The following is a 57671-nucleotide window of genomic DNA, read 5'->3' as shown; positions in this document are numbered from 1 at the left end:
TCCTTCCAACGGCAAATTCGCGATGAAATTCGATGAAGAAAGCGATGATCGTTTAATTGGTGTGGAACTGCTGAGCGACAATGATGATGTCCTGCTGGCCACCAAAAATGGGAAAGCCATTCGCTTCGCTGGCGATGCGGTGCGCTCCTTCCAGAGCCGGACATCCACCGGTGTCCGCGGCATTGCTTTGAAAGGCGATGACGAGGTCATTTCTCTGTCGGTATTGCGTGGCTTTGAAGCGACAACCGAAGAGCGCGATTTTTACTTAAAAGCGGCCCCATGGAAAGATAATGAAAATCAATCGGAACTGCCTGCAGAGCGGCTTGCCGAATTTGCAGAATCCGAAGATTTCATCCTGACCGTTTGCGCCAATGGCTATGGCAAACGTTCCAGTGCGTTTGAATACCGCCAGTCTGGCCGCGGCGGTCAAGGCATATTGAATATCGACAATATCGACCGCAATGGCACCGTAATTGCAAGCTTTGAGGCCAAAAATGAAGAGCAGATAATGCTCGTCACTGACCAAGCCAAGCTCATCCGAATGAAAGTGGCGGATATGCGGGTCATTGGTCGCAACAGCTCGGGCGTGAAGCTTTTTGATGTTTCAGAAGGTGAAACTGTCGTGGGCGCTGCAAAAATAGACGAAGAAGATGAAGCGGATGATCAAGCCGAAGAATTGGCCATGGCAGAAGGCGAAACGCCAAGCACTCCTGCTGCAGATGAGACGCCGCCTCCGCAAGACGATACCGATACCGATCCTGAGACATGACATCCAGCGCAGCGCATTTCATCTTTAAAGACGGTGCGCTAAGCTGGCCAGAAACTCTCGAGTTGCGAAAACGTGTTTATCCGGCAAACCAACTGGAAAGCCCAATTGAATGGGCGCAAGCAGAGCGGCGCCTATTTTTGTATAGCGGCGAGGATATCCGCGCGGTTGCCGGACTATATCAACGCGAGATATTGTGGGATAACCAATATATTGCGATTGCCGGCATTGGCGGTGTCATGACCGATCCTGCCTATCAACGACAAGGGTTCGGCAAGCAGATTATTCGCCATTTAGTGGCTATGCTCAAAGCGCAAGACGATTGGGCTTTTGTTCTGCTTTTCTGTGAAGATCATAATATCCCCTTCTATGACAGTTTGGGATTTGATCTGTTCGAGGGGCGCCTCGAGGTTGAACAAAACGGAAAAACGGGTCCATTTGCATTTAGAAACGTAATGGTTCAAGCCTTGTCAAAACCAGCGCCTGCGGCTGGCTATATAGATTTGTGCGGTTTGCCTTGGTAAAATATTGGCAATTGCCGGTGTCTAAGGGGATTGAGAGATGGCGATTATGGTAACACCTTCCGGACAAGCATGCGGTGCGAGCGTGACCGGTGTGAATTTGTCAGCGCCACTGAGCGATACAGAAATACAGGAAATTCGTTCCACCTGGCTGACCCATCATGTCCTGTCTTTTCCAGAACAAAAAATGTCCGATGATGATTTGGAACGGTTTACCACCTATTTTGGTGGATTTGGTCATGATCCTTTTTTTGACCCTATTGAAGGTCGAAAAAACATCGCCGCAATCCGCCGGCAAGCAGATGAAAAATCGCCATTATTCGCTGAAAACTGGCATAGCGACTGGAGTTTTCAAGCCAGTCCACCTGCCGGAACCTGCTTACGCTCCATCATCATTCCACCGAGCGGTGGGGATACATTATTTTCCAATCAGCATCTGGCGCTTGAAAAAATGCCCCCGGCTCTGCGCGAAAAACTGGAGAACAAAATTGCCGTACACAGCGCGCAATTGGCCTATGCCCCCGATGGCGCCTATGGCGCGAAAGATGAAGGGCGCAGCATGGACATTCGTCCGGATGAATCTGCCCGCAAAACCCAATTGCATCCGATCATTCGGCCGCATCCCGAAACAGGTCAATTGGGACTGTTCAGCTGTATGGGCTATATTATCGGAATAGAGGATTTGCCGCAATCTGACGCGCTTCCTCTTTTAACCGAACTTTATGCCTGGCAAGGCCGGGAAGAATTTATTTATCGGCACCAATGGCAAGCAGACATGCTGGTTATGTGGGACAATCGATCCGTGCTGCATTGTGCGACGGGCGGCTATGAAGGATATGATCGATTGTTGCATCGCACGACCATTGCCGCGCATTGACAGAGCTAAGGATTGGGGATTGCCATATCTTCGCGCAATGTTCGAATAACACCGGTTACAATGAGAAATTGTCCAACATAATATAAGGGCCAAATCGTCAAGCCGGGAATATTGGAATTTTGCAAAAACCCCATTTGGGAAAAAATGAGCAAATCGGAAATCACGAACAGCAAAGCCCCGACGCCAACGCGATATCGCGGAAAACGGCTAGTCCAAGCCGTTGCCGCCATGGTTGCCAGAAATAAACTGTAAACCGCCAAACCCAGCGCTTCGCTCCGTTCATGAGGAAGCGACCAGGCAATGAAAATTGTTACAGGGACGAGCAAAATCGCGAAAAGCTTTTGGCTGAATGTCATTTCAGAGCGACGATAACGGCTATAAAGCGCAATCGCGATAGAATGACCGACGGTGAAAGCAATTGCGCCAGCGATAAGATCAATTTCAATCAACATATCACCCACGGCACCGAAAGCCATGACCAAGGCGATCAGTCGGCCGTCTAATCCCGGCCCTCGCCGAAACGCGTAAATGGCAAGAAAACTAACCGCTGCGCCCTTCCACAACATGAGATACATGCCTGGGATATTGCCGTCTTTGACGAAGAAATAGCTGATGCCGAACAACAGGCTCATCAACAAATAGGGACGGGACTCGATAATCGCGCGTTTCATGACAGCGATCTATCATGCTCTACACCACTCTGCCAGATTGACTTTTCCACCAACTCGCAACACAGAGTGGCCATGACACAAGTACATATTATTGGCGGCGGTCTCGCTGGTTCAGAAGCAGCATGGCAATTGGCACAAGCAGGCGTTAAAGTGCGGCTATCCGAAATGCGCGGCAGTGGCGACATGACACCGGCGCATCAAACCGACGGACTGGCCGAATTGGTATGCTCGAACAGTTTTCGATCGGATGATGCCGTCAAAAATGCTGTGGGTTTACTCCATGCCGAAATGCGCGATCTGGATTCGATCATCATTGGTGAAGGGGACAAAAACCGCCTGCCCGCTGGATCAGCATTAGCGGTAGATCGCGATCATTTCTCTACAGCGGTTACGGAGAAATTAAGCGCCCATCCGAATATTGAAATTAATCGGGAGCGAATTGACCGCTTGCCGGAAGAAGGTCTCACTATTGTCGCGACCGGGCCGCTAACTGCCATGGCTTTGGCAGAAAGTATCGGCGCTGCCACGGGGGAGGATTCGCTCGCCTTTTTTGATGCCATTGCTCCGATTGTCTACAAGGAAAGCGTCAATATGGAAGTCGCTTGGATGCAAAGCCGCTGGGATAAAGTGGGGCCGGAAGGCGACGGCAAAGATTATATAAATTGTCCGATGAATCGCGATCAATATGAGGCCTTTATTCAAGGCTTGCTTGATGGCGAGAAAACCGATTTCAAGCAATGGGAGAAAAATACTCCATATTTTGAGGGCTGCATGCCGATTGAAGTCATGGCGTCACGCGGGATAGAAACCTTGCGATTTGGTCCAATGAAGCCCGTTGGCCTCACGAATGCGCATACTGGTGAAAGCGCTTATGCGGTTGTTCAACTGCGCCAAGACAATGCATTGGGTACATTGTGGAATATGGTCGGCTTTCAAACCAAACTGAAATATGGTGCCCAAACCGAATTGCTGCGTTCTATCCCGGGCTTGGAAAATGCGGAATTTGCTAGAATGGGTGGATTGCATCGCAACACATTTATCAATGCGCCCAAATTATTGGACCGCGAGCTACGCTTGAAAAAGGCTCCGCATATTCGATTTGCTGGCCAGATTACCGGTTGTGAAGGCTATGTCGAAAGCGCCGCGGTAGGCTTGATGGTCGGACGAATGATGGCAGCAGAAATTAAACAAGAAAAATTTGCTTATCCGCCACAAACCACGGCCTTCGGAGCCCTGTTAGCGCATATCACCGGCGGCGCGGATGCCCGGGACTATCAACCAATGAATGTCAATTTCGGTCTCTTTCCGCCTTTTGAACAACGGGTCAAAAAGAAAGAACGCAAAGAAGCCTATACCAAACGCGCACGTGCTGATTTCTCACAATGGTTCGATGACAATTTCAAAAGAGAAGCGGTCGCCTTAACTAGCTAAAGCCATTGAATAAAGTTCACGCGATACGTGCGACAAGCGGCACCACAATGAATGGCATCAGCATTTGCAGCGATTAGAACTGCGTTTGGGCCGCGTTGTGCGAAACTCGGCGCGAGTCAGCTCTCCATTTGTGTCTTGATCGGCATCTGCAAAACGATTGCTGGTTGCGATTGCCCATTCTTCAAATGTCAGCAGATTATTATTGTCCTGATCCAGCGCTTTAAACGCCTTTGTCCGGCTGCTCATTAACTCCAACCGGGTTATTTTTTCATCGCGGTTGCGATCATATCGGTTGAACCGTCTTTCTTCTCGCGAAGCTTTATAGGCTTTGGGTGGATTGGGTGGCGGCTCACCAAAAGCCGGAGCCGATTCCACGGCCAAGGGCAATTGTTCAATCGCAACATTTTCTGGCGGGGGCGGCGCTTCGGGAATTTCCACATCCTGACTTTGCGCGCCAATCCAGAAAAACAGCCCAGCAATCATGAACAACAACATCGTTGCCGCTCCGGTAACATATTTTTTCATATGCCCCTTCTTTGCTTGACCATTCTGGTGTTAACAGCCGGTTACACCGTGCCAGATGATCTTACTCGCAACCCCTGGACGATAAAGATCGGCTGTTAACGCTGCTTTGTTGACATCGTCAGCCGCTAATTTACAGAGAATAGAAAGCGGTCGACCGCTTCTGTCAAAGTCAGGTCGTTCCTGTTTTTCCAGGCTTGCTCGACATTTTTGAAAAGCCTGATCGCGCATGGATTCGTCAGAACAATGTCGCGCAAAATCCCACAAGGCCCAAGCCCTGGCACCGCTTAACTGGGCTTCATTGAGGTTTTTATCATCCCCATAAGCAAAGGCAAACAGACCTTCACCCCGTTTCTGAGCATAATTGTCAAACTCATCCGCCGTCCATGGAAAGTCTTCCAACAGATATTCCCAGCCCTCTAACAAAGTTTGGAGGCGGTCTGGATCCCCTCCCCGCTCTTCGGCTTGGTTAATCAGCGCAACCAAAGGTTCACCGGTTGGCCTTTGCGCGATCGGCGTGGTTAAAATATCCCGCCACCAGGTTAACCGCATTTGTCCAATTAATGTTTCAGAGGTTGATCGAATAATGTCGGCCAATCGAGAATCCAGGGCAAAAACCAGCGCGTATCGATAGCGATCCGGGCCTTTTGCGTAGGCTGAAATCAAGCGTTGCAGCGGATCCAATTGTAAAAGAGGGTCACTCATGCCGATGCCGTTGACCGTTTTCTACCGGAAATCAAGGTAAAGATCCTTTTAACCATAGGCTTTGGTCAGCCGCTAACCCTTTTCTCCTTATCAGACACGCTGAATTGAACTCCACATGCGTGATTTTTTGCGCACAGATCAAGGGCCTGGGGCACATGGTTGATAACAACGAGACGAAATCACAGAAATCTTTTCTGCAAAGATTACGCAAAGATGTAGCCGGTAACACGCTTGCTATGGCGGCAGCTGCATTGTTTCCCATTGTAGGTCTAGTGGGCGGCGGCGTTGATATTGGCCGGGCCTATATGGCACAGGCACGCTTGCAGCAGGCATGCGATGCTGCCGTGCTGGCCGGACGCCGGAACATGACGCAAGATACGCTAACCACAGCGGACCGGGTGGAAGCTGCTAAGTTTTTCGCCTTCAACTTTCCCGAAGGGTCTTTTGGATCGACACCGTTTGATGCGACCGTTACCGATGATGATGGAACCGTGGTTTCAGAAAATAAAATCCTATTTAGAGATGGTAGCGACGCGCGCGTGGTTGAAGGCGAAGCGCAAACAACCATCAAAACCACTTTGATGCGGGTTTTCGGCTATCGCAACATGGTCATCGAAACAGAATGTACCAGTCGGTTGGACGTTGGTAATGTTGATGTGATGATGGTGCTCGATGTCACCGGCTCTATGGGCTCCACCGTGTCCGATGGCGGTACCCGATTGGATGCACTGAAAGTCGCCGTGGAAGACTTTTACGGTATTTTGGGCCCCGGTGGCGGCGTATCCAACGAACAGATTCGCTATGGCTTTGTCCCCTATTCCAGTACGGTTAACGTAGGCGAGCTTCTCTATGACGAAGATCCAACCTGGCTGATTGGGGGCTCGATGGGCGATCGCCATACTTATCAGACTCGCCAAGCCACGTTTGAGGTCGAAGACAAAACAGCAGCAGGCTATAGTCTTGTTGAGAATGATTTTGTTGAATCATATGGGTTTTTGGACGGACCAGAATGTACCGACCGTTATTCAGAAAATCTTAACGTAGCATCATGGTTTGTCCCCAACCCTTCTGGCAATCCAATACTGATATCAGAAACGCGTACGGGTAATTTGAAAACCCGGATTACCGATTCATTTGCTTATCTTTCATGGGATGGCAGCACAAATGCGCCGCCAGCCAACGCGGTTGGGTCAGCATTTTGGCGGACATGTGAGCGCACACGCACTCGCACCACAGAGACTATTCCTATTGTTCAAACGGATATTTGGGAGTCAGGTGCCGTGCGCATCAGTGACTGGGGCTACGATGCGCTCACCCATAATGTTTACGACTATGTACGGTCTATCAAACCAAGCAATGATGCGGCTCAAAATCCGACATCGGATGCTCAGGATCTTGAAAGATGGGATGGTTGTATTGAAGAACGTCAGTCTACACTCAGCATAACAACGGGCACGACAGTCATTCCGAGTGCAGCAAATGATCTCGATATCGATCTTCTGCCTACGGATGTCGCATCCCGATGGGCGCCTTTCTGGCGGGACGTCATGTATGACCGGAGCAATACAAATCCGGCGACGACGGGCTCGGAAATTCCGAAATCCGGCGCCTCAGCTGCTTGTCCTTCACCAGCGCGGCGTTTGCAGACATATACCACTTACGATGATGGTACAGCTAACGATCTGCAAAGCTATATTGATGGTCTGCAAAATACTGGTTTCACCAACCATGCGATTGGCATGATCTGGGGCAACCGTTTGCTTTCTCCTGACGGTCTTTTTGCAACGGAAAACCAAATGAGCAGCAACGGCTTTTCCATTGGGCGGCACATCGTGTTCATGACCGATGGCGGCATGGATATTCGTCCGACCAACTATGGTGCTTATGGATATCAAAAACTGGATGAACGCATCACTGCGGCGCCCGCGACCGAAGCGGATTTGGAAGCGCTACAAGCGCAACGTTTCCAGCTTATGTGTGCGGCGGCGCGTTCCAAAGGTTGGACCGTATGGGTTGTGCAGTTTGGTGTCACCAATGTCACATCCAATATGCTGTCCTGTGCGAGCAGTCCTGGCAATGCGGCGGCAGCAACCGATCGTGCGTCTTTACAGGCCGCATTCTCTACCATCGCACAGAAAATCGGCGGATTGAGGTTGTCTAACTAATGAATATTCATATCAAACTCGCACGGCTTGACCGTGATCAAGACGGCGCCACACTGATGGAATTCGGCCTTATTGCCGGCCCACTCATTGTCCTGCTGTTCGGCATTATGGAAATTGGGTATCAAGGGTATATTGATACTCTATCCAAATCCGTCATGCACCAAGTAGCACGTAAAGCTTCCGTTGGCGGTCGAACAGTAGCGCAAATTGAGGCCGACATCCAAGACGGCATCGGGCCCTTGCTGCTCAAAAATGCGAGAGTGGATGTGCAGGTTCGCAGCTATTTCGAATTTACCAGCATTGGTAAACCAGAAAAGCTGACCAAAGACAGCAATGGCGATGGCAATCTTGATAGTGGAGATTGTTATCTGGACGGCAATGGCAACGGCGTGTTTGACGTCAACACCGGTCGCAGCGGCACGGGTGGTCCAGATGATATTGTGAATTACGAAATCACCATTGTATCGCCGCGGATATTTCCCTTGGCCGGTCTTTTTGGCGGTACCAAGGAAATGACCAGTTACAATGCGACCGCCGTCAGAAATCAGCCCTATGGGTCACAAGTTCCCGATCCAGAATTATGCGAGCCTTGATATGAGCAACATTTTTGAAAACATCTCTTCTCAGAAAATTGTGTCTGGCAGCAAAGCCGGGCGATTCCTGAAAAAGTTGCATGAAGACAAAAGCGGTCTGGCACTGATCGAATTTGCCTTTGTTGCGCCGTTCATGCTCACCGTTGGACTAACGGGTATGGAAACGGCCAATCTTGCTGTCGGACATTTGCAAGTGAGTCAGGTTGCCATGCTCGTTGCAGATAACGCATCACGCGTCCGTAACTCGATTGATGAAGCCGATATTCGCGAGATTTTTACGGGAGCCCATTTAACCGGCAGCAGTATCGACTTTTCACCCAACGCTCGGATTATTTTATCCAATCTGGAGCATAATGGCTTGGCCGGGGCGAATGAAGGCCAGTGGATCCGCTGGCAACGCTGCTATGGGGGTAACACCAATTATACGTCATCCTTTGGCAATGAAGATGATGGGCGCACCAATGCAACATTGGCGGCAGGTATAGGACCAACAGGCAAGAAAATCTCGGCATCTTCCGCGACAGGCGTCAATTTCGTCGAAGTAGTATATGACTATAAACCATTGGTATCTGACCGCTTTTTTGGCAATATCGTCATTCGCTATCAAAGCGCCTTTGTCGCCCGTGAACGCAATGATCACGCGATGAAAAACGCCAGTAACATTCCTAACGCACAGAAATGGTTGTGTAGCCGTTACGACGTAATCACCTGATTTTCGACTAGCGGTAACAGACTTTCTTGGCGGCAGCGATGATCCGATCGCTGTCGATCAGCGCCGCTTTTTCAAGATTGGCGGCATAAGGCAGTGGGACATCTTCATTGGTGACCCGCACCACCGGGGCATCCAAGTCGTCAAAGCCCTCTTCCATACAAACGGAAATGATCTCACTTGCGATAGAGCAAGTTGGCCACCCTTCTTCCGCGACCACCAAACGATTGGTTTTGGCAAGGCTTTTGAGGACCGTGTCAGTGTCCAAAGGCCGCAAAGTCCGCAAATCGATCACTTCGGCATCAATCCCCTCACCTGCCAATATATCAGCGGCATCCAAGGCTAGGCCGACACCGATGGAATAGCTGACAATGGTTACATCAGCGCCTTCGCGCATGATCCGAGCCTTGCCAATCGGTAAAACATAGTCATCCGTATCGGGGATTTCGAATGAACGCCCGTAAATCAGCTCATTTTCCAAGAAAACCACGGGATCTGGGCATTGGATAGCGGCTTTAAGCAAACCTTTTGAATCGGCTGCATCATATGGCGCGATCACAATTAGTCCAGGAACACTGGCATACCAGGGGCCATAGTTCTGGCTATGCTGTGCACCGACCCGCGATGCCGCGCCATTTGGTCCACGAAAGACTATTGGACAACGCATTTGTCCGCCTGACATATAGTTGGTTTTCGCCGCGGAATTGATGATATGATCAATCGCCTGCATTGCAAAATTGAAGGTCATAAACTCAACAACCGGCTTAAGTCCGCCCATTGCAGCCCCAGCACCAATACCAGCAAAACCATGTTCGGTTATCGGTGTATCGATGACTCTTTTGGCACCAAATTCATCCAACAAGCCTTGCGTCACCTTATAGGCGCCTTGATATTCCGCCACTTCTTCGCCCATGACGAAAACTGTATCGTCGGCTCGCATTTCTTCAGCCATAGCATCGCGCAGCGCTTCACGCACGGTGATCGAGACCATATTCGTGCCCGCCGGAATAGCGGGGTCCGCAGCCCGGGATTGCACAACCGGTGCAACGGGTGCTTCTTGAACAGGTTCGGGTGCCGATTGCGGCTCCTCGACTTTTACCGTGTCCGCCGCCGGAACAGACGTCTCGTCTTCGTCTTCACCGGTCATTTCGGCTATGACCGCGCCGACCATTACATTGTCGGTCCCTTCTGCGATGATGATTTTCGATATCACACCTTCATCAACAGCCTCAAACTCCATTGTCGCCTTATCGGTTTCAATTTCGGCAAGAATATCGCCAGAACTGACTTCATCGCCTTCTTTCACGAGCCATTTGGCTAGCGTGCCTTCTTCCATTGTTGGAGACAGGGCGGGCATTTTCAACTCAATAGCCATTAATATTGCTCCACCAATACGTCAGTATAGAGTTCGGGCATTTCCGGCTCCGGAGATTCTTCAGCGAAATCGGCTGCTTCGGAGACTGTCTTACGCACTTTCTTATCTAGCGCCTTCAAATCTTCTTCTTTGATGCCCTGCTTCACCAACATGGCTTTCAGCCGTTCAATAGGGTCTGATTTTTCGCGAACATCCTGCACTTCATCCCGGCTCCGATATTTTGCCGGGTCAGACATAGAATGGCCGCGATAGCGATAGGTTTTCAATTCCATCAAAACGGGGCCCTTGCCCGCCCGAACATATTTTAGAGCTTCTTCTACAGCGCCGCGAACAGCCAGGACATCCATGCCATCAACTTGGACACCAGGTATCCGAAAACTCTCACCGCGGCGATAAAGCTGGTCTTCCGAGGAGGATCGATTGACGCTTGTACCCATCGCATATTGATTATTTTCGATGACGAATATGACCGGCAATTTCCACAGTTCCGCCATATTGAAACTTTCGTAGACTTGCCCTTGATTGGACGCACCGTCTCCAAAATAGGCAAGGCAAACGCCGCCATCTTCCTTATATTTATGTCCAAAAGCGAGACCGGTTCCGAGCGATACTTGGGCTCCAACAATGCCATGGCCGCCATAAAAGCCGTGCTCAACCGAGAACATGTGCATGGAACCGCCCTTGCCTTTCGATATTCCTGACGCGCGGCCAGTTAATTCCGCCATCACGATATTTGGATCAATGCCGCAGGCCAGCATATGGCCATGATCTCGATAGCCGGTAATCACACTATCTTTGCCAGGCTCAATCGCAGACTGCAATCCGGTTACCACCGCTTCCTGACCGATATACAGATGACAAAAACCACCGATTAATCCCAAACCATAAAGTTGACCGGCTTTTTCTTCGAAGCGTCTGATGAGCAGCATTTGCTCATAAAATTCCATGAGCTCAGTTTTGTTTGCTTTATAAATGGGTGTCTTCAAAGCAGGAAGGCGACTGGTTGACGGCGCCTTGGTCTTTCTCGCGGTAGATTTTACCGGTGCCTTAGCCGTGCGCTTTGCCGGCGCTTTTGCTTTCGATGAGGCTTTCTGGGGAGATTTTGCCACTCTTGCATCTTTCTATGGTTATGTTTTCGCCATCATAACCAGATACGGCCAGATTCCAAAGCCTTATAGGCCGCAAATCACAGAAATTTTTGAAGAATGTGGATAGCGCTATTTAAGCGGAACAATAATTTCATCTGGATGGACAAAATTACCCTCTTTGCGAAGCAATTCACCCACCAGATCTGGATCTGCACCACGAGGGTCCAATAGTTCGACCCGGTTTTTCAGCGCATCACGTTTGGCCTCCAAAGCGGCCAATTGCATGCCCCGCTCATCCAAAGCCGCGCGATATTCGCCCCAAGCCAAAACGCCTGTCGGACCCAATACGGCATAGCCCGCAATCGCCAGCAATGTGAGCAAAGCAAAACCCGGTCCAAGCGCCGCTTTGATCAGTCCACCGATTTTCTCTTTATGAGCCATATTTGCTCTTGAATCAGAATATTGATTCGCTGGCAAGCGCATTAACACTTTTGTTGCAAAAAAATTTTCCAGAGCGAGAAATTCTCGATTCTCGCTAGTTCAACTTAGCTAAAAATCGATCGACCAGCATAATGCGCGACTGTGTCCAATTCTTCTTCGATGCGGATCAACTGATTATATTTAGCGAGCCGATCTGACCGCGCGAGGCTTCCGGTTTTAATCTGGCCGCAATTGGTTGCGACGGCCAAATCGGCAATGGTCGCATCTTCTGTCTCTCCAGAGCGATGCGACATGACCGCGGTATAGGAAGCGTTATGCGCCATGCGCACAGCTTCCAACGTTTCTGACAATGTGCCGATTTGATTGACTTTAACCAGCAAACTATTCGCTAATCCGTCTTTAATGCCTTGCGACAGGCGAACGGGATTTGTTACGAACAAATCATCACCGACCAATTGCACCGTATCTCCCACAGCGTCGGTCAGATATTTCCAACCTTCAAAATCATCTTCCGCCATGCCATCTTCGACTGACTTGATCGGATAGTCTTTGCACAATTCTGCAAGATATTCTGACATTTCACCCGGAGAAAGAATCTTCCCTTCCCCCGATATATTATAGTTTCCATCTTCGTAAAATTCGGTTGCTGCGCAATCAAGAGCAAGCACCACTTCATCGCCAGCCTTGAAGCCAGCTTTTTCGATCGATGCCATCACAAAGTCCAAAGCATCGCGCGTGGAACCAAGATTGGGCGCAAAGCCCCCTTCATCACCAACCGCCGTTGCCAAGCCTTTTTCGGACAAGCCGGCTTTTAATGTGTGAAAAATTTCCGCGCCCCACCGCACCGCTTCTGCCAAGCTTCCGGCGCCCACAGGCATGACCATGAATTCCTGAAAATCGATGGGATTGTCGGCATGCTCTCCGCCGTTGATGATATTCATCATCGGCACGGGTAGAACCCGCGCTGATACGCCGCCAACATAGCGATAGAGCGGGAGCCCTCTCGCATCCGCAGCAGCTTTCGCGGCGGCCAAGCTAACGCCGAGCAAGGCATTCGCGCCGAGCCTTCCTTTATTATCCGTCCCATCCAGCTTGATCATCGTCGCATCAAGCTCTTCTTGGTCTTCGGCATCGAGACCCAATAGCGCTTCGGTCAACTCGCCATTCACGGCCTCCACCGCCTTCAAAACACCCTTGCCGAGATATTTGCTCTTATCGCCATCGCGCAATTCCACCGCTTCATAAGCGCCGGTTGAGGCTCCGGAAGGCACAGCGGCACGGCCGAAACTTCCGTCTTCCAGAAGAATGTCCACTTCAACCGTTGGATTACCACGGCTGTCCAAAATCTGGCGGGCGTGAAGATCTATAATGGCGGTCATTTCGCGAAGGCTCCTGTGGAAATTAGCATTGGGTCACAGCCCTTATCCTTATGATCGGCCCGTGGCAATCATCAGCTGTTATTCCGCTTCCGATTCAGTCGCTATTTACCCTTGAATTATAAGCATTAGCCACCATCTTGGTGTCAGGGAAAACCAATCGATAATTTTATCGATTAATTGTCATGGCAAGGGTTTTGAGGAAGGAATTTTAATTATGGCCGCCGATCAAACAAGAAAAACAACCACACGCAAGACTGCTGCAAAGAAGCCCGCAGCCAAAAAGGCCACTGCAAAAAAACCAGCAGCCCGCAAGAGTGCGGCCAAAAAAGCGGCACCTAAGAAACCGGCAGCAAAGAAGCCAGCAGCGGCCGCAAAGACCAATGTCAGCGCAGAAGATATCAAGGAACGCGCAATCGACAAAGCCCGCTCCACGGCCAATGACGGCAAGGCAAAAGCCGGCGAAGCGATTGGAACATTGAGTGAAATGATCGAGAATAGCGCCAAAACCATCGACGAGAATGTCGGTGAAAAATATGGTGACTATGCCCGCTCTGCCGCCGATGCAGTATCCTCCTTTGCGGAGAAGGTAAATTCCAAAGATGTGGACACTATGGTTGAAGATGCGCGAGAATTTGTCCGCAAAAAACCAGCAGTTGCCATTGGCGCTGCAGCGGTTGTGGGCCTGCTGATTTCACGTTTGATCAAATCCGGGATGGATGATCGCAGCTAGACATAGTAGCATCGAATCGGTGTTATCGCGACCTAATTGAAATTCTGGAATAACTCTATGGCCACAGAAAATTCGCAGGCACAGGACGCGGAATCTCTCGATTCCGCTACTCCTGAGGCCATAGAGGCAGCGTCAATAGGCTCACAGTTACAGCATTTGGTTGCCGATGTTCGCACCCTTGCTGAAGCGGAACTGGCTTATTACCAGACCAAATTGTCCGTTAATATGTCAGCCACCAAGACTGTATTAATGCTCTTTGGCGCTGGACTTGTCATTGGCATAACCGGCGCCATTGCTTTGATCTTGGGACTATTGTTGATCATGACCCATTATTGGGGTCCAGTAGCGGCGACAGCTCTTTTGAGCGGAGCGGCGTTGCTTGTGACGACAATATTGGTCAATATGGCATTGAAACGGGCGCGTAAATTACCTTTGGATGAAAATGACCAATGACACAGAAAAATGACGATATATTCAAATTGCGCAATCTCGCCATCGAAAAGAAAGCAGCGCGCGAAAATTTGCAGGATGATTTGACCGAGACCAAAGAACGTCTTCGCCCGGCTAATCTCGTCCAAGAAGCCAAAGCGAAAGCGCTTAGCCGAGTACAAAAAACTGGCGAAGGAGCCATCCAAGGCGTCAAAGACAATCCGGGTAAAGTCGCCTCGGTTGCTGCAGCGGCGGCGCTATTGGCCTTGCGTAAACCGATTACCAATTATCTGACCAATCGCCGGGCGGACAATGATGCCCCTGACGAAGACGGCACTGAGGAAAAATAATGAGCAAATTAACCGACAATATTGAAAAGGCGCGGGCCGCATCACGTGAGCGGCTAGAGGCTGCCAAAGAAAAAGCCGGAGAAGGCACGGGTCTGGCGCTGGAAAAAATGTCAGAAAGCAAAGAACGCGCAGCCGCCCTGCTCGGTGATGGAAAAGCCAAAGCCGCAGAAGGCGTTGCAGCCACGAAGAAAATGGCAAAAAGCGCCGCGGACAAGTCTGAGGAAACAATCACCAAAAGCCCCTTGGCTGTTGTTGCAGGTGGCCTGGCGTTAGGCGCTCTGGTTGGTGCGCTGTTGCCGAAAAGCAAAACAGAAACAAAATATGTTGGCGGCGCTGGCAAAAAAATAAATGAAACCGCGAAAAAAGCCTATGATGCGGCCAAAGATGCTGGTCAGGAACAGATTGATACACTGGGCCTCAGCAAGGAAAATGTGCAGGATCAGATTAAAGATCTGCTTGGCAAAGCAGCCGAAGCTGCTAAGAGCGCCGCCGAAGCCGCCGGCGATGCCGTAAAATCGGAACGTTCCGGCAAGTAACAGACAAAAGAATGGGGCAGTTATGAACGAAGAGCGCAGCAAAATGCACCTGGTAATGGGTGGGCGAGTCAAAGATCCGCGCGGGCTGGACTATGAGAATCTCGAACAGGTCGATCTCGTCGGCATCTATCCGAGCTATGAAGAAGCCGAAGATGTTTGGCGGTCCAATGCCCAGCGCACCGTAGATGACGCGGAAATGAAATATGTCATCGTCCATTTGCACAAAATTTTGGAACCCGAGCTTCCGGAAACCGAATAATATCGGTTCAGGCGTTTTTAAACCGCCATTGCAAAAGCGGACGGGTCAAGAATAGCCCCGCGACAAATCCCCCAATATGCGCATAAATTGCGATGCCGGTCAGGCTGCCGCGCGAGGCAATGCCGATCATCAACTGGATCCCAATCCAAGCCAATGTCAACCAGGCTATTCTCACCATATAGCCGGGAAACGGTCCAACGGGCTTCACATCGTTGCGCGCAAAAAGCAGCGCATAGGAACCTAAAATCGCTGAAATTGCGCCGCTTGCCCCAACCACTGGGATGACGGAGTCGCCGTTAAAAGCAAATTCGGCCAAAGAAGCCGCATAAGCTCCCACCAGGTAGAGCAACGCCATCAATTGAGGCCCAAGCGCTTGCTCGACAAAACGCCCGCAAAATAACAGCATCAGCATATTAAAAGCGATATGCATCATTCCGCCGTGCAAAAAGGCCGAAGATAAGGGCGTCAACCAAGCCGGAACTAATCCGCCAATGGCGTCCAGTTCGGGGAATCCATCACTCAGCCGGATAGGAAAAAACCCGCCCCGCAATACTGCTTCATCTTGCCATCCGAAAATCCAAAGGATCAGAAACACCGCGACATTGGCAATGATCAATCCATTGGTGAGCTTTCCGTTGGGAAGATTCATGTCAGATCAAATAAACTCGATTTTTTCGAGCAGATAATATTTGTCACCAGCAGGCACGGTGACTTCGATTTCATCGCCAACGCTGCGACCGATAAACGCCCGTCCAATGGGACTGTTATAACTGATCTTGCCAAGCTTTGCATCCGCTTCCGCTTGCCCCACCAGTTGATATTTAACCGGTTTGTCATCTTCATCGAGCAACGTCAAAGTTGCGCCGAAAACCGCTTTGTCGCCAGACAATGTTGTCGGGTCGATAACTTGCGCACGACTCAGCTTGTCTTCGACATCGCTAATCGTTGCTTCAACCTGACCTTGGCGTTCCTTAGCGGCATGATATTCCGCATTTTCGGATAAATCGCCATGCGCGCGCGCTTCTTCAATCGCATCTACAATGCGAGGCCGCTCTTCTTTCAGCGCTTTGAGTTCGGCTTCCAATTTGGCATGGCCTTCCGCCAGCATCGGTACTTTTTCTACAGCCATTTTTGGCCTTTCTTCCTTACTACTCACGGCGGCTTGCATGGCCGCAGTGTCAAAAATAGTTTCCCGGCGCCCCTCCCTATGAAGGCTCGCCCGCAGCGTGACAGATTGTCGGGGATGAATTCTGCTAAGACTTATAATAAGACTGAAGCGCGCGAACTTCAAGAGTCTCATCGCGCATGGCTGATATTGCTTCCATTGCCGCAACACTTGCAGTCGCCGTCGTATAATAAGGAATCTTTCCGTTTAATGCGCTGGCGCGGATGGATTTGGAGTCTTTCAGCGACTGCCAGCCCTCAGTGGTGTTGAAAATCAGGTCCACTTCACCATCAATAATCCGGTCAACAATATGCGGCCGCCCTTCGGCCACTTTATTAATCTTGGTGACAGCAATGCCCTTTTCGCTGAGATAATCGGCGGTACCGCTGGTCGCTATAATCTTAAAGCCTAGTTTTTCGGCCAGACGTGCAGCTGGCTCAATCACTTTCTTGTCGGTTTCTTTAACCGATACAAACAGCGTTCCACCGTCCGGTAAATGGTTATTGGCACCCAATTGAGCCTTACCAAATGCAATGGCAAAACTGTCATCAATGCCCATGACTTCGCCGGTTGATTTCATTTCTGGCGACAAGATTGGGTCGATTCCAGGGAAACGGTTAAAGGGAAAGACTGCCTCTTTCACAGCAATATAATCAATATGTCTATCAATCGGTGGTAAGTCTTTCAGACTTTCGCCAGCCATCACACGTGATGCGATTTTAGCAATGGGGACGCCAATGGCTTTGGCAACAAAAGGCACTGTCCGGCTTGCGCGCGGATTGACCTCAATCAGATAGACTTCCCCGTCTTTTACAGCAAATTGAATATTCATCAGGCCGCGAACTTTCAGCCCCAGCGCCAGCGCTTCAGCCTGGCGTTCCATTTCTGCTATAATATCATCACTCAGATTATAGGGTGGAATCGTACAAGCGCTGTCCCCGCTATGGACGCCCGCTTCTTCAATATGCTGCAACACGCCGCAGACAACGACTTGATCCCCATCACAAATAGCATCGACATCAACTTCCACCGCATCACGGAGATATTGGTCCACCAGAACCGGCTGGTCGCCCGATACCTGTACGGCTGTGTTGATATAATCTTCCAGCTGCGCCGGACCATCCACAATTTCCATTGCCCGACCACCCAGCACAAAACTGGGCCGAATTAGCACCGGATAACCGATCCGTTCGGCAATTTTGACGGCTTCTTCTTCCGTCCGCGCCATACCGTTATCTGGCTGCTTAAGATTGAGATCATTGACCAGTTTTGCAAACCGTTCGCGATCTTCGGCCAGATCAATGGCATCTGGCGTTGTCCCCAAAATGGGAATACCGGCATCTTCCAACGCTGATGCCAATTTCAATGGCGTCTGCCCTCCAAATTGCACAATCACACCGACGAGCTCGCCCTTGCTTTGTTCGACATGCAAGATTTCCAGCACATCCTCGGCGGTTAACGGCTCAAAATATAGGCGGTCCGATGTGTCATAATCCGTCGAAACCGTTTCGGGATTACAATTGATCATGATGGTCTCAAAACCAGCATCCGCCAAAGCAAAACAGGCATGACAACAGCAATAATCAAATTCAATGCCCTGCCCGATCCGATTGGGTCCACCGCCCAAAATGACGATTTTCCGGCGATCGGAAGGTTGCGCCTCATTTTCCGGTTCCCCGAAAATCGGCGCTTCATAGCTTGAATACATATAGGGCGTTTTCGCCTCAAACTCCGCTGCACAGGTATCGATCCGCTTAAAAACGGGGCGAACACCAAGCCTGTGACGCAGTTCCCGGACCTCTTTTTCCGACGTCGCACCGGCCATGGCGGCAACGGCGTCATGAATTAGCCCGCCGCTTCCAGCCACGGCGCGCCCGGCCCCTCCGGCCACATGCACGGCATCTACAGCCAATTTGGCCAGTCGTTCATCGGAAAAGCCCATGGATTTCAGCTTTCGCAGCGCTTCCGGGCCATTCGGCAGACCATTGTCCAAAATAGACTGCTCGGCATCGATTATTTCCCGAATACGAGCGAGAAACCAGGGATCATAATGCGCAATGTCGAAAATATCTTCATTGCTAAAACCCTCGCGCATGGCTTGGGCAGCAACCAGCAACCGGTCCGGGGTTGGCCGCGCCAATTCAGCAGCGATTTCCTCGCGCGAGGCACCTATGAGATCTTGAACCCGGTTAAAGCCATCCAAGCCGGTTTCCAGCCCGCGCAAGGCTTTTTGGAGCGATTCATGGATATTGCGGCCAATGGCCATGACTTCACCCACAGATTTCATCGCGGTAGCGAGCAATGGCTCTGCGCCCTTGAATTTCTCAAAGGCAAAGCGCGGAATCTTGGTGACAACATAGTCGATCGTGGGTTCGAATGACGCGGGGGTCGCACCGGTAATGTCATTGTCAATTTCATCGAGCGTATAGCCGACCGCCAGTTTCGCCGCGACTTTCGCAATGGGGAAACCAGTCGCCTTGGATGCGAGGGCCGAACTGCGCGAAACCCGCGGGTTCATCTCGATTACAACAAGCCGTCCATCCTTCGGATTGACTGCGAACTGTACGTTGGAACCCCCTGTTTCGACTCCGATTTCTCGCAAGACAGCCAAAGAGGCATTGCGCATGATCTGATATTCTTTGTCAGTCAGCGTTAGTGCCGGCGCAACGGTAATCGAGTCCCCTGTGTGCACGCCCATCGGGTCGACATTCTCGATCGAGCAAATGATGATACAGTTATCCGCCTTGTCGCGGACGACCTCCATCTCATATTCTTTCCAGCCTATCAGCGACTCATCAATCAGCACTTCATTGGTTGGAGAGGCTTCTAATGATGTGCGGACATAATGGATAAATTCTTCGCGGTTATAGGCCACTCCGCCGCCAGTGCCGCCCATGGTAAAGCTGGGTCGCATGATCGCGGGCAGTCCGATATCTTCGAGCACCTCCAGCGCCTGCTCTTCGCTATGTGCAATGGCAGAACGCGGGCTTTCCAGTCCGATCTTGTCCATTGCCGCCTTGAATTTCTCACGATCTTCCGCCTTGTCGATGGCTTCCGCATCCGCCCCGATCATCTGGACGTTATATTTGTCGAGCACGCCCCTTTTGTTGAGCGTCAGCGCGGTATTTAGCGCCGTCTGCCCGCCCATGGTTGGCAGCACCGCATCCGGACGCTCCTTGGCGATGATCTTCTCGACAATTTCCGGTGTAATCGGCTCGACATAGGTCGCGTCCGCCATTTCCGGATCGGTCATGATCGTCGCCGGATTGGAGTTGACCAGGATGATCCGGTAGCCCTCCTCTTTCAGCGCTTTGCATGCCTGTGTCCCCGAATAATCAAATTCACAGGCCTGTCCGATAACAATCGGGCCAGCGCCAATGATCAGGATGGAATTTATGTCAGTTCTTTTTGGCATTAGCGTTCGCCTGTAGCTCGTAAGAGCAGGTCAAGTAGTTGTGGTAGATTTGCCATCCGATTGCTGGTTAACTGCGCCTGTGTGCAAGCGATTAATGATTCACTTAACAGCTCGATAGTACGACTACTTAAAGCAGAAAACTCCAGCTCAACTGTCCGAACTATCTTTGATTCTTTGCAATTCTTGCGATCTGCCGGAACCGAAGTAAAAACCATGGTTTTAATCTCACCGCTGGAAACCTCTATCACCGGATCATAGATGGAAATCTCTGTGCTACCGGGCCGGGTAATACAGTAGTACCCGGTTTCCTCGTTGCTATAGCAACTTACTCTCCACCCATCGACGACATAACTGCCATGATGCTTGTGACTTTCATCTACGATTGAAACCACGGGCGGCGGTCCCGAACTCGCCGTCAAACCAAAACTTATACCAAACAAAACAATTAACTTTTTGATGAAACTTGCCTCCATCACCCCAATCCTCCGACAAATTTCTCGAACAAATAGAAGCTGTCCTGCGGCCCGGGGCTGGCCTCGGGATGATACTGCACGCCAAAGGCGCGTTTGCCGGTAATACTGATACCGCAATTGCTACCGTCGAACAGGCTTTTATGGGTTTCGACTATGGTGTCGGGAAGCGTTTCGCTGTCGACCGCAAAACCGTGATTCATGCTGGTAATCTCGACCAAGCCCTCACTGTCGTCCCAATCACCGCCAACCCGTTGCACCGGGTGATTGGCGCCGCGATGGCCCTGATGCATTTTGACGGTCTGCGCGCCCGCCGCGAGCGCCAGCATCTGGTGGCCCAGGCAGATACCAAAAATCGGCATATCCATATCAAGCAGCGCCTTGATCACCGGAACCGCATAGTCCCCCGTCGCCGCCGGATCGCCGGGACCGTTGGAGAGAAATACGCCCGCGGGTTCTAGCGCCAAAATATCATCCAGTGAAGTTTGCGCAGGAACAACAGTTACTTTTGCGCCAGCTTTCACAAGATTTCTGAAGATATTGCGCTTGGCACCAAAGTCCATTGCCACAACATGCGGCCGAGTCTCCATATCCTCCAATGGCGCATAGCCATGGCCAAGCCGCCAGATACCGCTATCCCAGATTTTGGTCTGATGTCCAGTCACCTCAACAGCGAGATCCATGCCTTCAAGCCCTGCCCAGTCGCGCGCTTTGGCCAGCAGTTCGTCAATATCAAATTGCCCGTCCGGATCATAAGCAATCACCGCATTAGGTGCTCCCGCTTCCCTGATCCGCCGGGTCAAAGCCCGGGTATCGACGCCGGCCAAGCCGATCCGCCCTTGCTCAACCATCCATTGATCAAACGGCTGACTGTTCCGGAAATTGCTGGGAGCGGTCACATCTTCACGCACGATACAACCTAGAGCATGGGGCAAATCGGCTTCAACATCCTCATCATTCGTGCCGACATTACCTATGTGAGGGAAAGTAAAAGTGACAATTTGTCCGGCATAGCTGGGATCGGTCATGACTTCTTGATAGCCGGTCATCGCCGTGTTGAAACACACTTCACCAACCGCTGCACCAGTCGCACCGAATCCCCTGCCCCAAATGACCGTTCCATCAGCCAATACCAATATCCCTGTTGCTCCTTCGGGGGCTGCGGGAATGTTGGTGTCAGCCATGGGCTCAATCCTTAATTGTTGCGCACGCGACCCACGCCTGCGCTTGAAGCAAATTTCGCCGTGCCTAGGGGACGAAAAAATCGCTAGCAATCTATGAAAAAAAATATGTTGCGGCTATATTGGTAGCTTATTCCAAAAATATGGGGAACGTTATGATTCGCGATGACGTGAAAGCGGCACAAATTGCGGCCATGAAGGCAGGCGACAAAGACAGGACCGCCGCGACACGCGCAATTTTGGCCAAGGTCAAAGACAAGGATATCGAGCTGCGCACAAAAGACAGTAGCCTCGATGATGACGTCATGGTCACTGATGTTCTGCAAAAAATGGCAAAACAACGACGCGAATCGATCGAAATGTTCGAATCAGGCGGGCGCGACGAATTGGCCAAAGGCGAAAAGATGGAATTGTCGGTCATTGAAGAATTTCTGCCTATGCAATTGGGCGAAGAGGAAACGGCCGCTTTGATTACAGGCATTAAAACCGAGCTTGGCGCTGAATCCATGAAGGATATGGGCCGTGTGATGGGCGAGTTAAAAGCCCGCCATGGCACCGAAATAGATATGAGTAAGGCGAGCGCCCTCGTAAAGGTCGCGCTCAGCTGATCCGAGGCCTATGACCCTTTCTCCGCAATGGCTTGATGAACTGCGCAGTCGGACGAGCTTGTCGACGCTGATCGGGCGGACTGTAAAAATTCAAAAGGCGGGGCGGGAATATAAAGCCTGCTGCCCTTTTCATAACGAAAAAACGCCAAGCTTCACCATTAATGATGAAAAAGGCTTTTATCATTGCTTTGGCTGCGGCGCACATGGCGATGCGATCCGATGGATGACCGATCAGCGTGGTCTCAGCTTCATGGACGCGGTAAAAGATCTTGCGGCAGAAGCTCAAATGGAAGTCCCTGCCCCCGATCCGCGGGCAGCACAGCGGCAAGAAGCACGGGCTAGCTTGCATGACGTCATGGCAGCAGCACAAGAATGGTTTGTCGCCCAGTTTAACGGAATTGAAGGCACAAAAGCGCGGGAATATCTTAAAAATCGGGGAATTTCAGACAAAACAATCCGCGAATTTGGATTTGGTTTTGCGCCGGATTCAAGAGGGCGCTTGAAAGATGCACTGACGTCGCACGGTATTGATCAGTTGGTTGAAGCCGGTCTGTTGATTAAAGTGGACGATCGCGATCCCTATGATCGTTTTCGCGGGCGATTAATGATTCCGATCCGCGATCCGCGCGGCCGGGTCATTGCCTTTGGCGGTAGAATCTTGGGGGATGGCGAACCAAAATATCTCAATTCCCCGGATACGCCTTTGTTTGACAAGGGCCGGACGCTGTATAATCTCGATAAGGCCTCCCCAGCTTCTCGACAAACCGGACGTATTCTTGTTGTTGAGGGGTATATGGATGCGATCGCATTGGCCCAGGCGGGATTTGAAGACGTGGTTGCTCCATTGGGAACGGCGCTGACCGAGCATCAGATTGAGCGTATATGGAAAATGGTCGAATCCCCCATATTATGCTTTGATGGAGATCGAGCGGGGCAAAAAGCAGCCATGCGCGGTGCTTTACGGGCGCTGCCAATCTTACGCCCGGCGCATAGTTTAAACTTTATTTCCTTGCCGCCCGGCAAAGACCCCGATGATTTAATCCGTTCAGAAGGCCCGCAAGCCTTTGCCGAACTGATCAATACGCCCCAAATGCTCGGTGATAAAATTTGGCAAGTCGAGTTTGAGGCAGAACCTTTAGGCACTCCTGAAGCCAAGGCAGGACTGAAGAAGCGTTTATCCGATCATGTCAGAGATATTGGCAATAGCGATATTGCTCAACATTATCGGCAGGATTTTCAGGAACGCTATGATGCAGCCTTTTTTACCAAACAAAATTATGGCTCCCAACCAAGACAATTTGGGCGGTCGCAAGATCGCTTTGCTTCGAAATATAAAAGTTTCAAACCGATGGACGATACAAAATCGGTATTAATTGACGGTCATGATCTGCGCATTGCCAAAGCCATTTTGGGAGGGCTTCTTCGACATCCGTCCCAGATTTCCAAGCATTTTGAAGAGTTAACGATATTGCGGCTCGCCGATTCGCAAATGCAATCCTTGCTTTCAGAGCTGATTGGCATCGCAATGCGTAAAGAAATGCTTGATATGCAGGGCCTTCTTACCATATTGGAACAGACAGATTGTTATAATGTCGCAAAAGGGCTGTTACGGGCCGATGCGCTGAATTTCATTTTCAACCGCAAACTGCCAGATGATGCCCCGTCAGATGTGATCGAACGGGCGCAAAATGATTTGGCAGAAGCGATTAAAGTGATAACCGCGCGCCCCGGACTGGAAGCGGCTCTGGCAGAAGCAACAAGGCGGGTACAAGATAATCTTGATGAAGAAAGCTATGCAGAGCAACAGAGGTTGCGCCAAGCAAAGCAGGATTTTCATGAACGGTTGGTTGAGCTGACACAAATTGACGATATCGCTTAATTTGTGAGAATTTTGAAGATTAGTTTTTAGAATAAGGGCCCTGAGAATTGGCAAGTAAAGCAAAAAAACCAGCGGCGACCGAAGATGCACCGCTTATCGATATGAACGAATCTGGCATTAAAAAGCTGCTCACGAAAGCGAAGAAGCGCGGTTATATAACTTATGACGAGTTGAATGAAGCCATGCCGCAGGACCAAATGTCCAGTGAGCAAATTGAAGATGTGATGTCCTCCATCTCCGATATGGGCGTCAAAATTGTCGAAAATGATGACGAAGCTGCCGAAGAGATGGGCAGCGACGAAGTCGAATCCATTGACGGCAAAGATAAGGACAAAAAATCCACCGCCGCAGCCGCACCCAAAAAAGCCGCTGGCGACCGGACGGACGATCCGGTTCGGATGTATTTGCGCGAAATGGGCGCGGTCGAGCTGCTCAGTCGCGAAGGCGAAATTGCAATTGCCAAACGGATTGAAGCAGGTCGTGACACGATGATTTGGGGCCTTTGCGAAAGCCCGACGACATTTAACGCGATTATCGAATGGTCAACCGCACTTAATGACGGTGAGATGCAATTGCGCGAGATTCTTGATCTCGATGCCATGCTTTCAAAAGACCCGGTTCCAGAAAATCTGGAAGATGACGATGATGATGACGGTGAAATTAGCGAAAAAACCGCTGGCCCCTCATTTAAAGATGATGATGAAGTCGAAGATGAGCCCGAAAAAGCCGAAGGCGAAGGCGATGATGAAGATGAATTGACCGAACGCCGGACCAAAAGGGTTGTTGAAGAGGAAGAAGAAGACAACACATTGTCGCTTGCACAAATGGAAGAAGCTTTAAAACCCGAAGCTTTGGAAAAATTTGCAACGATCACTTCTGTGTTCAAGAAATTCTCCAAATTGCAAAATACCCGTATGGAAGCCTTTTCTGTTGGTGATGATTTCCCAGCAGCGTCCGAGAAAAAATATCACAGCCTGCGCGAAGAACTGACGGCGTTGGTTGAAAGCGTGCAATTCCACGCCAATAAAATCGAGTTTCTGGTTGACCAGCTCTACTCGTTTAACCGCCGCTTGACTGCTTTGGGCGGACAAATGTTGCGCCTTGCAGAGCGCCATAAAGTCCCGCGCCGCGCGTTTCTAGAAGGCTATATCGGACACGAGCTTGACGATGGCTGGCTCGCCAGCATGGCGAAAACGGACAAGAAATGGGCGGCTTTTGCTGAAAAAGAAGCCGTATCGGTCGAGCGTATTCGCGCAGAAATTTCTGATATATCTGCGGCAACCGGAACATCTTTGGATGAATTCCGTCGGATTGTGAACATGGTCCAAAAAGGTGAGCGTGAAGCCCGTATCGCCAAAAAGGAAATGGTTGAAGCCAATCTTCGCCTGGTTATTTCAATCGCTAAAAAATACACCAATCGCGGTTTGCAATTTCTGGATCTGATCCAGGAAGGCAATATCGGTTTGATGAAAGCGGTTGATAAATTTGAATATCGCCGCGGTTATAAATTCTCAACTTATGCAACATGGTGGATCCGGCAGGCCATAACCCGCTCTATTGCAGATCAAGCGCGAACCATTCGTATTCCCGTGCACATGATCGAAACGATTAACAAACTGGTGCGGACATCACGGCAATTCCTGCATGAGCAAGGCCGAGAGCCGACACCGGAAGAAATGGCCGAACGGCTCTCCATGCCGCTTGAAAAAGTGCGTAAGGTGATGAAAATCGCGAAAGAGCCGATTAGTTTGGAAACACCAATTGGCGATGAAGAAGATTCGCATCTTGGTGATTTTATCGAAGACAAAAATGCAATAATTCCCGTGGACGCCGCCATCCAAGCCAATTTGAAAGAAACCGTGACGCGGGTTCTGGCCAGCCTGACACCGCGTGAAGAGCGGGTTTTGCGGATGCGTTTCGGCATAGGCATGAACACCGACCATACGCTGGAAGAAGTCGGTCAGCAATTTAGCGTGACGCGCGAACGGATTCGGCAAATTGAGGCGAAAGCTTTGCGGAAACTGAAACATCCAAGCCGCAGTCGCAAGATGCGGAGTTTCCTCGACCAATAAGCTGGATGTTAACCGGATCAAAAATTCTATGGTTTGCACTTACCTAACGCGGCGTAAACCGGGTCTTTAGGATTATGCGCTAGTGACGAGTTTCACTTTGTTTTGATGAGCGTTGAAACGCAAAGCAAAATGCCAGAAACTCTAACGTGATGTGAGCGCAATGCCTGAAACCAATTTGATTCCATCGACACGGCCCAGCTTGTTGGATCACGTCTCCTCTCACGGAACGCAATCCGCCAGCTATATGCAGCTCATTCGTGATGATTTTTCAACGCTGAGCGGTATTGATATTGCGGACATTGCTCATTTTCTGTGCGTTTTACACGGCCGCCATCCGGGCGTTGTCGACCATGCTGCCAATAAAACCGCTGACATGGAAGCGCGAGAATGGCTGGTCGAAGCAATGGATGGTTTCAGCGCCGAACGCGCCTTTTTGACCAAATTGACGGTTGCCGCAGGTCCAATTTCTGGTGTTCGCGCAGAAGACCAGAGCAATGCGACGGTTTTGGCGCAGCGCAAGGCGTTGGAAATGCTATCTCAATCGGATCGCAATGGATGTGCCCTCGGTGCTTCTTTTGCATTGGTTCTGGATTGGCAAGCGATTCGCCCTCTGCTGGAAAAAATCGCGATCAAACTCAGCGTCGAACCGCGCGAGCTTACATTGCCTTCTTCACAAGCCACGATAAGCCTGAATGCAGAACTGGCGCAATCCAGTGCGGTCGAAAGGGCGATTAACTTTGGTGTCGATCAAATTTTGACCCAACATCGCGGCTTATGGCAGCTTTTGGAAGCGCGCAGAAACGCTCGGAATGCAGGATAACATCCGCTCCGCAATCAATTGCATCTTAACTAAATGATTAACTTGCCTCAAAACGGCCTTTTCCCTATCTCTTCTCCATTGACGTTTACGGCAAGGGAAAATGGAATATGCGTTTTGACGGTACCAAAGATTATGTAGCAACCGACGATTTAAAAGTTGCAGTCAATGCTGCCGTAACGCTGCGTCGCCCCTTATTGGTGAAAGGCGAGCCTGGAACCGGTAAAACAGTGCTCGCACATGAAATTGCCAAAGCGACCGGCGCACCGCTGATTGAGTGGAATGTCAAATCGACAACCAAAGCACATCAAGGCTTATATGAATATGACGCGGTAGCCCGACTTCGGGACGGCCAGCTCGGCGATGAGCGAGTGCATGATATTTCCAACTATATCCGGCGGGGTAAACTCTGGGAAGCGTTTACCAGTGAACAATTGCCGGTGTTGCTAATCGATGAAATTGACAAAGCCGATATCGAATTTCCGAATGATCTGCTGCAAGAGTTGGATCGCATGGAATTTCATGTCTATGAAACCAAAGAAACCATCAAAGCGGCTGAACGCCCCATTGTTGTGATCACATCCAACAATGAAAAAGAGTTGCCCGATGCCTTTTTGCGTCGGTGTTTCTTTCACTATATTAAATTCCCCGATCGCGAAACGATGCAGGAAATCATCAATGTTCACTTCCCCGATATTCAAGGCGTTTTGGTCAAAAAAGCCATGGATATTTTCTATGATGTTCGCGATGTTCCCGGGCTAAAGAAAAAACCAAGCACATCAGAATTGCTGGACTGGTTGAAATTGCTTCTGGCCGAAGACATGCCACTAGATGTTCTGCAATCACAGGACCCCAGCAAAGCCATTCCACCACTTCACGGCGCTTTGCTGAAGAACGAGCAAGATGTCATGTTGTTTGAACGCTTGGCATTCATGGCGAAACGCGAAGCGCGTTAAACGGAGCGACACGGATGTTCTTTAACTTTATGGACGAATTGAGAGCGGCAGGAATTTCCGCGTCGCTCAAAGAACATCTCGTGCTGCTGGAAGCGCTCGACAAAGAAGTCATCCAACGCAGTCCGCTGGACTTTTACTATTTGTCTCGAGCGACTTTCGTTAAAGATGAAGGGCTTTTGGATCGTTTTGATCAAGTATTCTCAAAAGTTTTCAAAGGCATTGAAACAAATTATGGTACCCAGGAAGAAGATATCCCTCTCGACTGGCTCAAAGCCGTAGCCGAGAAATATCTCTCCGAAGAAGAAATGGAAAAAATAAAGGCGCTGGGCAGCTGGGACGAAATAATGGAGACGCTGAAAGAGCGGCTCGCTGAACAGGAAAAACGCCATGAAGGCGGCAATAAATGGATCGGCACGGGCGGAACTTCGCCTTATGGCAATAGCGGATATAATCCCGAAGGCGTGCGCATTGGTGGTGAAGGCGGCCAAAAAAAGGCCATCAAGGTCTGGGACAAACGGGAGTTTCAAAATCTCGATCACACCAAACAGTTAGGCACGCGCAATATCAAAGTTGCTTTGCGCCGATTACGACGCTTTGCCCGTGAAGGTTCAGCCGATGAGCTAGATATTGACAGCACAATAAACGGAACCGCCAAACAAGGATGGCTGGACATTCATATGCGCCCGGAGCGCCATAATGCCGTCAAACTCCTGCTTTTTCTCGATGTGGGCGGCTCGATGGATCCATTTGTCAAAATATGCGAAGAACTGTTCAGCGCCGCGAACAGCGAGTTTAAAAATCTCGAATTTTTCTATTTTCACAACTGCGTTTACGAAGGCGTGTGGAAAGACAATCGCCGGCGTTTTTCGGAACGAACCAACACGTGGGATATTCTGCACAAATATGGACATGACTATAAGCTGATTTTTGTCGGTGATGCGTCCATGAGCCCTTATGAAATCACCCATCCCGGCGGTTCAGTCGAACATTTTAACGAAGAAGCTGGCGTGACGTGGTTGCAGCGCATGACCAATACTTATCCCGCTACTGCGTGGCTAAATCCGGTACCGGAAAAACAATGGGGATATTCTCAGAGCGTTAAAATCGTCAAAGAATTGATGAATGATCGCATGTATCCACTGACGCTAGAAGGTTTGGGGGATGCGATGAAAGAATTAACCCGTAAACACGGAGCTTGAAGTCAGGTTTCAACCACCAACAAAGTCGTACCCTGATATTTATCTGCCTTTGAATCAAAGAGTTCAGACGGTTCGAAAGGTCGATCTTCCACTACAACATCTTTCAAACCCGACAATTTAAACGTTCCGATTTTCAATTCTCGTGGCGGTTTTCCATCGCGCTCTACGGTGACGGCATCGACATGCATTTCATCATGCCGGGTATAGAGTATATGCGGTGCAAGCGTAACTTGTCCCTTATTGTAAGTGGCCGTAACGCATTTTAACAAGGCGATGCCTTCGAAAAATTCTTTGTTCGCTAACATCGCTATAGAATATCAAAAACAATTTTTGACGCAATAGCTATGTTGCATTGCAGCATAAGCTTGGCAAAGTGGCTGTACTGATTAATAGATCAGATAATCTTTCAGCATTTGAGCCCACATTCTCTCACCAGGTGCGGTGATGGCTTCGAGATCATTGGCAATAGTCGAAGGACTTTCAATCCATTCGCGCAAACCAGGTCCACCATTTATAACATCAAAAGCAAGCTTGCCTTCCTCATATTCATAAGGAAAGTCGCGCCACAACTCATAACCAAAATATAATTTGCTAATGGCCTTGAGAGCCAAGGCCTGTAACCGCCACGGACGAAAAGCGCCGTGATCATAGGATGGTCCCTCGGCATGAATGTGCACGCCGTTGCACAGCATTCCAACATGTTTGTGAAAGGTGGGCTCAAACCAACATTCTCTCAAATAGCACCCGTTTAACCATTGCGGCGCCTTTTTGTGCATTTCCGCGATAATCGCCTTGGCATCAAGGTCCGGGGCACCAAAAATTTCCAGAGGTCGAGTGGTGCCGCGACCTTCAGACAAGGTCGTGCCTTCCAACATTACCGTGCCAGCATAAGCCCTTGCCATGGAAAGATTGGGAGCATTGGGACTGGGATTGATCCAAACGCGATCGGACGGCCAACCAAATCCATCTCCTTCCGGTTGCCACCCCTTCATTTCAATCACGTGGTAATCCACATCAAGATTGAAATAGCTGACAAACCAGCGTCCCATTTCTCCCAATGTCAGTCCGTGTCGCATCGGCATCGGCGCAGCCCCGACGAAGCTTTCCCACCCCTCTTCGAGCATCATACCTTCAATCGGACGGCCAGCGGGATTGGGCCGATCCAGGACCCAAACGGATTTGCCATGCTCCGCGGCGGCTTCTAGTATATAGCGCAAGGTCGTGATAAAAGTGTAGATCCGGCAACCCAAATCCTGAAGATCGACCAATATCACGTCAAAACTGTCCATCATTACTGGAGTGGGACGCCGGACTTCGCCATAGAGGCTGAACACCGGTATCCCTAGCACCGGATCATCATAATCGGCGGACTCAATCATATTGTCCTGCTTGTCCCCGCGCAGGCCATGTTGCGGTCCAAAAGCAGCGCTTAGATTCACGTCTTCACACTGAGCCAAGGCATCGAGCGAATGAGTGAAATTTTCTGTTACCGATGCGGGATGGGCTAATAGCGCAACCCTTCGACCAGAAAGCGGCCTGCGCAAATCCGGTTCAGCGAGAAGTCGATCAATTCCAAATTTCATAAATGCTCTGCTGCCTTCAGTTGATGTGTAAAGCAATCCCTGTGATGAAAATCAGGTTTCCCCGGCGGGTGATTTAACGCCCAAAAAGATTGCGTTCCGTCTTTTTCTGCAATGATCGCGGAAAAATTGGCTTGGAGTGTGCGCCTGCTCCAAATGGCGGGAAGCCTCAATTCCACGTTCAAAGTGAAATGAGCAAGGCTTTGATCCCTGGTAATCACGGGCGGTGTTGGCACCGTCATATCCTGCATATCTTTCCGATAATCCAGAAACTGATAAGCCGCCCATTGGCGCGAAGGCGAAAAGTTAAATTCGCAATATTCACCAGTGGACTGATCTTTAGCAAATAATTCAAAACAGCTTGTGCGCCATAAGTTATCACAGCGCTGTGGAAGAACCGGATCGGGTAATTGCCAAAGGTCCACATCACCTTCAGCTTGAAATTCGAGCCGCAACTGATCCGCTGTCTGCCAAATATAGCGCAGCGTAATCCCCGCGACTGAGCAATTTTCTATGGAACTATGGCACAGCAAGTCTAAACGCATATTGCGAGTTTCCTCTTCGGCATGTAACGCACCACCCCATGACCAATTATCAATCTGATCTTCTCCGCTTACTGAATGAACGCGGCTATATCCACCAATTAACGGATGCAGAAGGGCTCGATAAACTCGCAGCCACTGCAATCGTTCCTGGATATATCGGATTTGATGCAACCGCGCCGTCCCTCCATGTCGGCAGCCTGGTGCAAATCATGATGTTGCGCCGCATGCAACAATCAGGTCACAAACCCATTGTTGTCATGGGTGGCGGAACCACCAAAGTGGGCGATCCTTCCGGCAAAGACGAAAGCCGGAAAATGTTGAGCGCACAGGATATTGCCGACAATATTGCCAGCATTAAGCGGATTTTCGACAATTTTCTAAACTTTGGTGATGGTCCGACCGATGCCATAATCATCGATAATGCTGAATGGCTCGACGCTCTGCAATATGTCGATTTTTTGAGAGATATTGGTCCGCATTTCACGATCAACCGGATGATGACTTTTGATTCGGTCAAGCTGCGCCTTGATCGCGAACAACCCCTCACCTTTCTCGAGTTCAACTACATGATCTTGCAGGCCTATGACTTCCTCGAATTGTCGCGCCGCGCCGCCTGTCGCCTGCAACTGGGCGGGTCAGACCAATGGGGCAATATTGTCAATGGAATCGAGTTATCCCGCCGCATGGATGGGCAACAGCTTTACGGGCTGACTACCCCGTTAATTACCACCGCTGATGGCGGAAAAATGGGGAAAACCGCGAGCGGTGCCGTTTGGTTGAATGCGGATCAGCTATCCCCCTATGATTATTGGCAATTTTGGCGCAATACCCAGGATGCGGATGTTGGCAAATTCCTGAAATTATTTACTGATATCGATTTGGATGAAATTGCGCGACTCGAATCCTTGCAAGGGGCCGACATTAATGAAGCGAAAAAAATACTCGCCGATGCTGCCACTGCTATGGCGCACGGCCAAAATGCAGCGACCGATGCCGCCAATACCGCTGAACAGACGTTCGAACACGGCAACGCGGGAGGTGATCTACCGGTTTTCGAAGTGAACGAACAAGAAATTTCTATTCTCAACGCCTTGGTAAATATCGGTTTTTGCGCCTCTAAAGGCGAAGCCAAACGGATGGTTGCGGGCGGCGGTGCGCGCATTGATGATGAACAGATCAAGGATGCCGGCAGGATGATCACCCTGTCCGATTGCGATATCAAAATTTCGGCGGGTAAGAAAAAGCACGGTCTGTTGCGCCGCGCTTAATAATTGTGGTCTTTTGTGGCGCCGATTTACCTTTTGTTCGGAAAACTAAGTTAATGAAGGGTTTCATCAACTGACGGAGCGTTCCTCATGCCACGCGCATCGAATACACAAGTACCAGAATTACGCCGCGCAACACGCTTTCCTGTGGATTTCGACACGATTTGCGAAACCCGTAAGGATGGGGAATTTTCTGTCAAACTCAGTAATATTTCAGCGCATGGTTGTCAGTTTGTTCACGAGACTGAATTGAACAAGGGCGATCGAGTGGTCATCCGTTTACCGGTTGCAGGCCGGATTGAAGCCTTTCTGGTCTGGTCTCATAGTGGGCGGTCGGGGTTTGAATTTGAGCGCGTTATCCGCGAACCAGACTTTCTGGCTCTGCTCGATAAAATGGGACATTCCGCCTAAAATTGGATTATCCGCTGCGGATCAAACCGACGCCCCAGTCTCTTTCAAAAAGATACAGAGCGATTCGCGCCGCTTTCCCGCGGTCACTGCTCAGTCCGCCATCACGGTCGAGGAGCAACCGAGCATCATCTGTTGCCGTTCCGATTAGTTGCGTGATCTGATCCGGGGATGCAATCCGAAAGCCGGCATCGCCTGATTGCCGGGTTCCCAATAATTCACCAGCGCCACGCAATCGCAAATCCTCTTCGGCAATTTTAAACCCGTCATTGGTTTCCCTTAACAAGGATAAACGCGCCCTTGCGGTCTCACTCAAAGATTCTCCGCGCAGCAGAAGGCAATTGGATTTGACATCGCCGCGTCCGACGCGTCCGCGAAGCTGATGCAATTGCGCCAAGCCAAAGCGATCAGCGGCTTCAATAATCATCAAGCTTGCGTTGGGAACATCCACACCCACTTCGATAACAGTTGTCGCAACGAGCAAGCGGGTCTCGCCATTTTGAAACCGTTCCATCTCAGCGTCTTTTTCTGGACCTTTCATACGGCCGTGCACCAAACCGACCTGATCACCGAAACGCAATTTAAGCGATGCTGCGCGTTCTTCGGCTGCAGCAAGGTCGGTTTTCTCACTCTCTTCCACCAGTGGACAGACCCAATAAGCCTGCCCTCCGTTCGCCATGTGTCGCCCTAACCCATCAACCACTTCATGCAAGCGCGCATCTGCGATGACTCGGGTCTCAATCGCTTGGCGGCCGGGTGGGAGCTCATCGATACGCGATACATCCATTTCGCCATATTGGCTGAGCGTTAATGTCCGTGGAATAGGGGTTGCCGTCATTGCCAACAGATGCGGCGATTTTTCTGCCTTTTGCGTTAGCATAAGCCGCTGAGACACGCCAAATTTATGCTGCTCATCAATGACCGCCACCGCCAATTTTTGATAATGCACCTTTTCCTGAAAAATGGCATGAGTTCCAACCAGGATATGGATCGACCCATCGGCCAATCCCATCAGCGTGGATTCCCGAATTTTTCCTTTGTCGCGTCCGGTCAATATGGCGAGATTTACTGGCAAACCGGCCAATAATTTTTGTAGGCCTTCAAAATGCTGCCGCGCCAAAATTTCGGTCGGCGCAAGAAACGCGCCTTGATATCCGGCTTCTACAGCGTTCAACAACGCCATCAGGGCCACGAGCGTTTTACCCGACCCCACATCCCCTTGTAAGAGCCGCAACATCGGTGAAGATTGGGCCAAATCGCCGTCAATTTCAGAGATGCAACGCTTTTGGGCACCGGTCAGTTCAAAAGGTAGGTTGAGTTGACGGCGCAAATGGCCATCTCCTTCGATGGATACGCCTTTTTTCCCTCTATTGCTGGCACGCACCAACATGAAAGCGAGCTGATTGGCAAAAATCTCATCATAGGCGAGACGATCGACCGCTTTGCTCTCTTCTAGACCGTGCAAAGCATTGATGCTGTCTTGCCAACCGATCCAGTTTTTCGATTGCAACAAGCTGGGTTCAATCCATTCTGGCAATGTTGGCGCGAATTGCACAGCCTGCTCGATTAATTGCCCCATACGTTTATTACCCAACCCTTCCGACAGTGGATAAACCGGCTCAATCAGCGCGATATCCTTCTCTTCGGCTGGCTCCAGAACGTCGGGATGGAGCATTTGCAGCTCATCTCCATAGCGTTCCAATTTTCCAGATATGATTTTACGCTCACCCAGCGGCAGCAATTTCCGCGGCCAGCCTGTATTGCGACCAAAATAGGTCAGGCTGACTATGTTGCCTTCAGCGTCGGCGGCTTCGACACGAAATGGACTACGCGGTCCTCCGTTGCGATAATCCATTGGGGTAATTTCAGCAATTATCGTGAGACCGACATCCGCTTCATCCAGTTGCGAAACCCGTTTGCGTCGCATCCAATAGCTTGGTTGGTGATAAAGCAAATCTTTGACTCTTGTAAGGCGCAGCTTTTCAAGAGGTTTTGCGAGGGCCTTGCCCACACCTTTGAGGGATTGGGTTTCGCCAAATAATGGATTGAGAATCTCGGGCCGCATGTCTATCCGCCTTATACGCAAGCGAGATCACAATACCAGACACAGTCCGCAAACAGGCGGCGGACGGCATCTAATCAATCAGGAGCTCTTATGGAACGCGAAGTCAGGCTCAAAAGGCTCCATTTCCGCAGTTGGCATCGCGGAACCCGTGAAGCTGATAATATGATCGGGGGCTTTTTCGACAAATGGGGCGAGAGTTGGTCCAACGCAGAAATTGATTGGTTTGAAACTCTGCTGGAAGAAGAAGATGTTGATATCATGGCTTGGGCAATTGGGAAACAAACGCCTCCCGAACATTTTCAGACCGAACAAATGCAAGCCATGCAAAAGCTTGATTATTTTGACTTCACCAAATGAATATATTCCAGTCAATTCTAATGTAGAATCAATAAGTGCTTGATATAAATAATCTATTATCCTCAAGAAATTCAATGACGCTTGCCGGAGTAACCGCAGGCTATAAACCCTATTGTCTGGCCGACATCGCTGTCCGCTCAGAAAAAAGAACCATATTTATTGCCACCGATGATGCGGCAATGAGCGCCATTGCGGAAGCCGCGCGCTATTTTCAGCCTGAGCTTGAGATATTCGAATTTCCGGCCTGGGATTGCTTACCTTATGACCGGGCATCCCCTGCCCTGCACACCACTTCTGAACGGCTTTCTGCTTTGTCAAAGCTGGCGGCACCCCATGAAGGCGCCCAACTCGTGCTCACCACAGCCAATGCAGTGACACAGCGCGTTTTGGACCCAGACCGCATTGCCGAACTGGTAACGCGATTGGCGCCCGGAACGGTCATTGAACAAGAAAAGCTGATATCCTTTCTTTATGCCAATGGTTTTGTTCGAGTGGACACGGTTGCTGATAGTGGGGAATTTGCGGCGCGCGGAGGATTAATTGATCTTTTCCCACCAGGCTCAGAACTGCCTTTGCGCATCGACCTGTTCGGAGATGAGATAGAAACAATCAGGCAGTTTGATCCAGCAGACCAGCGGACCGTGGCCAAGATTGATGGCTTCGATCTGCTTCCCGTGTCAGAAATTTTATTAGATGAAGCCAGTATCACGCGCTTTCGCACCCGTTATCGCGACCTTTTTGGCGCAGTTGCAACCAGTGATCCGCTCTATCAATCTCTCTCCGAAGGGCGGCGCCTATCCGGCATGGAACATTGGCTTCCGCTGATCGAGCATCGCTTAGCCAGTTTTTTTGACTATCTGACTGAAGATGCGGTGATTATCCGGGACGCCGCAGTAACGGCAGCCGCAGATGCACAATTTTCATCGATCCAGGATTATTATAAAAATCGCCATGAGGCTGATGTCTCCAATTTGTCCAGCTATCGTCCGCTAGCACCAGACAAGCTCTATCTGACGCCTGAAGAATGGACGGAACAACAAAATGCGTGCCCCATCCACATCATCAGTGAATTTGATGAACCGGAATCATCATCTGTCCTGTCCCTCTCCGTCTCATCACCACGGGATTTTTCCCCCGAACGGGCGCGAAATGAGAATATCTACAAAGCACTGGCTGCACATCTGCAAATCTTGAATACGTCCGATACGAACGTGGTGATCGCCAGTTACAGCAAAGGATCGCGAGCTCGGCTATTTGATTTGCTAAAAGACCATGACGTCAAGACAGCCAAGCTTTGCGATGACTGGAAATCTTGTCAAGACCAGAAAACCGGCGTTGCTTTGACGGTACTGCCTCTGGCCTCCGGCTTTCGAACGGAGAGTTTAGCTCTTTTGACGGAGCAGGATATATTTGGTGATCGCCTTGTGCGAAAATCCAAACGTCGCAAAAGTGGAGATGCTTTCCTCGCTGAATTATCGGCATTGAGCCAAGGCGATCTTGTTGTGCATCTAGAACATGGAATAGGCCTTTACGAAGGCATAATATCCATTCCGGTAGGTGAAAGTCCTCACGATTGCGTTTCCCTTAAATATGCCGGTGGCGACAAGTTATTCGTGCCGGTTGAAAATATTGATGTGCTCAGTCGCTATGGGGAAGGCGGCGAAACGGTCGTATTGGATCGGCTTGGTGGCGAAGGATGGCAACGCCGAAAATCCAAGCTCAAGGAACGCATCAGAGCCATTGCACATGAATTGCTGAAAACCGCCGCAGCGCGTGCGCTTCAACCAGGTGCGCCAGCGCGCATCGAAGCCGCAGATATGGCCGGATTTGTTGATCGCTTTCCCTATCAAGAAACCGAGGATCAACAGCAAGCCATTGCCGAAGTTCTAGAAGACATGGCTGATGGTAAAGCCATGGACCGTTTGGTCTGCGGTGATGTTGGCTTTGGCAAAACAGAAGTGGCAATGCGCGCTGCCTTTGCCGCAGCTATGGCCGGCATGCAGGTGGCAATTATCGCCCCAACGACTTTGTTGGCCAGGCAGCATTTCACTAATTTTGAAGAGCGTTTCCGCCCTTTTCCACTAAACGTTGGGCGCCTGTCTCGTCTGGTGCCATCTGCAGAAGCGAAAAAAACCCGTGAAGGGCTGGCAAATGGTCAGATAGATATTGTCATTGGCACGCATGCCCTCTTAGCGAAAAGCATCGATTTCGAGCGCCTTGGACTCATCATCGTCGATGAAGAACAACGATTTGGTGTTACCCATAAAGAACGGCTGAAGGCGATGAAGGCCGATGTACATGTTCTCACTTTGACAGCCACACCAATTCCCAGAACCTTGCAAATGGCGATGACCGGATTGCGCGAACTATCGGTTATACAAACTCCACCGGTCGATCGTTTGGCCGTACGAACTTATGTTATGCCGTGGGATCCGGTACCGCTGCGCGAGGCGCTGTTGCGCGAACATTATCGTGGGGGGCAAAGTTTTATCGTTGTGCCGCGGATTGCCGATCTTCCCGAAATTGAAGAGTTTCTCAAAGAATATGCGCCTGAAATCACTTATGTCGTTGCGCACGGTCAAATGGCTCCCGTGCAAGTTGAAGAGCGCATGTCAGCCTTTTATGACAAAAAATATGATGTCCTTCTCGCCACAACAATCATTGAAAGTGGCTTGGATATCCCCAGCGCCAATACACTGATTATTCATCGTGCCGACCGGTTTGGGCTGGCGCAACTCTACCAATTGCGGGGACGGGTTGGCCGGTCAAAAACTCGAGCTTATGCCTATATGGTTACGCCCAAGGATCGGGTCATTACCGAGAAAGCCGAAAAACGCCTCAAAATTCTGGGGGACCTTGATAGCCTGGGCGCTGGTTTTGAGCTGGCCAGTCATGACTTGGATATCAGAGGTGCGGGCAATTTGCTGGGTGACGAGCAATCAGGGCACATCAGAGAGGTTGGCTTTGAACTCTACCAATCCATGCTCGAGGATGCGATTGTCGAGGCGAAAGCGAAAGGCGCAGGTCTCACCGCTGGACCTGAGAGTTTCTCTCCGCAGATTACTGTAGATGCACCGATTTTAATCCCGGAAAACTATGTGCCGGACCTGTCTCTGCGCATGGGTCTATATCGACGCATGAATGGATTAGAAAGCCATCAAGAAATACAGGCCTTTGCTGCAGAGATGATCGACCGGTTTGGTGAATTGCCGATTGAAACGGACAATTTGTTGAAATTAATGGAGATCAAACTCAATTGCGTTCAAGCGCATATTGCGAAAATTGAAATGGGCCCCCGCGGTGCATTGGTGAGTTTTCACAAAGACAAATTCCCCAATGTTCCTGGACTTCTCGCCTATGCCGATCGCCTGAAAGGGACCGCCAAAATTAGACCAGATAACAAGCTATTCATCGAGCGCCGATGGCGGGACCCGCGCTCGCGCCTCCATGGCCTGACACAGCTGAGCAACGGACTGTCCAAATTAGCGCAACAAAAATAGCAAATTTTCGGCTAATTACTGCGTAATGCAAACAGTTCAAATTCGTCTGGCGAGATAGGCCCTGATCGCAAATATCCTTGATAATATTCACAGCCTTGTTCGGCGAGAGTTTCCAATTGCGCTTGCGTTTCAACACCTTCTGCAATTACTGAAAGGTCTAAGCTTTTTGCCAAGCTGATGATTGACTTTACAACGACTTGATCCTTGGTCGAACCGCTAATATCTCCGGTCAAACCGCTGTCAATTTTCAAATAGTCCAGAGGCAGGTTTTTGAGATAGGACAGGCTGCTATATCCGGTTCCAAAATCATCTATGGCTATTTGAAGCCCCTGCTCTCTTAGCATCGCCAATCGCTTTGCTGCGCTAGATAAGTTACCGATCAGTTCAGATTCGGTTATCTCGAGCGTCGTTCTCTCTGCGGGAAATGTCGAGCGTGCAATAATTTGCATCATATCAACAGCAAAATTACTATCAGCTAAATCGCCCGCAGTAATATTCACGGATAAGCGTAAGAAGGAAAGGCTATCTGGCCATTTTGCCGCGATAGCAAGGGCTTCACGATGAATATGGGCCGAAAGCAGTTTCATTAAGCCTGCCCGTTCTGCTACCGCAAAGAGCGTCGCTGCACCCAGAAAACCCAATCGTGGATGGTTCCAGCGTGCAAGCGCTTCCGCACCCACTAACTGTCCGCCATCCACTTTAATTTGCGGTTGTAGCGCAATGGTAATTTCATCACGCTCCAGAGCATGCGCCAAATCACTTTCAAGTTGCTGTTCCAACAGCATATTATGTTCTGATGAATCACTGATTTTGATCGGCTGCGCATCGGAAGACAAGGCTTCCGCTAAAGCCAAATTCGCTCGTCTGATCAGCAATGTTTCATCTGCAGAATCGGTGCCCACAGCAACACCTGCACGAGCGACAAGACCGATTTTGCGACCCTCAATCTCAATTGCCGAAAAGTTGCGGATGAGCAGTTGTTCGGTGCTTTGCGCATATCGACTTGCAATGTCTTCCGCAGGTTCGCTTAAAAGATTGGCCACGACAAAATTTTGGCCGTCCATTCGGGCAACCAAATATTCGTCAGGCGACTGACTGATCGTTTCAGCAATCAAACGTTGGCCGATGCGCCGCATGACTTCATCGCCGATAGCACGGCCATAAGCGGCATTAATGGTCCCAAAATTTCGTAATCCGATGATAGTCAATCCAACCATTTTATCGTTGGCAAGATGCGCTCCGATCCAGCTTCTTGCTGCCGATCCGTTGCGTAAACCTGATAACAGATCACGATCAGTCCAATCATGCGTTTTGCCGCCGCGCGCAACATGCTCCAGGCGCCCATGGAGAAAATCTCCGCTATCGTGCAAATGATGAATGATTTTATCGCCATTCATCATATGAGCCACGGCAGCCTGGCTCAGACCAGTTCGAATACGCCCCAAGGCCCCCCGAACCCGGGCACGTTCCGGTTCCGACAAGTGCCGATAAATGCCCGTAATCGGATAGAGATCAAAGTTGACCTCAGACATGTTGTCGCGCAACTGGTCGCTGACCCAATTATCACTGAACCGCGTTTTCGAAAATGACCATTGCTGGTCAACCTGCGACAAAAGCTGGTTCAGGTCTTGTGTTGCCTTCGATCCTCCGCGGAAATTTTCAACATAGCGATAGGCGAAATTTATAGCTTGTCGAACATCTGCTTGCGGATAGGAAAGATCCAGAAAATGGGTCGCACCAGCCTCGTAACATTGGGCCGCAATATCAGCATCAGAAACTTGATCACCAAATGCAAGTATTGCGATGCCGTGGCTATCTCCCAAGGCTGCGATGGTTGCGATCGCCTGCAATCCATCTGCCACGGCTTCGCGCAGGTCAACAACTGCAATCAGCGCATTGGAAGACAGAAATCTATTTTCCAACCCTTCTCGACGGCGCGCGGAACTGACCCGCCACCCCATCGCAGAAATTTTCGCCGCCATGGGATCACGATCTCGAAAAGACAGTAAGAACAAATGTCTCGCCGCTTTTGGATCTAATGAAGATGAAGAAATAGAAATGACCTGTAACGCCTCTCGCTAGCGATCCGGGCCATTCAAAATGAATGAAGCCCTATCTGATTCCATAGCATGTAAATCTTTATAGCCCGTTGCTTGCTCTTAAACAAAACGCTAGGATTTTATCGAAATCAGCAACCGGAATTACATCATGCAAGACGGATTTGGCCGTAAAATCGACTATTTGCGTATATCGGTCACGGATCGATGCAATTTTAGATGCCAATATTGCATGTCTGAAAACATGACTTTCATGCCCAAAAATCAATTGCTGACATTGGAAGAAATAACCCTCATCGCCGAACGCTTTATCGGACATGGTGTCAAAAAAATTCGCCTGACTGGTGGCGAACCATTGGTCAGGCGCGATATGAGCGATGTCATTCAACGCCTTGGTCGCAAGGTAAAGTCAGGCGAACTGGAAGAGTTAACGCTGACCACCAATGGTTCGCTGCTTGAAGATTATGCCGATCATTTGGCCCTGCATCATGTGCGCCGGATCAATGTGAGTATGGACTCACTCGATCCGATTAAATTCAAAGAAATTACACGCGGCGCTGATGTGCATAAAGTCTTAGCTGGAATAACCGCGGCGAAAAATGCCGGAATCAAAGTGAAAATCAACATGGTCGCTTTGCGCGATTTCAACGAACATTGCCTTTTGCCGATGGCTGAATATTGCGCTGCCGAAAATCATGATCTCACTATTATTGAAACCATGCCGCTAGGAGATGTCGGCGCAGACAGAAAATTAGAACATATTCCTGCGGAAGAATTTATCGCGCCCCTGGCCGAGAAATATTCTATCGAACCGACATCCTTTAAAAGTGCCGGACCTGCGCGTTACTTCAATGTAAAACCACTTGCTTTGCGCATGGGATTGATAACTCCGCTAAGCCAAAATTTTTGCGACAATTGCAATCGATTGCGTCTCACCACTGATGGCAAAATATTTATGTGCCTTGGCCACAATGCACATGTTGATTTACGCGCTGCAGTGCGCGATGAAGGCATAGAGGCTGTCGACCGGTTGCTTCAGAAAGCTTTGAAGCTCAAACCGTTACGACATGAATTTAATGCGCAATTAGACGGGTCCGCAAAAATATTGGAGCGTCATATGAACGTCACTGGCGGATGAGTACAGTTAAATGGGCACTGATCGTGTCTCCGACCCCGCAGGCTCAGGAAGCGGGCGAAAAGCTTAAATCTCTTACTGATTGGGTATCCTTGGAAGAAGCTGATCAAGCCGTTGTTTTGGGCGGCGACGGTTTCATGCTGCAAAGCCTGCATCAAATGCTTAATCGTCGGCATATCTTGCCCGTCTATGGTATGAATTTAGGGACGGTTGGTTTTCTGATGAACAATTGGAACGCTGATGACCTGATCAGAAGGATTGAAACAGCGCGCCCATTCAAAGTTAAGCCACTGAAAATGGAAGTAGAAACCATTTCTGGCGCGAGCTTTGTGCTGCCCGCGATTAATGAAGTCTCTTTGCTCAGAGAAACGCGGCAAACAGCGAAACTCGAAATCGAAGTCAATAACCGAATCATGCTCGAAGAATTGGTTTGCGATGGCGTCTTAATTGCAACGCCAGCAGGCTCGACCGCCTATAATCTATCCGCCAACGGCCCGATATTGCCACTGGGTTCAAACTTATTGGCCCTCACCCCAATAAGTCCGTTTCGACCACGCCGATGGAAAGGCGCTATTTTGCCGGACAAAATGCCGATCAGCATCAAAGTACTAAACGCTGAAAAACGGCCAGTCAGTGCCGTTGGCGACCAACAAGAAGTCCGCGATGTTGCAAGGGTTACCATATCTATCGACCGGAACCAGACGCTGACGATGTTGTTCGATCCAGAGCATGCCCTGGATGATCGGATCGCCATGGAACAATTTGTCGTTTGATGGCTTGCGGCATGCAAATGACGTTGCTATAGCCGCGCTCGTTGTGATGCAAATCGCTTCTATTCCCCGGTAGCTCAGTGGTAGAGCAATCGACTGTTAATCGATTGGCCGATGGTTCGAATCCGTCCCGGGGAGCCATTTCCTAAATTGGAAATGCGACATCAATAGATCTACTGACATTGACTCATAATCCGAATAGCCCACTTCAATGAATTTGCTGTGCCAATATTCGGAGAGCAACATAAAGTATCAAAATGGCGGTTAAACGCCGGATCCATTGTTCTGGCAAAGCCTTGCTCGCCATAACGCTACCAATTTGACCTCCCACAAGAACTGCCAAAAATAAGGGCCAATAATCCAATAGAATGGCATCGGCCTGTGTCCATTGCCCTTTCATCATTTGCCCAATCAATCCGCTGATCGAATTGATAAGAATGAATATACTGGCTGCGGCTGCAACATGCCGACTATCCCCCCAGCGGGTCAGCAGCAAAATCGGCGCCAGAAAAATACCGCCGCCAATGCCTACCAATCCTGAAACAAATCCAATCATTGCTCCCGTTAAAGGAGAAAACCAACGGCTCCGCACCCAATGGTCATCTTTTAACGCTCTAGCGGTTTGGAATAATGGTTCCGCCAATAATAACAATCCTGCAGCGGCTAGAGAGACCCCAAGCAAAATCAGAAAACTGGTTTGATCAATATCCAATCGCCCGCCAATCCAAGCGGCCGGGACAGACAGTATCAATATCGGCCAAATTTTTGCCCAATTGATCAATTGGTTACGCTGAAATCGTAACGACCCACCAAGGACTACGATAATATTGCATAGAAGGGCGATGATAGGCAGCAATCGATAGTCAAGCTCTGCCAAGGCTAGCAAGGCGATATATGTCGATCCTCCGCCAAATCCCACAGAAGCATATAGGGTGGCCGTCAGAAAGAACAGCAACGCCAGACCTGCATAGCCGATAGCCACTTTAGGTCTGTCCCTTTTCTACCGTCACAAAATCAATATTTCCCGTGACAATGCTTATATTTGCGGCCGGATCCACAAGGACACGGTGCGTTGCGGCTGACACCCTCAAAATTCACACCATCTGGCACGGTCGCACCCGATTGGCGCGGCGGTAATGTTGATGACACGGTCCCCAATGTCCCCCCGTCAATATCGTTGCTGTCATCTTCGCCAGTCAAAGGATCAATATGCGTGGTTAAAAAATCTGGCAACTCAGGAAGCTCGGGTACTTCAATTTCCTCTTGGCGATGGAATTGACTGCTCGCGATGGTTTTGGTGACACTTTCACGAATGACTTCAAGCATACGCTCAAACAAACCAAAGGCTTCTTTCTTATATTCATCCAAAGGTTTCTTTTGCGCATAGGCCCGTAAAAATACGACTTGTCGTAACGCATCCAATGTTGCGAGATGTTCTTTCCAGTTGTGATCAAGTGACTCCAATAATATGGATTTCTCAATCTGGACCCAAATTTCGGAATCAATTTGATCCATTTTATTCTTGAAATCCGCATCGGCCAATTCGGCTATCCGCGATTCCAATATTTCGGGTTCAACGGCGTCTTCTTGCATCCACCCATCAATGTCAGGCGTAAGACCAAAAACGTCTTCAACCCGTGTTTTAAGCGTTTCAATTTCCCATTGTTCAGGATAGCTGCCTGGCGGACAACAATCTGCAACAATTGCGTTGGCGGTTTCCAGACGCATGTCTTCGACGACGTCGCCAACCGTTTCTGCATCCATAATCTCAGCGCGTTGCTCGTAAATGACTTTGCGCTGATCGTTCATCACATCATCATATTCAACGACCTGTTTCCGCGCTTCATAGTTGCGCGCTTCCACTTTTTTCTGAGCCGTCTCAATAGCTTTAGACAGCCATTTTCCGCCAATGGCTTCACCATCTTCGAGATTTTTGTTCATCATTTTGGCGAACATGGTTTCTGTTCCGAAAATTCGCAGAAGATCATCTTCAAGACACAGATAGAACCGGCTTAAACCCGGATCACCTTGCCGCCCTGAACGCCCCCGTAACTGATTGTCGATGCGCCGACTTTCATGGCGTTCGGTTCCCAAAACAAACAGGCCACCTGCTTCCCGCACTTTTTCTCTCAGCGCCCGGACTTCTTCTTCAATTTTCGCAATGGCTTTGTCGCGTTCAGGACCGGCTTCCAAATCGGCCAATTCTTGTTCGATCCGAAAATCAATATTGCCACCAAGTTGAATATCGGTGCCGCGTCCGGCCATATTGGTAGCGATTGTCACCGCGCCCGGGCTCCCCGCTTGCGCAACAATATGGGCTTCCTGCTCGTGAAAACGCGCGTTTAGAACATTATGTGTAACATCTTCCTTTTTCAGAAAATCAGACAAAAGTTCCGATTTTTCAATAGATACGGTACCCACTAAAACCGGTTGTCCGAGATCGCTATGTTCTTTGATTTTCTTGGCAATGGCAGCAAATTTGTCGAGTGTATTCTTATAAAATTCATCATTCTCATCAATCCGTTGAATCGGTTTGTTCGTCGGGATTGTGACAACGTTCATTTTATAAATTTCAAAAAATTCTGCAGCTTCGGTTTCGGCCGTACCTGTCATTCCAGACAATTTTGGATACATGCGGAAATAGTTTTGGAACGTGATCGAAGCCATTGTTTGGTTTTCAGGTTCAATTTGCACGCCTTCTTTCGCTTCAACAGCCTGGTGCAAACCGTTAGACCAGCGTCGACCATCCATCATACGACCAGTAAACTCGTCAATAATGATAACCTTACCGTCTTTTACGATATAATCCGTGTCGCGTTTGCGCATAACATTGGCCATCAACGCTTGGTTCAAATGATGGACAACTTGCGTATTCTCAAAATCGTAAAGATTATTGCCTTCAAGCAACCCGGCTTCTTCCAGCAATCTTTCTGCTTTCTCCGTACCGTCTTCGGTTAAAGAGATATTCCGAGCTTTTTCATCCTTTTCGTAGTCTTCTTCGGTAATATGCTGAACAATTTCATTCACCGAAACATAAAGTTCAGACTTATCATCCGTCGGACCGGATATAATCAACGGTGTACGCGCTTCATCAATCAGGATGGAATCGACTTCATCGACAATAGCAAAGTTAAACGGGCGTTGGACCATTTGGTCACGGTCATGCTTCATATTATCGCGAAGATAATCAAATCCAAATTCGTTGTTCGTACCGTAGGTTATGTCTGCAGCATAAGCTTCCCGGCGCTGATCTTCGCCAATGTTTGGAATGATGGTGCCGACAGACATTCCTAGAAAATTATAGACTTGGCTCATCCATTCGCCATCGCGCCGAGCGAGATAGTCATTGACTGTAACAACATGGACGCCCTTGCCTTCTATCGCATTGAGATAACAAGCAAGCGTTGCAACCAGGGTCTTTCCCTCACCGGTACGCATTTCCGAAATTTCACCGCGATGCAGCACGATGCCGCCGACCATTTGCACGTCATAATGCCGCTGACCGAGGGTTCTTTTCGCTGCTTCGCGAACCACTGCAAAGGCTTCTGGCAAAATATCGTCTAGCGTTTCGCCATTGGCAATACGATCTCGAAAATAAGGAGTCTTTGCCGCTAATTCTTCATCGGAAAGCGGTTCAATGTCAGGTTCAAAGGTGTTTATCTTATCAACCACCTTCATAATGGATTTAACGTAACGGTCGTTGGATGACCCGAATAAGGATTTGGCTAAGCCGCCGATCATGATGATTTCCGATATTTAGTAGATATTGGCCGTGTTTCCGGACCGAACTGGTCTGAATTTGGGAATGAATGTGAACAATTCAACTCTGTAATTGTTCATACAACAACTCTAGGGAGCCCCTTCTTCATGTTCGAGCTTGTCGCCACTTGTCGCAGCCCCCAAAATCACGGGCCAAATAGGCCTAGTCTGACGCAGGTCTTCAGATATTATGGTCGGAACAAATTGATAGATAGCGAGCGATGACTCGGTTCTTTCTCTATGGGTTTGCGCTGTTGTTTCCGCTTCGGATGCGGCGCTATTTCCGCTCGTCTCTGTCACCATAGCAGCAGCTGGCGTATTGACGCCCACTGCGTTGAACAACAGCAACATAAAACTTGCAATATAGACGTTCATCAATAAGCCTTGTGAGAAGACCATCGCTTTAGCAAACCAATTGATAAAGGCAAGTTAAGTGTCGCAAACCAAATCACCACTTGCTCCTGCTCGGGCGCCTGAAATGCCAGACATTCAAGGTGTGACCCGCCACATCGCAAAAGCCAGCTATAAAGATTGGGATCGATGTGATTTAACCTATATCGAATTGGTTGCTGGCACGTCAGTCGCCGGTGTTCTCACCAAAAGCAAATGTCCATCAACCGAAGTCGAATGGTGCCGCAAGGCATTGGTTGGAGGGAAAGCCCGGGCTCTCATCGTCAATGCCGGCAACGCCAATGCCTTTACCGGCGCTCGGGGCATGGAAGCTGTGGAGCGGATATTGTCTCTTACCAGTGCGCATATTGGCTGCGACAAATCGGAAGTTTTCGTGTCATCCACTGGTGTAATTGGCGAGCCATTGCCCAAGGACAAGGCAGAAGCCGGTCTTCAACGGGCCTTTTCAGCGCAGTCTTGTGATTGGGAAGCCGCGGCCGCTACAATTATGACGACGGATACATTCCCTAAAATGGCATCGACTAGCGCCATGATGGATGGCGAGATTGTTCATTTGAATGGGATTATAAAAGGCTCGGGAATGATTGCGCCGGATATGGCGACGATGTTGGGTTATATTTTTACGGATGCGGCAATTGCGCCCCGTTTCTTGCAAGAGATGCTGAATGAAGCGACGGCCAAAAGTTTTAATTCCATTACGGTGGATAGCGACACTTCCACTAGCGACACCGTACTCGCCTTCGCGACCGGCCAAAAAACGCAATCCATGCTCCGCTCCTGTGATGATCCTGGCGCGGATGCGTTTCAAGCAGCGTTAAATGATCTGTGCTTACAAATGGCGCATCTTGTTGTGCGGGATGGCGAAGGCGCTAGCAAATTTATCACCGTCAATGTGACGGGTGCAGAAACTGAAGCCAGTGCCAAAACCATCGCTCTGGCAATTGCCAATTCTCCTCTCGTAAAAACCGCCATTGCTGGTGAAGACGCCAATTGGGGCCGCGTGGTAATGGCGGTTGGCAAAGCGGGTGAACCAGCAGATAGAGACAAATTGTCAATTGCCTTTGGCGGGATTATCGTTGCTCAAAATGGCGTGGTGGTGCCCAATTACGATGAAGATCCCGTGGCTACTCATCTGAAAAGCGATGCTATAGATATCATCGTCGATATTGGCTTAGCCCATGGCGCAGCAACGGTTTGGACTTGCGATTTAACGCATGGATATATTTCCATAAACGCTGATTATAGGAGCTGACATGACCCAAGTCATCTTGCATCATTATTCCAATTCCCCCTTTGGTCAGGCCATGCGCTTGGCCTTGGGATTGAAAGGAATTTCTTGGAAATCTGTTGAACAGCCGGATATTGCGCCCAAGCCTGAGCTTAGCGCACTAACCGGGGGCTATGAACGCATACCCGTTCTGCAAATCGGATCTGATGTCTATTGTGACACAGCTGTAATTGTGGATAGGCTGGAGACTATAAAGGCTGAGCCGAGCCTCTATCCTGAACCGCTGGGCTTTGCCGGACGGATGATCGCCAATTGGTCCGGTAGTGCATGGTTCATGCCCGCAGTCGGTGTAGCGCTTGGCACGGATCCCAATATTGTCAGCGATGCCTTTTGGGAAGATCGAACGACGCGTTTCGGAATGAACCCTCAAAAATTTCTACCGATGGTGCCCCATCTGACCACCCAATTTGACGCCGGCGGTGCCTTGGTCAGAGATGCGCTGGCTGACGGTCGTGCCTATATTGGCGGCGAGCAAGTCGGCCATGCAGATTTGATGCTGTACATGAATATAAGATTTGCTGGATTTGCCGGACGAAAACCCTCTGATTTCGGACATAAAGTCGCGGCATGGTATGATCGTATCGATGCTCTGGGTTACGGCGAATTTGAATCGTGGACGCGCGAACAAGCGTTGAACCATGCATTGGAAACTAATCCGACAGCTCCGGTTTCCATCGCGGAAGGCTCACCCTTTGCTGCCGGCGATCTTGTGTCAGTGAAAACAGAAAGCCCGGATCCAGCCTTTGTAACCGGACAGTTAATCGGTCTGAGCGACCGTCAGATCACTATCCAAAGGCACGATGACAAGGTTGGAGACGTACATGTTCATTTCCCGCGTCTTGGCCAGATCGTCTCGCCAGCATGATCCCCTCCTCTCTTGATACCGCCGTTCAGGCCATTTTGCGTTTGGTCTCAAACAAGATTGTCTTGCCACACTATCAAAACCTGCAGGCCTCTGATATTAAAGAGAAATCACCTGGAGACCTCGTCACCATAGCCGATCAACTCAGCGAAGAAATGTTAAGCGAGAAACTGTCTGCATTGTTTCCCGGAGCAGCGATAGTCGGTGAAGAAGCTACTGCGGCGGATCCAAGTCTATTGGATCATCTGGCAGACAAGCAAGCCTGGATCATAGATCCGATTGATGGCACAGGAAATTTTGCCGCCGGCACTCCTCCTTTTGGTATCATAATCGCCTTGTCGGAAAATAATGAAACGGTGGCTGGCTGGCTATATGATCCGCTCACGGATCGGCTCTGCTTCGCCGCTAAAGGCCATGGTGCCTTTATCAATGGAGAAAAAATCACAAATCCGGTTGATCCGGATGAAAAACCGGTCGGCGCCTTTGCCACCGGTTTTATGACCGATGGGCAGCGGGAAGAATTGCTGTCTACATCACAAGATCATTATACGATTGTCGATATACCCCGCTGCGCGGCAGAACAATATCCCCGCCTGGCTTTGGGCAGCAACCATATTTCGACGTTTGAACGCAGCCTGCCTTGGGATCATGCGGCTGGTATTCTGTTTCTCAATGAAGCGGGTGGCAAAGCGGCGCGATGGAATGGTGATGCCTATCGACCAGCAGACCGCAAAACCGGCTTGCTCGGGGCCTCATCACCAAAATTATGGGATGAGGCCGCTGAGCTGCTCAGTGAAATATTCACCGTTTAGGCGGGAAGACTGTCTTCCAACCATGATTTCAATTGGCTTTTCGGGGCGGCGCCGACTTTGGTTTCAACGGGCTCGCCATTATTGAACAAAATCATCGTTGGAATGCCGCGAACACCATATTTGCCGGGTGCATCCGGGCTGTCATCAATATTCAATTTTGCGATCGTGACTTGCTCGCCAAGCTCATCGCTGATTTCTTCCAAAGCGGGGCCGATCATTTTACATGGTCCGCACCATTCTGCCCAAAAATCAACGAGAACCGGTCCGCTCGCCTTGAGTACATCTTGTTCAAAGCTTTCGTCGGTAATTGCTTTGGTCGCCATGGATAGTCTCCTTTTACTGTTTAAACTCTATTTAGGCATCGTCCGCGCAATGCTCAAGCATTTGCCCGGAAAGGAATTTCATGGGCGCTCCAAGTCTGACTTTTAGCTAGGATGGTGTCTGGCGATAATATCGTCCGAAAGCTCCAATAAACTAGGCCCCTGCGTATATAACAAACCTGCTTTGACAGGAATTTCCGGAAATATTTTTTGCAACGCAGCAACATAGGCAGACATTTGACGCAAATAGGCCAAAGGCACATCTTCTGCATTTGATGGAACTGAACGGCCTGTTTTAAAATCCACCACCGTCATTTGATTCTCAGTTACCAACAAACGATCAACCGTTCCGGAAATAACATGCTGATCGACGACCGCTGCTATTGGAGCTTCCGAAAAACTGTCCGGAGAAAAGAGATCAGCCCATTCCGGCTTGTTCAACACAGTCATCACGCTTTTGGTTAAAAACGCACGTTCCGCTTTGTCGGATATCTGTTTTTGCTTTTCTAACCACCGGTCTGCAACGGCCTCTCGCTCGACTGGAGCAATATCGGGTAAGCGTTCGAACAGATTATGAATCAACTTTCCGTGCTCCGCAGCGTCTCTTAACGCCCGAGATGGCGGTGGATTGGCGGCCGTATCAGGTCCCAAATCGGATGGCGTCAATGGCCTCGGCGGAACAGATTCCTTAGGCGCAGGCTCTGATAACCAATGGGGCATTGCCACCGATGTCACTGCGCTTGCAGCTGCCATTTTCGTCCGCTTTGGGCGTTCTGGAACCGCCAATTCAGGACCTTGATAGGTATTTTCCTCTATCCACCACACAGATTCTCGGCTTTCGCTGCCGAGCGCACTCAGCCCCTGCTCGACGGCATGATACCAGCTGCTATCGGGAACCATACCCTTGGCTTTGGGTCCCAATGTCCCCGTGACCACCAAATGTTCTTCTGCTCTGGTCATTGCGACATAGAGCAAGCGCCAATGTTCCTCGCGTTCCCGTGCATCGGACACGGTTGCGAAAGCATCAAGCAAACCAATACGTTCGGCCTTTCGAATGGGAACGACAGGATATTGGCAATCATTATCTGACTCAATCGGATCTTTGATATCAAATCCGCCTCTTTTCTTGTTGGCAGGATCAAATGTGGCATTGGCCAATATCACCAACGGTGCTTGCAAACCTTTTGCGCCGTGCACGGTCATCAGCCGCACTTCATTGCCGTCTTCCATTTGGTCCCGCTTAATCTCGACATCGCCGCGGTCAAACCAATCGACAAAGGCTTGCAGCGTCGGAATATGATCCTGTTCAAATGCCAATGCTGTGTTGAGCAGCTCTTCCAAGGGATCAAGCGCTGCATGGCTCAACCTTGCCAACAGCTTTTTCCGTCCCTGCAACGGCCCCGAGACAATGGTTTCGAGAAACTCATAAGGCGTGTTAAAATCAGCCATCGCCAGTATATCGCGTAAAGGTTGAATATCCCCAGCAAGCGCCTCCTGTTTGCGCAGAAAGTCCCACAAGCTTTTCCCGCGATCATTCTCTCCCCGATAGCCATGCGCAAGCAAATCATCTTGCGACCAGCCTAGAAGGGGAGAAACAAGCAACGATGCGAGATTGAGATCGTCGTGGGGTTGCAAGACAAAACGCATCGCTGCGAGCAGATCCTGCACCACCAACGGCTGATTCAGCCGAATCCTATCAATCCCGGCGACCGGAATATTTTCAGCAAAGAGGCGAGCCACGATCAATGCGCTCAGTTCGTCACGCTTGCTGACCAGGATCATAACATCCTTCGGTTCTAAAGGACGGTTTTGATGCGCAAGCCACAGGGCCGTTTCCGGCGCAAGCCACTGTTTAATCTGCAGCGCTAATCTTTGCGCAAAGATCCTTTTTTCATCGCTTAGCCAATTTTCATCATCATCAATATTGCCCACAGCTCCATGCGCAACTGGTTTGAACAGGGTCACACTGCCCGACTCTCCAATATAATGGCTTTTATGTTTTGGAACCGATTGCTCAAGCCCCAATTCCTTCTCCCCCAAATGGCCCAATACCGCATCAACAACCGATAAAATTGGCGGGGTTGAACGAAAGCTAAGATCCAATGAGAGGTCCAGAAAAGGACGATCCGATGCAGCTGCATCGGCAAAAAAACCATGTTTGGCATTTACATAATTATGAGGACTCGTGCCTTGGAAGCCAAATATCGCTTGTTTGAAATCGCCCACGGTAAATAATGTTCGCGATTTTTCAGCATTGGCACCCAATCCGGAGAAAAATTCATCGGCGAGTGCGCGAACAATTTCCCATTGTGCAAGATTGGTATCCTGTGCTTCATCAACTAAGATATGATCGGTGCGTTGGTCCAACTTATAGCGTATCCATTGCGCCATATTGCCTTGATTGAGTAACTGTGCCGTCATGCGGATCATGTCATCAAAATCCACCACGCCCTGCCGTTTTTTAGCACGCGCATAGTGATGATAAAAAGCACGCCCCGCGTTTAAACTATCCGCAAAGAGATCTGCATAATCGAAGAGAATCTTAGTCTCGATCAATTGTCGGCAGTCATCATAAATTTTGACGCTAAGATCTTCATATTCCGGCGCTGCTTTGAGCAATCCTTTAGGAACAGACCGCCACTCGCCATTAGCTTTCGCCCATATCTTATACAGTTCCGGTAAGGTTTTGCTGCGTTCCGCAGGCGATGCAGCAAGCCAATTCTGAATTTTTTCGATATATCCAATCGCGGTCTTGGTACCCCATGCTGTGAGACAGCTGATCATCAACTGCAATGTTTCCACATCAAATTGATCATCGCCGCTTTTTTCACACAACCAGCCATCCGCATCACCGTCACTAGGCAAGCCGAGCAGGCGCCTTGCAAATGGTAGAATATGGCTAGGCAGCGCGTCCATTGCATCGGCTTTGGAGGCACATTGCATGAGATATTTCTCTGCTTCCTCCTCTCCCATTCTTACACTAAGCGACTGAATAGAAGAGATAATCTTAGTATCTCCTGCCGATTCCTCATCGAGCAGAAGTTCGCCTAAAGCTTGCCTTGCCAATATTTTCTGATCGCGCTCTTCAATCGGTTTGAACAAAGCCGATATGTCCGCTTCTTCAGGAAAACTGGCCAGCAATGTCTGGCAAAAACTATGGATGGTCATGATCCGCAAACCACCGCCACGCGCGTCTAATACCCGTGCGAATAAAGTCCTCGCATATTCGCGGGTTTCCGGATCCACCGGCGCGCCAATAGCGGCTAAATCGGTTGCCAATCTCGTATCATCGGCGCGCACCCAACTGGCCAATTGTCGATGAATACGTTCCGCCATTTCCGCGGCACCAGCTTTTGTAAAAGTCAGGCACAAAATATGTTCCGGATTAACATGTTCCCGCAACAAAAGCCGAAAGACGCGAGCGGTAAGCACCTGTGTTTTTCCGGTTCCCGCAGAAGCGCTCAACCAGATATTGGCTTCTGGTTGGACAGCATCATTTTGTTTTTCTGCCAAGGGATGAAGAGTTTGGATGTCGCTCATCACTCGACCTCAATTTCAAGAGCGGTGCGGCCGTACCATTCTTCCAACCGCATCAATTGATCATAATCCGCGTAAATTGCATATTCGGGATGCAGTTTTGCCGTCATCGGGGCTTCCCCCAGGATGAAATCCGATACAGCTTGGCTAAGTTTAGCTATTGCATGGCTGACCATATCTTCTTTTTCAATGCGATCCGGACTGCGCGGATTGGTCGGTGTCGCAATATAGCCAAATCGATCTTTACCGCTCTGTTTAGCCAAAGACCAATATTCAAAACCACTGACCTCACCCGATATTTTCTCAAAACTGCCCGTTTCGGCAATCGCTCCCAATAAGCCGAGTTGCAACGAGAACCCTTCCTTTATTGATCGATTGGAAGGAGGAGAGCCTGTTTTATAATCGACAACAGCCAATCCGCCATCGGGCAATTGATCGATCCGATCGGCAATGCCAAACAGGTTTACACCCGCGATATTCGCACTGCCCTTTTGCTCTGAAGCCATCGGCAGCCGTCCCTCTGCCCGCTGCTCTGCCACGGTAGACGCCACCCACAGCAATCCTTCCATCAACCGCGGTGCCCAGAGCGTGCGCATCAATGGATGTGAGTTGCGTGCGTTCAAGAATTCCGAAACACGCGTTTTCAAAGCCTCGGCATCATATTGATCTTCTTTGGCCCAGCGATCCAAAATTTCGTGAATAATCGATCCGCGCCAAGCCGGACTAGGCTCTGCATCAATTGGTTCGAGCGTTCCCAATCCCATGATTTTGGACGCGTAAAAAGCAAATGGGTCAGCGACCAACCGATCCACTTGCGTTACCGATAACTGCACTTTGCGCTGTGCTGCACTGGGCAAGGGTGCAGGCGGTTCAATCCGGATCTGATGTTCGGGCTTATCAATGCCGCCTGCCCAGTTTTTCACATCTGGATGCATCTTCAAACTATCGCCGCACATCGCCTTTAATCGCAAAAGAAAACGAGAGGCAATCGCGGGACTAGAGCCATCGCGCTGCGCTCGGGTTAAAACGACATTATGCGCCCCCATTGCGCCAACCAGATCGTGGGCGGACAATCCAATTTGGCGTTCTTGTGCAGGCAAACCGAGCCTTTTGCGAACCATCGGCGCCAACCAAGGGTCTGGCGTAATTGCCTGTGGCCAGCTGCCTTCATTCAATCCGCAGCAAATCACCAAGTCGGCTTGTTGCAGCCTTGCTTCCAGTAAGCCGTATAAGGCGACGCGAGGATGCCCTCCATAAGCCGGTCTGACCGGCATTTCAGCGAAAAAAGTTTCAAAATAGGCAGCCATTTCATTGGCTTGAATATCAGAAGGCCCCAATGCTTCACGGCTTTCCATATCCGATAGAAAGTCACTCAGCTGGCGACCAGCCGGCCCTACCCAAATTTGTCCATTGGTCAAATTTTCCGCCAGTTGCCGGATTGTTGCGAGCACCTCACTCCAATCCAATTTCCCTTGTAGCGCCTTTTCCGCAGATTCGAATATGGCGCGCACATCTTGCCACCAGGGGAGCAAATTTTCTCTTAGCACCGCGGTGCGATGATCCTGCTTTTCAAGCAGACTATCAATACCCATCAGCCCCGGAATCGGTCGCGGACCCCGTAACAGAAGGTCCAGATTGCGAACATGGGCTAGCCATGTCAAACGCCCCTCGCCTCCTTGAACTAAAGGATGTTTTAACAAGGCCAGAAAAAGTGCGGGGGAAAAACCGTCGGTAATAGCCGATAATAATGTGAGGAAGAAAACCCCTTCCGGTTTTTTGGACATGGGTTGCCCGGCGGTATCATCTGCGAGGATTTTCCATCGCGCGAGATGCGCTGAAATTCTCGCTGCCAGATTTCTATCGGGAGTAATTATCGCAACGCGGCGTTCTGGTACTTCCAAAGCTTCACGGGCAAGCAGCGCGATAATTTGTGCTTCTTCGGCGCTGTTGCGCGCTTCTACTGTTTGGACCCCGGCTAAGCTGCGCTCTTCAGCGGCCAGCTTTTGCCATTGTGCAGTCAATTTCGGTATGGTGAATGCGTTGCTTAAGGCCCGGCTGCGTTTAGCCACTGCGCCGGTTGTACTGGTTCTCGGCCATCGCATGATTTCGCCGCGTGCAACCGACATGCGTTCGAGCAATAATTTCAAATGATATTGCGGGTGGGTCTCCTGCGCGCGCGGTGTTTGACCGGTTATCGGATCCGGCGCAAAGGGACCGAGCATCTCCCATTCGTTATCGGCCATGATGAGATCAATATCAGGAAAAACCACCATGCCTTCTGGAAGAAAGGCAATTGCGCGTAACAATCGAGCAATGGCTGGAGCCGATGTTGTGATACCGGCTGCAACTACAAAATGGCGCGGCGGCTGTGTTTGCCAGGTTTTTACGCTTTGATCGAAAAGCGCATTGCGCCGCGCGGCCTCATCTATCGCCCCCAATTGAACAAGTTTTTCTTGCCATTTCTGAGCAATCACTCGGAAAAATGCGAGGGATTCCTGCCAATGTTCAGAAAGCTCTGGTTCGACATCTATATCGACAAGCGCAGACAGCGCTTTTTCTTCAACTGTCAATTGATCGAGGGTGCGTGCAAATTCGCGGGCTAGACGTAAGGCGTCTTTGGACAGGATCGGATTGCCGGACGCCGCTCGTTCCTGCTCGATCAATCGGGCTAAGGTCAGAAGACGGTTTAGCGGATCAACGGCTGGCGGCACATCCAGCGCCAATTGGCCATTGTCCAACGCTACCCCGATGGATTCGTCCAGTTCCAGATCACCAATGACCGCCATCTGGGGAAGCAGCAATCCATTTTCGCTTAACCTGACAAAGGCATCATGAACCGCGCGGCGCGCGCGGTTATTGGGTAAAATGATAAGTCCGCGAGCAAGAGCCAGCGGATCTTTATGAAATTTGTCAATCAGACCTTGTGCCAAGGCATCAGCAAATCCGCCATGCGCGGCAATATTAAAAAGCGCAGGAGCCTGCCGCTCAGACATGAACGCTAGGCACGTGCAAGCGCCGCTTCGGTTGGAGCTATCGCCTCTGGAGTCCCCACTTCAAACCAGTTACCTTCATGAACCAATCCGAATAGCCGCCCCTCCGCTATCGCGCGATCCCATAAGATATTGGTTGAGAATGGGCCCTCTGGCGCATCCCGTAAAAGCCGTTTCGACAGGAGCTGGATGCCGGTATAAATAAACGGAGCCTGACGATCAGGCAGCCGCCGGGACACGCGTCCATAGTCATCCAGTTTGAAATCCCCTGCCCCTTTGTAATTATGCGCCGCGGATTGTGGGACCAGCAACAAAAGCGCATCCATCTCTTCATCATTCCAGCGTTGATCCAGACGCTGCAAACTATTGGTCGGGCCATCGGTCCAGAGATTATCGCTGTTTATTGCGTAAAACCGGTCTTCTTCAATCAAGGGCGCCGCTTGCACCATACCGCCGCCCGTTTCCATCAACTGTGCCCGTTCGTCCGATATGCGCAGATCAAAGGGATAGCTTACCGATTTCAAATGGGCCTCGAGCGCATCCGGAAGGTAATGCGCATTGACCACCACGTTTATAACGCCCGCTTCCCATAGCTTATCTAGACAATGGTCAATCATCGCCTTCCCGGCCACCTTGACCAAAGGCTTTGGCCGCGTAGCCGTGAGCGGGCGCATCCGTTTGCCCAATCCCGCCGCCATTAC

General features: G+C 50.0%; 51 protein-coding genes and 1 tRNA gene (2 of these 52 running past the window's edge). 28 read left to right on the top strand and 24 right to left on the bottom strand.

Annotated features, from left to right (window positions below):
• The 3 genes in view from gyrA to ABJU74_RS03755 are tightly spaced (at most 37 nt apart) and all read left to right on the top strand, a layout consistent with a single transcriptional unit that may run on beyond the window.
• Window positions 1–769, top strand: partial view of a DNA gyrase subunit A gene (gene gyrA / locus ABJU74_RS03765; RefSeq protein ID WP_348382781.1) — the end only. The gene continues 1991 nt to the left of window position 1, outside the view; only the last 769 of its 2760 coding nucleotides appear in the window; its start codon lies beyond the left edge, outside the window; its stop codon occupies window positions 767–769.
• Window positions 766–1290 carry a GNAT family N-acetyltransferase gene (locus ABJU74_RS03760; RefSeq protein ID WP_348382780.1) on the top strand — a complete coding sequence of 175 codons (525 nt, stop codon included), beginning with the start codon at window positions 766–768 and terminating at the stop codon, window positions 1288–1290. Before gyrA ends, ABJU74_RS03760 begins: the two co-directional genes overlap by 4 nt.
• A 37-nt stretch (window positions 1291–1327) precedes the next feature.
• Window positions 1328–2164 carry a TauD/TfdA family dioxygenase gene (locus ABJU74_RS03755; RefSeq protein ID WP_348382779.1) on the top strand — a complete coding sequence of 279 codons (837 nt, stop codon included), beginning with the start codon at window positions 1328–1330 and terminating at the stop codon, window positions 2162–2164.
• A gap of 5 nt (window positions 2165–2169) precedes the next feature.
• Here the strand turns inward: ABJU74_RS03755 and ABJU74_RS03750 are convergent, their stop codons facing one another.
• Window positions 2170–2835 (bottom strand): lysoplasmalogenase, encoded by a 666-nt coding sequence (locus ABJU74_RS03750; protein ID WP_348382778.1) that lies wholly within the window; start codon window positions 2833–2835, stop codon window positions 2170–2172.
• A gap of 72 nt (window positions 2836–2907) precedes the next feature.
• Here ABJU74_RS03750 and trmFO point away from each other — a divergent pair, with 72 nt between their 5' ends.
• On the top strand, window positions 2908–4266 hold the full coding sequence (gene trmFO / locus ABJU74_RS03745; RefSeq protein WP_348382777.1) for a methylenetetrahydrofolate--tRNA-(uracil(54)-C(5))-methyltransferase (FADH(2)-oxidizing) TrmFO: 1359 nt from the start codon (window positions 2908–2910) through the stop codon (window positions 4264–4266).
• A gap of 57 nt (window positions 4267–4323) precedes the next feature.
• Here the strand turns inward: trmFO and ABJU74_RS03740 are convergent, their stop codons facing one another.
• Both ABJU74_RS03740 and ABJU74_RS03735 read right to left on the bottom strand, forming a co-directional pair.
• Window positions 4324–4791: a hypothetical protein gene (locus ABJU74_RS03740; protein WP_348382776.1), complete on the bottom strand. Its 468-nt coding sequence runs from the start codon at window positions 4789–4791 to the stop codon at window positions 4324–4326.
• Window positions 4792–4821: 30 nt separating this feature from the next.
• On the bottom strand, window positions 4822–5493 hold the full coding sequence (locus ABJU74_RS03735) for a hypothetical protein (RefSeq protein WP_348382775.1): 672 nt from the start codon (window positions 5491–5493) through the stop codon (window positions 4822–4824).
• 155 nt (window positions 5494–5648) lie between these two features.
• Between ABJU74_RS03735 and ABJU74_RS03730 the strand changes: the two genes are divergently transcribed.
• The 3 genes from ABJU74_RS03730 to ABJU74_RS03720 are packed head-to-tail and all read left to right on the top strand — an operon-like array spanning window position 5649 to window position 8963.
• Entirely contained in the window at window positions 5649–7658 is a 2010-nt protein-coding gene (locus tag ABJU74_RS03730) for a TadE/TadG family type IV pilus assembly protein (protein ID WP_348382774.1), read from the top strand.
• Entirely contained in the window at window positions 7658–8251 is a 594-nt protein-coding gene (locus tag ABJU74_RS03725) for a TadE/TadG family type IV pilus assembly protein (RefSeq protein ID WP_348382773.1), read from the top strand. Before ABJU74_RS03730 ends, ABJU74_RS03725 begins: the two co-directional genes overlap by 1 nt.
• 1 nt (window position 8252) lies before the next feature.
• A complete protein-coding gene (locus tag ABJU74_RS03720) occupies window positions 8253–8963 on the top strand; it encodes a pilus assembly protein (protein ID WP_348382772.1) in 711 nt (236 codons plus the stop codon).
• 7 nt (window positions 8964–8970) lie between these two features.
• Here the strand turns inward: ABJU74_RS03720 and ABJU74_RS03715 are convergent, their stop codons facing one another.
• The 4 genes from ABJU74_RS03715 to eno form a co-directional block, all read right to left on the bottom strand.
• A complete protein-coding gene (locus ABJU74_RS03715; RefSeq protein WP_348382771.1) occupies window positions 8971–10335 on the bottom strand; it encodes a pyruvate dehydrogenase complex E1 component subunit beta in 1365 nt (454 codons plus the stop codon).
• Window positions 10335–11321 carry a pyruvate dehydrogenase (acetyl-transferring) E1 component subunit alpha gene (pdhA, locus tag ABJU74_RS03710; protein ID WP_348382837.1) on the bottom strand — a complete coding sequence of 329 codons (987 nt, stop codon included), beginning with the start codon at window positions 11319–11321 and terminating at the stop codon, window positions 10335–10337. Before pdhA ends, ABJU74_RS03715 begins: the two co-directional genes overlap by 1 nt.
• A 231-nt stretch (window positions 11322–11552) precedes the next feature.
• Window positions 11553–11864, bottom strand: coding sequence for a septum formation initiator family protein (locus ABJU74_RS03705; protein ID WP_348382770.1), 312 nt, complete (start codon window positions 11862–11864; stop codon window positions 11553–11555).
• Between the two features lie 104 nt (window positions 11865–11968).
• Window positions 11969–13243 carry a phosphopyruvate hydratase gene (gene eno, locus ABJU74_RS03700; protein ID WP_348382769.1) on the bottom strand — a complete coding sequence of 425 codons (1275 nt, stop codon included), beginning with the start codon at window positions 13241–13243 and terminating at the stop codon, window positions 11969–11971.
• Between the two features lie 214 nt (window positions 13244–13457).
• Between eno and ABJU74_RS03695 the strand changes: the two genes are divergently transcribed.
• The 5 genes from ABJU74_RS03695 to ABJU74_RS03675 are packed head-to-tail and all read left to right on the top strand — an operon-like array spanning window position 13458 to window position 15547.
• Window positions 13458–13973, top strand: a complete 516-nt coding sequence (locus ABJU74_RS03695; protein ID WP_348382768.1) for a hypothetical protein — start codon at window positions 13458–13460, stop codon at window positions 13971–13973.
• A gap of 57 nt (window positions 13974–14030) precedes the next feature.
• Window positions 14031–14426 (top strand): phage holin family protein, encoded by a 396-nt coding sequence (locus ABJU74_RS03690; RefSeq protein WP_348382767.1) that lies wholly within the window; start codon window positions 14031–14033, stop codon window positions 14424–14426.
• Entirely contained in the window at window positions 14423–14752 is a 330-nt protein-coding gene (locus ABJU74_RS03685; RefSeq protein WP_348382766.1) for a hypothetical protein, read from the top strand. Before ABJU74_RS03690 ends, ABJU74_RS03685 begins: the two co-directional genes overlap by 4 nt.
• Window positions 14752–15288: a hypothetical protein gene (locus ABJU74_RS03680; protein WP_348382765.1), complete on the top strand. Its 537-nt coding sequence runs from the start codon at window positions 14752–14754 to the stop codon at window positions 15286–15288. The genes ABJU74_RS03685 and ABJU74_RS03680 overlap by 1 nt, the downstream gene beginning before the upstream one ends.
• Window positions 15289–15310: 22 nt before the next feature.
• Complete coding sequence (locus tag ABJU74_RS03675) at window positions 15311–15547, top strand: DUF4170 domain-containing protein (protein ID WP_348382764.1); 237 nt, start codon at window positions 15311–15313, stop codon at window positions 15545–15547.
• Between the two features lie 7 nt (window positions 15548–15554).
• Here the strand turns inward: ABJU74_RS03675 and ABJU74_RS03670 are convergent, their stop codons facing one another.
• The 5 genes from ABJU74_RS03670 to carA form a co-directional block, all read right to left on the bottom strand.
• Window positions 15555–16196: a rhomboid family intramembrane serine protease gene (locus ABJU74_RS03670; RefSeq protein WP_348382763.1), complete on the bottom strand. Its 642-nt coding sequence runs from the start codon at window positions 16194–16196 to the stop codon at window positions 15555–15557.
• Window positions 16197–16202: 6 nt separating this feature from the next.
• Window positions 16203–16676 carry a transcription elongation factor GreA gene (greA, locus tag ABJU74_RS03665; RefSeq protein WP_348382762.1) on the bottom strand — a complete coding sequence of 158 codons (474 nt, stop codon included), beginning with the start codon at window positions 16674–16676 and terminating at the stop codon, window positions 16203–16205.
• 124 nt (window positions 16677–16800) lie between these two features.
• The gene (gene carB / locus ABJU74_RS03660) at window positions 16801–20127 is read right to left on the bottom strand and encodes a carbamoyl-phosphate synthase large subunit (RefSeq protein ID WP_348382761.1); all 3327 of its coding nucleotides are present in this window, start codon (window positions 20125–20127) and stop codon (window positions 16801–16803) included.
• Window positions 20127–20600: a hypothetical protein gene (locus ABJU74_RS03655; RefSeq protein ID WP_348382760.1), complete on the bottom strand. Its 474-nt coding sequence runs from the start codon at window positions 20598–20600 to the stop codon at window positions 20127–20129. The genes carB and ABJU74_RS03655 overlap by 1 nt, the downstream gene beginning before the upstream one ends.
• The gene (gene carA, locus ABJU74_RS03650) at window positions 20600–21781 is read right to left on the bottom strand and encodes a glutamine-hydrolyzing carbamoyl-phosphate synthase small subunit (RefSeq protein WP_348382759.1); all 1182 of its coding nucleotides are present in this window, start codon (window positions 21779–21781) and stop codon (window positions 20600–20602) included. Before carA ends, ABJU74_RS03655 begins: the two co-directional genes overlap by 1 nt.
• A 152-nt stretch (window positions 21782–21933) precedes the next feature.
• Here carA and ABJU74_RS03645 point away from each other — a divergent pair, with 152 nt between their 5' ends.
• The 6 genes from ABJU74_RS03645 (at window position 21934) to ABJU74_RS03620 (ending at window position 29309) form a co-directional block, all read left to right on the top strand.
• Window positions 21934–22386 (top strand): GatB/YqeY domain-containing protein, encoded by a 453-nt coding sequence (locus ABJU74_RS03645; protein WP_348382758.1) that lies wholly within the window; start codon window positions 21934–21936, stop codon window positions 22384–22386.
• 10 nt (window positions 22387–22396) lie between these two features.
• Complete coding sequence (dnaG, locus tag ABJU74_RS03640) at window positions 22397–24265, top strand: DNA primase (protein WP_348382757.1); 1869 nt, start codon at window positions 22397–22399, stop codon at window positions 24263–24265.
• A 47-nt stretch (window positions 24266–24312) separates the two neighbouring features.
• Window positions 24313–26337: an RNA polymerase sigma factor RpoD gene (gene rpoD, locus ABJU74_RS03635; RefSeq protein ID WP_348382756.1), complete on the top strand. Its 2025-nt coding sequence runs from the start codon at window positions 24313–24315 to the stop codon at window positions 26335–26337.
• Window positions 26338–26497: 160 nt separating this feature from the next.
• On the top strand, window positions 26498–27157 hold the full coding sequence (locus ABJU74_RS03630) for a hypothetical protein (RefSeq protein ID WP_348382755.1): 660 nt from the start codon (window positions 26498–26500) through the stop codon (window positions 27155–27157).
• Between the two features lie 107 nt (window positions 27158–27264).
• Window positions 27265–28110: a MoxR family ATPase gene (locus ABJU74_RS03625; protein ID WP_348382754.1), complete on the top strand. Its 846-nt coding sequence runs from the start codon at window positions 27265–27267 to the stop codon at window positions 28108–28110.
• A gap of 14 nt (window positions 28111–28124) precedes the next feature.
• A complete protein-coding gene (locus ABJU74_RS03620; protein WP_348382753.1) occupies window positions 28125–29309 on the top strand; it encodes a VWA domain-containing protein in 1185 nt (394 codons plus the stop codon).
• Window positions 29310–29311: 2 nt separating this feature from the next.
• On the opposite strand, the gene ABJU74_RS03615 is transcribed toward ABJU74_RS03620, so the two are convergent.
• From ABJU74_RS03615 to ABJU74_RS03605, 3 genes are all read right to left on the bottom strand, one after another.
• Entirely contained in the window at window positions 29312–29614 is a 303-nt protein-coding gene (locus tag ABJU74_RS03615; protein WP_348382752.1) for a hypothetical protein, read from the bottom strand.
• An 81-nt stretch (window positions 29615–29695) separates the two neighbouring features.
• Window positions 29696–30892 (bottom strand): DUF1343 domain-containing protein, encoded by a 1197-nt coding sequence (locus ABJU74_RS03610; protein WP_348382751.1) that lies wholly within the window; start codon window positions 30890–30892, stop codon window positions 29696–29698.
• Entirely contained in the window at window positions 30889–31434 is a 546-nt protein-coding gene (locus ABJU74_RS03605; protein WP_348382750.1) for a DOMON-like domain-containing protein, read from the bottom strand. Before ABJU74_RS03605 ends, ABJU74_RS03610 begins: the two co-directional genes overlap by 4 nt.
• Window positions 31435–31472: 38 nt before the next feature.
• Between ABJU74_RS03605 and tyrS the strand changes: the two genes are divergently transcribed.
• Both tyrS and ABJU74_RS03595 read left to right on the top strand, forming a co-directional pair.
• On the top strand, window positions 31473–32702 hold the full coding sequence (tyrS, locus tag ABJU74_RS03600) for a tyrosine--tRNA ligase (RefSeq protein WP_348382749.1): 1230 nt from the start codon (window positions 31473–31475) through the stop codon (window positions 32700–32702).
• Between the two features lie 87 nt (window positions 32703–32789).
• A complete protein-coding gene (locus ABJU74_RS03595; protein WP_348382748.1) occupies window positions 32790–33110 on the top strand; it encodes a PilZ domain-containing protein in 321 nt (106 codons plus the stop codon).
• 7 nt (window positions 33111–33117) lie between these two features.
• On the opposite strand, the gene recG is transcribed toward ABJU74_RS03595, so the two are convergent.
• Window positions 33118–35172: an ATP-dependent DNA helicase RecG gene (gene recG / locus ABJU74_RS03590; RefSeq protein ID WP_348382747.1), complete on the bottom strand. Its 2055-nt coding sequence runs from the start codon at window positions 35170–35172 to the stop codon at window positions 33118–33120.
• Window positions 35173–35262: 90 nt separating this feature from the next.
• On the opposite strand from recG, the gene ABJU74_RS03585 reads away from it, so the two are divergent.
• Together ABJU74_RS03585 and mfd are read left to right on the top strand one after the other, a co-directional pair.
• Window positions 35263–35529 (top strand): succinate dehydrogenase assembly factor 2, encoded by a 267-nt coding sequence (locus ABJU74_RS03585; RefSeq protein WP_348382746.1) that lies wholly within the window; start codon window positions 35263–35265, stop codon window positions 35527–35529.
• Between the two features lie 74 nt (window positions 35530–35603).
• Window positions 35604–39029, top strand: a complete 3426-nt coding sequence (gene mfd / locus ABJU74_RS03580) for a transcription-repair coupling factor (RefSeq protein WP_348382745.1) — start codon at window positions 35604–35606, stop codon at window positions 39027–39029.
• An 11-nt stretch (window positions 39030–39040) separates the two neighbouring features.
• Here mfd and ABJU74_RS03575 read toward each other — a convergent pair whose 3' ends face one another.
• Window positions 39041–41044: a GGDEF domain-containing phosphodiesterase gene (locus ABJU74_RS03575; protein WP_348382744.1), complete on the bottom strand. Its 2004-nt coding sequence runs from the start codon at window positions 41042–41044 to the stop codon at window positions 39041–39043.
• A 193-nt stretch (window positions 41045–41237) separates the two neighbouring features.
• On the opposite strand from ABJU74_RS03575, the gene moaA reads away from it, so the two are divergent.
• The 3 genes from moaA to ABJU74_RS03560 all read left to right on the top strand — a co-directional run bounded on the left by moaA (window position 41238) and on the right by ABJU74_RS03560 (window position 43132).
• Window positions 41238–42224, top strand: a complete 987-nt coding sequence (moaA, locus tag ABJU74_RS03570) for a GTP 3',8-cyclase MoaA (protein ID WP_348382743.1) — start codon at window positions 41238–41240, stop codon at window positions 42222–42224.
• Entirely contained in the window at window positions 42221–42994 is a 774-nt protein-coding gene (locus ABJU74_RS03565) for an NAD kinase (protein WP_348382742.1), read from the top strand. The genes moaA and ABJU74_RS03565 overlap by 4 nt, the downstream gene beginning before the upstream one ends.
• Window positions 42995–43057: 63 nt before the next feature.
• A tRNA-Asn gene (locus ABJU74_RS03560) sits at window positions 43058–43132 on the top strand.
• Between the two features lie 67 nt (window positions 43133–43199).
• Here the strand turns inward: ABJU74_RS03560 and ABJU74_RS03555 are convergent.
• The 3 genes from ABJU74_RS03555 to ABJU74_RS03545 all read right to left on the bottom strand — a co-directional run bounded on the left by ABJU74_RS03555 (window position 43200) and on the right by ABJU74_RS03545 (window position 47125).
• A complete protein-coding gene (locus tag ABJU74_RS03555) occupies window positions 43200–43973 on the bottom strand; it encodes a sulfite exporter TauE/SafE family protein (RefSeq protein WP_348382741.1) in 774 nt (257 codons plus the stop codon).
• 32 nt (window positions 43974–44005) lie between these two features.
• Window positions 44006–46732, bottom strand: coding sequence for a preprotein translocase subunit SecA (gene secA / locus ABJU74_RS03550; RefSeq protein WP_348382740.1), 2727 nt, complete (start codon window positions 46730–46732; stop codon window positions 44006–44008).
• 108 nt (window positions 46733–46840) lie between these two features.
• Window positions 46841–47125, bottom strand: a complete 285-nt coding sequence (locus ABJU74_RS03545; protein WP_348382739.1) for a hypothetical protein — start codon at window positions 47123–47125, stop codon at window positions 46841–46843.
• 103 nt (window positions 47126–47228) lie between these two features.
• Between ABJU74_RS03545 and argJ the strand changes: the two genes are divergently transcribed.
• From argJ to ABJU74_RS03530, 3 genes are read left to right on the top strand one after another with little or no spacing between them, the layout of a single operon-like run.
• Window positions 47229–48413, top strand: a complete 1185-nt coding sequence (argJ, locus tag ABJU74_RS03540; protein WP_348382836.1) for a bifunctional glutamate N-acetyltransferase/amino-acid acetyltransferase ArgJ — start codon at window positions 47229–47231, stop codon at window positions 48411–48413.
• A gap of 1 nt (window position 48414) precedes the next feature.
• Window positions 48415–49314 carry a glutathione S-transferase family protein gene (locus ABJU74_RS03535; RefSeq protein ID WP_348382738.1) on the top strand — a complete coding sequence of 300 codons (900 nt, stop codon included), beginning with the start codon at window positions 48415–48417 and terminating at the stop codon, window positions 49312–49314.
• Window positions 49311–50123: an inositol monophosphatase family protein gene (locus ABJU74_RS03530; protein WP_348382737.1), complete on the top strand. Its 813-nt coding sequence runs from the start codon at window positions 49311–49313 to the stop codon at window positions 50121–50123. Before ABJU74_RS03535 ends, ABJU74_RS03530 begins: the two co-directional genes overlap by 4 nt.
• On the opposite strand, the gene trxA is transcribed toward ABJU74_RS03530, so the two are convergent.
• From trxA to ABJU74_RS03510, 4 genes are all read right to left on the bottom strand, one after another.
• Window positions 50120–50446 (bottom strand): thioredoxin TrxA, encoded by a 327-nt coding sequence (gene trxA, locus ABJU74_RS03525; protein WP_348382736.1) that lies wholly within the window; start codon window positions 50444–50446, stop codon window positions 50120–50122. The genes ABJU74_RS03530 and trxA overlap by 4 nt on opposite strands.
• Before the next feature lie 102 nt (window positions 50447–50548).
• Window positions 50549–53983 carry a double-strand break repair helicase AddA gene (addA, locus tag ABJU74_RS03520; protein ID WP_348382735.1) on the bottom strand — a complete coding sequence of 1145 codons (3435 nt, stop codon included), beginning with the start codon at window positions 53981–53983 and terminating at the stop codon, window positions 50549–50551.
• Window positions 53983–56973 (bottom strand): double-strand break repair protein AddB, encoded by a 2991-nt coding sequence (gene addB / locus ABJU74_RS03515; protein ID WP_348382734.1) that lies wholly within the window; start codon window positions 56971–56973, stop codon window positions 53983–53985. The genes addA and addB overlap by 1 nt, the downstream gene beginning before the upstream one ends.
• Window positions 56974–56978: 5 nt before the next feature.
• On the bottom strand, window positions 56979–57671 hold the 3' portion of the coding sequence (locus ABJU74_RS03510) for a nucleotidyltransferase family protein (RefSeq protein WP_348382733.1). Its footprint extends 24 nt past the window's final position; 693 of the gene's 717 nt are visible here — the last part of the coding sequence; its start codon lies off the right edge, out of view; the stop codon is at window positions 56979–56981.

The sequence above is a fragment of the Parasphingorhabdus sp. genome (assembly GCF_039982415.1).
Classification (GTDB): Bacteria; Pseudomonadota; Alphaproteobacteria; order Sphingomonadales; family Sphingomonadaceae; genus Parasphingorhabdus.
The sequence above is the reverse complement of the archived record's forward strand: the minus strand, read 5'-3'. Positions and strand labels throughout refer to the sequence as shown.

Excerpts from the sequence above, each read along its gene's own strand:
- ABJU74_RS03760 (WP_348382780.1), top strand. The coding sequence starts at position 766 with ATGACATCCAGCGCAGCGCATTTCATCTTTAAAGACGGTGCGCTAAGC.
- ABJU74_RS03755 (WP_348382779.1), top strand. The coding sequence starts at position 1,328 with ATGGCGATTATGGTAACACCTTCCGGACAAGCATGCGGTGCGAGCGTG.
- ABJU74_RS03750 (WP_348382778.1), bottom strand. The coding sequence starts at position 2,835 with ATGAAACGCGCGATTATCGAGTCCCGTCCCTATTTGTTGATGAGCCTG.
- trmFO (WP_348382777.1), top strand. The coding sequence starts at position 2,908 with ATGACACAAGTACATATTATTGGCGGCGGTCTCGCTGGTTCAGAAGCA.
- ABJU74_RS03740 (WP_348382776.1), bottom strand. The coding sequence starts at position 4,791 with ATGAAAAAATATGTTACCGGAGCGGCAACGATGTTGTTGTTCATGATT.
- ABJU74_RS03735 (WP_348382775.1), bottom strand. The coding sequence starts at position 5,493 with ATGAGTGACCCTCTTTTACAATTGGATCCGCTGCAACGCTTGATTTCA.
- ABJU74_RS03730 (WP_348382774.1), top strand. The coding sequence starts at position 5,649 with ATGGTTGATAACAACGAGACGAAATCACAGAAATCTTTTCTGCAAAGA.
- ABJU74_RS03725 (WP_348382773.1), top strand. The coding sequence starts at position 7,658 with ATGAATATTCATATCAAACTCGCACGGCTTGACCGTGATCAAGACGGC.
- ABJU74_RS03720 (WP_348382772.1), top strand. The coding sequence starts at position 8,253 with ATGAGCAACATTTTTGAAAACATCTCTTCTCAGAAAATTGTGTCTGGC.
- ABJU74_RS03715 (WP_348382771.1), bottom strand. The coding sequence starts at position 10,335 with ATGGCTATTGAGTTGAAAATGCCCGCCCTGTCTCCAACAATGGAAGAA.
- ABJU74_RS03705 (WP_348382770.1), bottom strand. The coding sequence starts at position 11,864 with ATGGCTCATAAAGAGAAAATCGGTGGACTGATCAAAGCGGCGCTTGGA.
- eno (WP_348382769.1), bottom strand. The coding sequence starts at position 13,243 with ATGACCGCCATTATAGATCTTCACGCCCGCCAGATTTTGGACAGCCGT.
- ABJU74_RS03695 (WP_348382768.1), top strand. The coding sequence starts at position 13,458 with ATGGCCGCCGATCAAACAAGAAAAACAACCACACGCAAGACTGCTGCA.
- ABJU74_RS03690 (WP_348382767.1), top strand. The coding sequence starts at position 14,031 with ATGGCCACAGAAAATTCGCAGGCACAGGACGCGGAATCTCTCGATTCC.
- ABJU74_RS03685 (WP_348382766.1), top strand. The coding sequence starts at position 14,423 with ATGACACAGAAAAATGACGATATATTCAAATTGCGCAATCTCGCCATC.
- ABJU74_RS03680 (WP_348382765.1), top strand. The coding sequence starts at position 14,752 with ATGAGCAAATTAACCGACAATATTGAAAAGGCGCGGGCCGCATCACGT.
- ABJU74_RS03675 (WP_348382764.1), top strand. The coding sequence starts at position 15,311 with ATGAACGAAGAGCGCAGCAAAATGCACCTGGTAATGGGTGGGCGAGTC.
- ABJU74_RS03670 (WP_348382763.1), bottom strand. The coding sequence starts at position 16,196 with ATGAATCTTCCCAACGGAAAGCTCACCAATGGATTGATCATTGCCAAT.
- greA (WP_348382762.1), bottom strand. The coding sequence starts at position 16,676 with ATGGCTGTAGAAAAAGTACCGATGCTGGCGGAAGGCCATGCCAAATTG.
- carB (WP_348382761.1), bottom strand. The coding sequence starts at position 20,127 with ATGCCAAAAAGAACTGACATAAATTCCATCCTGATCATTGGCGCTGGC.
- ABJU74_RS03655 (WP_348382760.1), bottom strand. The coding sequence starts at position 20,600 with ATGGAGGCAAGTTTCATCAAAAAGTTAATTGTTTTGTTTGGTATAAGT.
- carA (WP_348382759.1), bottom strand. The coding sequence starts at position 21,781 with ATGGCTGACACCAACATTCCCGCAGCCCCCGAAGGAGCAACAGGGATA.
- ABJU74_RS03645 (WP_348382758.1), top strand. The coding sequence starts at position 21,934 with ATGATTCGCGATGACGTGAAAGCGGCACAAATTGCGGCCATGAAGGCA.
- dnaG (WP_348382757.1), top strand. The coding sequence starts at position 22,397 with ATGACCCTTTCTCCGCAATGGCTTGATGAACTGCGCAGTCGGACGAGC.
- ABJU74_RS03630 (WP_348382755.1), top strand. The coding sequence starts at position 26,498 with ATGCCTGAAACCAATTTGATTCCATCGACACGGCCCAGCTTGTTGGAT.
- ABJU74_RS03625 (WP_348382754.1), top strand. The coding sequence starts at position 27,265 with ATGCGTTTTGACGGTACCAAAGATTATGTAGCAACCGACGATTTAAAA.
- ABJU74_RS03620 (WP_348382753.1), top strand. The coding sequence starts at position 28,125 with ATGTTCTTTAACTTTATGGACGAATTGAGAGCGGCAGGAATTTCCGCG.
- ABJU74_RS03615 (WP_348382752.1), bottom strand. The coding sequence starts at position 29,614 with ATGTTAGCGAACAAAGAATTTTTCGAAGGCATCGCCTTGTTAAAATGC.
- ABJU74_RS03610 (WP_348382751.1), bottom strand. The coding sequence starts at position 30,892 with ATGAAATTTGGAATTGATCGACTTCTCGCTGAACCGGATTTGCGCAGG.
- ABJU74_RS03605 (WP_348382750.1), bottom strand. The coding sequence starts at position 31,434 with ATGCGTTTAGACTTGCTGTGCCATAGTTCCATAGAAAATTGCTCAGTC.
- tyrS (WP_348382749.1), top strand. The coding sequence starts at position 31,473 with ATGACCAATTATCAATCTGATCTTCTCCGCTTACTGAATGAACGCGGC.
- ABJU74_RS03595 (WP_348382748.1), top strand. The coding sequence starts at position 32,790 with ATGCCACGCGCATCGAATACACAAGTACCAGAATTACGCCGCGCAACA.
- recG (WP_348382747.1), bottom strand. The coding sequence starts at position 35,172 with ATGCGGCCCGAGATTCTCAATCCATTATTTGGCGAAACCCAATCCCTC.
- ABJU74_RS03585 (WP_348382746.1), top strand. The coding sequence starts at position 35,263 with ATGGAACGCGAAGTCAGGCTCAAAAGGCTCCATTTCCGCAGTTGGCAT.
- mfd (WP_348382745.1), top strand. The coding sequence starts at position 35,604 with ATGACGCTTGCCGGAGTAACCGCAGGCTATAAACCCTATTGTCTGGCC.
- moaA (WP_348382743.1), top strand. The coding sequence starts at position 41,238 with ATGCAAGACGGATTTGGCCGTAAAATCGACTATTTGCGTATATCGGTC.
- ABJU74_RS03565 (WP_348382742.1), top strand. The coding sequence starts at position 42,221 with ATGAGTACAGTTAAATGGGCACTGATCGTGTCTCCGACCCCGCAGGCT.
- secA (WP_348382740.1), bottom strand. The coding sequence starts at position 46,732 with ATGATCGGCGGCTTAGCCAAATCCTTATTCGGGTCATCCAACGACCGT.
- ABJU74_RS03545 (WP_348382739.1), bottom strand. The coding sequence starts at position 47,125 with ATGAACGTCTATATTGCAAGTTTTATGTTGCTGTTGTTCAACGCAGTG.
- argJ (WP_348382836.1), top strand. The coding sequence starts at position 47,229 with ATGCCAGACATTCAAGGTGTGACCCGCCACATCGCAAAAGCCAGCTAT.
- ABJU74_RS03535 (WP_348382738.1), top strand. The coding sequence starts at position 48,415 with ATGACCCAAGTCATCTTGCATCATTATTCCAATTCCCCCTTTGGTCAG.
- ABJU74_RS03530 (WP_348382737.1), top strand. The coding sequence starts at position 49,311 with ATGATCCCCTCCTCTCTTGATACCGCCGTTCAGGCCATTTTGCGTTTG.
- trxA (WP_348382736.1), bottom strand. The coding sequence starts at position 50,446 with ATGGCGACCAAAGCAATTACCGACGAAAGCTTTGAACAAGATGTACTC.
- addA (WP_348382735.1), bottom strand. The coding sequence starts at position 53,983 with ATGAGCGACATCCAAACTCTTCATCCCTTGGCAGAAAAACAAAATGAT.
- addB (WP_348382734.1), bottom strand. The coding sequence starts at position 56,973 with ATGTCTGAGCGGCAGGCTCCTGCGCTTTTTAATATTGCCGCGCATGGC.